Raw genomic sequence first — 57,671 nt, 5'->3', positions numbered from 1 at the left:
GGACACGCGAGGTGGCGAAGAAGTCTTGCACGGCATCAGTTTCCGTGCGGAGCCAGGCCAGTTGATCGCACTCGTCGGATCGTCGGGCGCGGGGAAGTCGACGATCGCCTCGCTGTTGCCTCGGCTGTACGACGTGGACTCCGGTACCGTCCGGATGTCCGATGTGGACGTACGGGATCTCGGTTTCGGCGACATCCGCGACGCGGTCGGCGTGGTCACCCAGGACGGGCACCTGTTCCACGACACGATCAGGGCGAACCTCGCCTACGTGCGCCCGGAGGTCACCGAGGACGAGATCTGGGCGGCACTGCGCGACGCCAGGCTGGAGGACCTGATCCGCAGCCTGCCCGACGGGCTCGACACCATGGTGGGCGAGCGGGGTTACCGGCTCTCCGGCGGAGAACGCCAGCGGCTGACCATCGCGCGCCTGCTGATCGCCCAGCCGCGCGTGATCGTGCTGGACGAGGCGACCGCGCACCTCGACTCCGAATCGGAGGTCGCGGTGGGGGAGGCGCTCACGCACGCGCTGTCCGGCCGCACCGCGCTGGTGATCGCGCACCGGCTCTCCACGGTCCGCGCCGCCGATCAGATCCTGGTCGTGGAGGCGGGCACGGTCGTCGAACGCGGCACCCACGAGGAACTGCTCGCGGCGGACGGCCGCTACGCCGACCTCTACCACACCCAGTTCGCCGCCGAACCCGCCGCCGCCTAGGGCCTTCAGGGGATCGACGGCACCTCGGTTCTGGTGCGATGGGTGGCGCAAGCGTGGAGCCGCGCGGGGGCTGGTCCCTGAAGGTCGCCTTCAGAGCATGGGCGGGGCTGCCTCAGGCCAGCGCGGGGACCCGCGGCAGGTAGGCCGAAAACAGTGAAGCGTTGGCTTCATCGCCACCGTCCACGTTGGAGCTTCGCCACAGCGGCACGCTGACCCCGTCGGCTTCGGCGCGCGAAAGGACGGTCGCCAGCACTTTGCTCCACAGGAAGGCGTTGACCACAGTGGACAGCGCGGCGGTACGGGGGTTCTCGGCGGGGAAGCTGGCGTCGCCAGGCCGGATTCCGGTGTCGAGCACGACCGTGGCCTCCTCGACCAGTGTGCTGTTCCCGCGCCGGGGTGCCGCCGCGACCGAAGCGCGGGAGGACACCGCGATCACCGGGGTGCCCGCCGCCCGCGCGGTCGAGGCCAGTTCGACCGGGTACGGGTTCACCCCGGAAGTCGAGAAGACCACCAGCAGGTCCGACGGGCCGGGCGGGGACTTCGCGAGCACCTCCGCGGCGAGCCCTGACCTGCGCTCGGCCACCGTGCTGGCCTGCGCGCCGTGCAGCGGGAGCAGATCGGGGTGGTACAGCGGATACACGCAGGCGAGCCCGCCCGCCCGGTAGAAGGTCTCCGCGACGGCGGCCAGCGAATGCCCGGCCCCACCGGTGTAGACCAGCGAATCGGAGCGGATGCAGCCGAGCACCAGTCGTGCCGCTTCCTCGATCTGCTCGGCGTTTTCGGCCGCGACGCGCTTCAGTGCGTCGCCGGCCAGCGTGTCGAACTCGGTGGCGCTCACCACATGCCCCCATCCTTGCCGGTACCCGGTGTCGAACGAATCTGTATCGGGTGGGATTGATCCCGTCAACCGCGGCGTTGGACCATTCGGGAGCCGGGTGGAGGATGATCAGGTGAGCGGACAGGAACCAGCGGTGCGCGTGCTCGCGGCGGACGGCCCGGTGCGCGCGGTGGTGCTCGTGCTGCACGGCGGGTCGGAATGGGGCGATCGCGAGGTCCGCCCGTGGCGGCTCGCCTACTTGCGGATGATCCCGATCGGGCGCGCGGTGCGCCGCGCCTGCCGCGACCATGGCGTCGAGGTGCGCCTGGTGCGCAACCGGGTGCACGGCTGGAACCCGCCGAAGCTCCCCGCGGTCGAGGACGCGAGGTGGGCACTGGAGCGGATCAAGGCGGAGCACCCGGACGCGCCGATCGTGCTCGTCGGTCACTCGATGGGCGGACGCGTCGCGCTGCGCGTCGCCGACGACCCCAATGTGGTCGGCGTGTGCGCGCTGGCGCCGTGGACCCCGGACGGCGAGCCCGTCGAACCGGTGCGCGACCGCGCCGTGCTGATCGTCCACGGCCTGCGCGACCGCATGATCGATCCCGGCCAGTCGTTCGACTTCGCGTCGAGGGCGGAGTCCGATACCTCCCGATTGGCGCGTTTCGAACTCGCTGCGGAAGGACACGCCATGCTTGCGCGCGCACAGGTCTGGACCCGTCTCGTGTGTGCTTTCACACTGGACGTGCTCGGTGCGGCCAGGGAGGACAAGACTATGTGGTCGGCGTGGACCAAGCCGAGCGCTGACAGGTTGCGAATCCCGCTCTGAGCGCGAACATTGGCTTTGCGATGCGACCGTCCACAGTCACCAGCTGGATGATTCCGGCGGAAGGGAGTGCCTTGACCAGCTCAAGCGTCGATCGGGCGTCTGGGACACCCGCGAACGCGGGCAGGCCGGATCCGGCCAAGTGGCCCGAATTGGCGACACCGCCGCATTCCCCGCTGCGCGCCAGGGTCGCCGAGGGACTCTTCCGGCGCGCGGTGCGCCCGCTCGATCTCCGGGTGAGCCTGCCCGACGGCAGCACGCTCGGGTCCGGCGGCGCAGGCGCGCCCGAGATGCGGCTCGCGAGGCCGTCGGCGTTCTTCCACCGGCTCGGCGCCGACGCGAAGATCGGCTTCGGCGAGGCGTACATGGTCGGCGACTGGACCACCGACGCGCTGGCCGAGGTGCTCACGCCGTTCGCGGAACGCATGGCGACGCTGATCCCGCCGATCCTGCAGAAGCTGCGCCGGTTCGTGGAGCGGCGCCAGCCCGCGGCGGAGGCCAACACCGTCGAAGGCGCGCGGTCGAACATCCACCGCCACTACGACCTTTCGAACGACCTTTTCACCCGGTTCCTCGACGAGTCGATGATGTACTCCTCGGCGCTGTTCGGGCCGGACGACGATCTCACCGCGGCGCAGCACCGCAAGATCGACAGCGTGCTCGACTACGCGGGGGTCCGCGAAGGCAGCTCGGTACTGGAGATCGGCACCGGCTGGGGCGAGCTGTCCATCCGCGCGGCCGCCAGGGGCGCGACCGTCACGTCGGTGACCATCTCCGAGGAGCAGCACGCGCTGGCCACCGAGCGGATCGCGGCGGCGGGCCTGTCCGACCGCGTCGACGTGCAGCTGTGCGACTACCGCGACGTCAAGGGGGAGTACGACGCCGTGGTGAGCGTCGAGATGATCGAGGCCGTCGGCGCCGAGTACTGGCCGACGTTCTACTCGACGATCGGCGAGCGGCTGCGGCCGGGCGGGCGGTTCGGGCTGCAGGCGATCACCATGGACGACGCGCGGATGCGGGCCACCACGTCGTCCTACACGTGGATCCACAAGTACATCTTCCCCGGCGGCATCATCCCGTCCACGGAGTCGATCGAGCAGGGCATGACCGAGCACACCACGCTGCGGCTGCAGGGCATCAGGGAGTTCGGCCAGGACTACGCCCGCACGCTCCGGCAGTGGCGCGACCGGTTCACCGAGCGCTGGTCGGAGATCTCGGCGTTCGGGTTCGACGACGTGTTCCGCCGGATGTGGGAGTTCTACCTGGCCTATTCGGAGGCAGGCTTCCGATCGGGCTACCTCAAGGTGCACCAGTTCGGATTCGCCAAACCGGGAGGAACAACCCAATAGGGGGGTCGCACGTCCGGGTTTATGAGGTTTGCGGTTGAGTGGCACCTGCAGAACCGCATGGAAACCGGTTGACGTGGAAGGGTGATCGAGGGATGAGCTACGGCGGAGACTACGACGGCTACCCGCCGCGGTCCGGCCCCCGCCAGCCCCCGAGGGGCCAGCGACGGCCCCAGCACACGCAGATGATGCCCCTGCCGGGGCAGGAGCAGCCCTACGGCGACCAGCGCCGGGCCGAGCCGCCGCGGCGGCAGGGGCCACCTCCGCGCCAGGAGCCGCCACAGCGGCCGATGGGCGGCCCGCCGCCGCGCCGCCGTCGACGCTGGGGCTTCGGGCGCATCCTGCTGACCCTGCTCACCGTGATCGTGCTCCTGATCGCGGGCGTGTGGGTGTACCTCGAGGTGTCCATCAACCGCACGGACGCCATCCACGACTACGCCGGCCGTCCGGCCGCGGCCTCCGGCACCAACTGGCTCGTCGTCGGCTCCGACAGCCGTGAGGGCCTGTCCACCGAGGACGAGGAACGCCTGTCCACCGGTGACGTCAAGGCCGCCGGTGGCGGCACGCGCACCGACACGGTCATGGTCGCGCACATCCCGGACAACGACACCCCGCCGACGCTGCTGAGCCTGCCGCGCGACTCCGACGTGAAGGTGCCGGGCCACGGCACCAGCAAGATCAACTCCGCGTTCTCGATCGGCGGCCCGAAGCTGCTGACCGAGACCGTCGAAGGGGCCACCGGCCTGCGCATGGACCACTACGCCGAGATCGGGTTCGGCGGGTTCGCCAAGATCGTGGACGCGATCGGCGGCGTGAACATGTGCATCGACAAGGAGATGGACGACGAGAAGACCGGGGTGAAGATCCCGCCGGGGTGCCAGGACCTCGACGGCCCGCAGGCGCTCGGCTTCGTCCGCATGCGGCACAGCGCGGCCACCCCGCGATCGGATCTCGACCGCGCCGCGAACCAGCGGAAGTTCATCGGCGCCCTGGTCAGCGAGATCGCCAGCCCCGGCACGTTCCTGAACCCGTTCGACCTGTTCCCGCTGCTGGGCGCCGCGCCGGACGCGCTGACCATGGACTCCGGCGACCACGTGCACAACCTCGTCGGGCTGGCGTGGGCGATGCGGGGGATCTCCTCGGGCGGCGTCGTCACCACGACCGTGCCGGTGACCTCGGCGTCGGCGGAGAAGTGGGACAAGACCAAGTCCAAGCAGCTGTTCGACGCCTTGCGCGGCGACACGGTCATCCCGGAGAGCGCGATCTTCCACTAGGACCCTCCGTTAGGACGGCCGGTAACGCGGATATTCGAGTCCGGTCGCGAGCCCGTCGGCGAGCTCGCGACCGGCGATCCGTTCGACCAGCCACAGCGCGACGTCGATGCCGGAGGTCACGCCGCCGCCGGTGATGAGGTCGCCGTCGTCGACGACGCGGTCGGGCACCACCTCGACGCCGAGCTCGGCGAGTTCGGCCGCGGCCGAGTGGTGGGTGTTCGCGCGGCGGCCGGTGAGCAGGCCAGCGTGCGCGAGCAGCATCGTCCCGGTGCAGATGCCCACGAGCAGCTCGGGCGTGGCCCGCTTCAGCAGCGGGAGCCAGTCACCGCGCTGCGCTTCGCCCCACGCGCCGGCCTCGGCGCGGGCGCCCCAGCCTCCGCCGGGAACGACCAGCACGTCCGGGCGCGGATCGAACCCGGCGTCGGTCTCGAAGCGCAGGCCGGACGACGTGGTGACGAGCCCTCGGCCGGTCCTGCCGACGAGCCGCACGGTGTAGCCCGCGCCGCGGAGCACGCGCAGCGGGCCGGTAAGGTCGAGGTCGTCGACCCCGGGGAACGTGACGATGTCGATGCGCATGTGCGTGACCTTGCCACCGGCGGCGCCGGGACGGCCAGCGGAAAACTCGGGTGCGCGGGACGCCGCCACACGAGCACCATGCGGCTATGAAGGCACCTGCCGAAGAAGTCGCAGTCTCCGACACGATCCTGCTCCGCCGCTGGCGCGCCGATGACGTGGCGGCGGTGCGGCGCGCGGTGGCCGAGTCGATCGACCACCTGCGGCCGTGGACGAGCTGGGTCGCGGACGGGTATCCCGTCGAGGCGGCGCGGGAGTTCATCGACACCACGCGGCGCCGCTGGGACGAGCGCGTCACCTTCGACTACGCGATCACGATCTCCGGCGAGATCGTCGGCGGCTGCGGCCTGATGACCAGGCTGGGTCCCGGCGCGTTCGAGATCGGCTACTGGGTGCACCGGGCGCGCACCGGGGAAGGCATCATCACGAAGACGGTCGAGCGCCTGGCCGAAGTGGCGTTCGGGATCGGCGCCGAGCGCGTCGTGATCATCCACGACGAGCTGAACGAACGGAGCGGGGCGGTGCCGGCGCGGCTCGGGTTCCGGCTGCTGGAGCGCAGGGCTTCCGAACGCGAGCGCGGCGCCGCGGAAAGCGGCACGGAACTCGTCTGGGAGCTGCGCGCGCCCTGATCCCGCTCAGGCGGGTGGTTCGTCTTCGTCCTCGTTCCCGCGCGGCGCCGATTCGATGGCTTCCGGGAGCAGGGTCACGCTCGCGATGATCACCACCGCCGGCACCGTCAGCGCGGCCGGGAACAGGCGCCTGACCGTCCGGCCCCACATTTGCTCCGAACGCGATGTCGCCACGGGAACTGGCGCGGTAGAGCTGTCCGGTCATGGGGGATCCGGAGATCAGGAAGAACACGTCCACGTCGCCGGAGACCCGGCCGAGCCACACGTGGTAGACGACGACCAGCAGCACGGCCCGCCAGTGCGGCAGGCCCTTCCGATAGGAGAACTTATCCGATACATTTCCTTATCAAGTGGCGCCGGGCAGACGGCGGCGAAGCCAGGAGGAGAGCCGTGAACGACGTGCCCGCGAGCCGCACCGCCCTGGTCACCGGCGCGTCGTCCGGGATCGGGATGGCGACCGCGCGTGCACTCCTCGCGCGGGGGTACCGCGTCATCGGCACGAGCCGGAACCCCGATGCCGCCGATCGCGTGGACGGGGTCGAGTACCGGGCGCTCGACCTCACCGACCCGGCGGCGGTCGAGCGGGCCGCGGACTGGCTCGGCACCGTCGACGTGCTGGTCAACAACGCGGGCGAGAGCCAGTCGGGGCCGCTGGAGGAGCTGCCTGCCGACGCGATCGAGCGGCTGTTCAGGCTGAACGTGTTCGCGCCGGTGCGGCTCACCCAGCTCGTGCTGCCGGGGATGCGCGCCCGCCGTCACGGCCGGATCGTGATGGTGGGGTCCATGATCGCGAGCTTCCCGCTCGCGTACCGGTCTTCCTACACCTCCGTCAAGGCGGCGATCAAGGGGTTCGCGGACGCCGCGCGGCTGGAGGTGTCCCCGTTCGGGATCGGTGTGACTACCGTCGAACCCGGCGCGATCAACACCGGTATCAGCATGCGGCGCACCAAGTACATCAGCCAGGAATCACCCTACCGCACCGACTTCGCCACGATGCTGTCCGCTTTGGACGGTAACGAGGCCACCGGGATCTCCGCGGAGCGGGTCGCCGCCACGATCCTCTCCGCGATCGGGGCTCGGCGGCCGAAACCGTTGTACGCGGTGGGCAGCGGGGCCCCTGCTGTGTTCGCCCTTCGCAGGCTCTTGCCGCGTACGGTCGTCGAGAAAGTGGTCGCCCGCGCGTACGGGCTTCGTCGATGACCGCCGCACACTCCGGAAGGGACTGTCCACATGGCACAGTTCGGTGACTACCAGAACGAGATCTACCTCGCCGGGCTCGGCGGTGTCCAGTCGAAGTACCCGATGACCTTTGACGAGCTGGAAACTCGTGCGGCGCAGGCGATGCCGCCGTCCGTACTGTCCTATGTGGCCGGTGGGGCCGGAGACGAGCGCACGCAGCGCGCCAATGTCGCCGCGTTCGACCGGTGGGGGCTCTATCCCCGCATGTTCGCCGGCGCCGCCGAGCGTGACCTTTCGGTGGAGGTCTTCGGCGACCGGTGGGCGGCGCCGCTGTTCATGGCGCCGATCGGGGTGATCGGCATCTGCGCGCAGGACGGCCACGGCGACCTCGCCACCGCCGACGCGGCCGCGGCGACCGGCGTGCCGATGGTGGCCTCGACGCTGACCGTGGATCCGATGGAACAGGTCGCCGCGCGGTTCGGCGAGACCCCGGGGTTCTTCCAGCTCTACACGCCGACCGATCGCGAGCTGGCGGAAAGCCTGGTTCGCCGCGCCGAGGCGGCGGGGTTCAAGGCCATCGTCGTCACCCTCGACACCTGGGTGACCGGATGGCGCCCGCGCGACCTCGCCACCGGCAACTTCCCGCAGCTGCGCGGCAACTGCCTCGCCAACTACCGCACCGATCCGGTGTTCCTCGACCGCCTCGGCCGCCGCCCCGAAGAGGATCCCGCCGCGGCGGTGCGGCTGTGGGCTCAGCTGTTCGGGAACCCGCTCACCTGGGAAGACCTGCCGTGGCTGCGCTCGATCACCAAGCTGCCGCTGGTGGTGAAGGGGATCTGCCACCCCGACGACGCCCGCCGCGCCAGGGACGGCGGCGTCGACGGCCTCTACTGCTCCAACCACGGCGGGCGCCAGGCCAACGGCGGGATACCGGCGCTCGATGTCCTCCCGGACATCGTCGACGCCGCGGACGGCCTCCCGGTGCTCTTCGACTCCGGCGTCCGGTCCGGTTCCGACGTCGTGAAAGCACTGGCACTGGGCGCCACCGCGGTGGGCGTCGGGCGTCCCTACGCCTACGGCCTCGCGCTCGGCGGTGCCGATGGCGTCGTCCACGTCCTCCGGTCGATCCTCGCCGAAGCCGATCTTCTGATGGCCGTCGACGGCTATCCCACGCTGGCCGATCTCACCCGCGACAGTCTCCGCGCGCTGTGAAGGCTAGGCGTTCTTGCGTGCCCGCAGCGCGGCGAGCGCATCGTCCGCGTGCTTGGCGAACTTCAGCTCGCTTTTGATCACCTCGAGCACTTCGCGGTCGGTGTCGATGACGAACGTGTGCCGCTTGGTCAGCAGCGGGCCGAACCGGCGCCGCACCCCGAACTGCTTGGCGACCGCGCCGTCGGGGTCGGACAGCAGCGGGTAGTCGAACCCGTTGGCGTCGGAGAACTCCCGCTGCTTGGTCACGTCGTCGGGGCTGATCCCGAGCCGCTGCGCGCCGGCTTCGGCGAACTCGGCGGCGAGATCGCGGAAGTGGCAGCTCTCCGCGGTGCAGCCGCCGGTCATCGCGGCCGGGTAGAAGAAGAGCACCACCGGCCCTTCGGCGAGGAATTCCCCGAGCGAGCGCTGTTCGCCCTTCTCGTCGGCGAGAGTGAAGTCCGGGGCCAGATCTCCCTGCTGCATGAACGTCCTTTCCACGGGGTCGTGCCAGGTGTTCGTAGTGAATTCGCTCGCGGATTGGCGCGCGAGTGCCTAGGTTGCACCTTCGTGGAGGAGATCATCACCTATGTCGAGATGACCGCGCCGGGCGACCTGGTTCCGTCGGGTCCCGTCGACGGCGTCGCACTCGAGGGGATCGACGCGTCCTCGCCGTGGATCCGGCCGCTGTGCGTCGAGATCGGTGCCGCGCACGGGTGGCGCAGCGTCACCCGTGACGACGACGGCTGGGCCGAGTGGCTCGCGGATCCGCGCCGCCGGTTCTGGCTCGTGCGGGCGGGCCCCGAGGTCGCCGGGTTCGTCGCGACCCGGCGTGGGGAAGGTGGCGACGCGCAGATCACCACCTTCGGGCTGCGCCCGTCGTTCATCGGCCGCGGGCTCGGCGGTTACGCCCTGACCCTCGCCGTCGGCGAGGCGTGGCGGCTGGACGACGCGGTGACCCGGGTGTGGCTGCGCACCTCGAACCTCGACCACCCGGCCGCGTTGACCAACTACCGCCGCCGCGGTTTCCGCGTGTACCGCACCGAAGTGGAGCCCGCGCGCTAGCTCGCGTGCCGTTCGATCAGCTCGTCGACCTCGTCACCGGTCGCCGACTCCGCGACGAACGCGCCGCGGGCCGCCATGACGCCGAGTTCGCGCAACCGGACGGCGTGGTCTTCGTGCCACACGCCCTCGGCGCCGATCCGCAGCTTCAGCTCCCGCGCCCTGGTGATCAGGTGCGACAGGTTCCTGCTCGCCACTCCGTCCTTGTCGATGACGAGCGAGTCGACGACCGGGCCGCTGAGGATGATGTGCCGCACCGGAAGCCGGTACCGCGGGATCAGTTCGAGGTCCGCCGTTCCGGACACGGTCAGCACGAGCTGCGCGCCGAGATCGGAGAGCACCGAAAGCGAGTCGAGCACCTCGCCGTTCGGGTCCAGAATGGACGATCCGTCGGTGCACAGCCGCAACGCGTGCGCCGGCAGCCGGTGGCGGTCCAGCTGCTCCTTGACCAGCAACACCAGATCGGGATCGATGGCGAGCCGCTTCGGCAACCGGACGCAGACATCCGGTGCCGCCTCGCCGAACCGTTCGCGCCAGCGCGCGGTGGCCGCGAGCGATTCGGTGAGCAGCCAGCGGCCGAGCGGGATCGTCATGCCGGTGGTCTCGGCGAGCGGGTAGAACTTGTCGGAGTCGAGCTCGCCCATCTCCGGGTGGTTCCAGCGCAGCCCCGCGTTCACCGCGGCGAGCTGGTCGGTGTTCGCGAGCTTCACGGTCGGCTGGTAGATGAGCGAGAACTCGCCGTTTTCGAGCGCGCCCGCGATCACCGCGCCGAGGCGGTAGCGGCTGCGGTCGCGCGCGTCCAGTTCGGGGTCGAACAGCACCCACTGCGCCTTGCCGCGCTCCTTCGCCCGGTGCAGCGCGATTTCGGCGCCGCGGAGGAGGTCCTCGGCGCCGCCGTCGCCGACGTCCTTGACCACGATGCCGGCGCTCGCGCTGACGCCGATGCCGTTGCCCTCCAGGTAGATCGGCTCGTGGAGGTCTTCGAAGGCGCGCTCGACGAGTGCGATCACCTCGCTGGGGCTCACCGAGCCGTGCAGCAGGATCGCGAAGCCGTCGCCGGAGAGCCTGGCGACGAAGGCGTCGTGCTCGGTGAACACCGCGGCGAGCTTGCGGGCGACCCCGCGCAGCACCTTGTCGCCGAACCCGGCGCCGAGGCCGTCGTTGACGACCTTGAACCCGTCGATGTCGAGGTAGATCAACGCGATCCGCTCGCCGGAGCGGGTGCCGAGCGCGGCTTCCAGTTTGGTCTGGAAGCTCGACGAGTTGGCGAGCCCGGTCAGCGGGTCGTGCACGTTCTGGTGCCGCAGCGTCTCCTGCAGCAGGTGCACCTCGTTGGCGTCGGAGACCATCAGCACCGGATACTCCGTGCCGGGGTGGTCACCCGGCAGGTGGGCGAGCGTGACGTCCGCCCACACCGGCACCTCTTCGCCGTGGTCGAGGAGCACGCGGTGCTGGTAGCGGTCGAGTTCGGTTTCGGTCAGCTCGTCGAGGCCGATGCGCAGGGCGGTCGAATCGCGGTCGCTCGAACCCAGCTCGGTGATCTTCTTGCCGTGCAACGACTCTGGCTGGTACCCGAGGAAGGACCCGAGCGCCGCGTTTGCCTCGACGATGGTGCCGTCGCGGTCGGCGAGGGCGATTCCGATCGGGGACGCCGAGTACAGCGCGGCGAACCGGCGCACCGCTGCTTCGTGCGCGGGCACGGCCGCCGCGGCCGCGTCGCGGACCACCGCGAGGAGGATCTGCTCCAGTTCGTGCGGCGGGAGGGATACTCCTTTCGTGTCAGCCAACGTGGCCGCCCAGTTGCGGGCTACCTCGGCCAACCCTGGTGTCGCACCAGGCTCCGGCACACTCCACCTTCTTCACGCGGGAACGAAGACCAGCTCAGACCGGGTGTGGCCAAGGGAGGACCCACACTCGGTACGAGTAGCCCATGAGTTAAGCCACGGCACCATGCCGCACGGGGCATGTCTACCGGCTGAACGAGTGATGACACGAGTGTAATTTACTACTGACAGTAGTCAGATTCGTTGGCCGATTTCAGCGTGCTTCGAGGTGCATCGGCAGCCCGTCGACCGGAACCGGAAGTGACACGTAGTCCCATTTCGCCGCATAGCCGGCCGGTACCGTCCAGCGGTACCTCCGCAGCATCTCGTGCAACAGCAGCTTGACCTCTGACGTGCCGAAATGCAGTCCGATGCACTTGTGCGCGCCGCCGCCGAAGGGCATCCAGGCGAACCGGTGAGACCGGTCTTCGCGACGGGCGGGGCCGAACCGGTCCGGGTCGAACCGCATCGGATCCGTCCAGCATTCCGGCGCGAAGTGGTTCACCGTGGGTGAGATTCCGACCATCGAGCCCGCGGGTATGTGGTGGCCGAGGACCTCGGTGTCGCGCACCGTCTTGCGGGCGAGCGAGGGCACCGGCGCGACCAGCCGCAGCGACTCCTTGAGCACCATGTCCACTGTGGACAGACGGTCCAGTGCTCCGAGATCGGGGAGTTCGTCGCCGAGCGCCAGCGACTCCTCGCGGGCGCGCTCCTGCCACTCGGGATGCTTCGCCAGGTGGTACGCGGCGGCGGTGGCGGTGATCGTGCTGGTGTCGTGCGCCGCCATCATCAGGAAGATCATGTGGTTGACGATGTCGGTGTCGGTGAACCGCTCGCCGTCCTCGCTCGTCGCCTGGCACAGCGCGGAGAACAGGTCGGATCCGCTCCTCGCGCGCTTGCCGGGCAGTTCGGCGGCGAAGTACCGCTCAAGCACCTTCCTGCCGTGCAGCCCGGCCGCCCAGCGACCACCGGGCACCGGGTGGCGCACGATCGCGGTACCCGCGCGCACCGAGTCGACGAACGCGCGGTTGATGCGGCCGGCGTCGTCGGGGCTGTCCATGTCCATGAAGACCTGGGTCGCGACGTCCAGGGTGAGCTGCTTCAGCGTGAAGTAGAGCCGGTTCGAGCCGGTGGTGGGCCAGCGGCCGACCCCGGCCCTGATCGACGGGCCCATCTGCCGTACGTAGCCCTCGAGCCGGTCGCGGGTGAACGCCTGCTGCATGATGCGGCGGTGCAGGTGGTGCTCGCCGAAGTCGAGCAGCATCAGGCCGCGGTCGAAGAACCGCTCGATGAAGAACTTCCAGCCCTCCTGCGAGAAGGCCTTGTCCTTGTTCACCAGCGCGGCCTGGGTGGCGTCCGGGCCGCTGAGGGTGACGATGCGGCGGCCGAAGGCGCCCATCCAGGACACCGGGCCGTAGGTCTCGTACCGGTGCAGCCCGAACGGGATGCCGAACCGCATGAAGTTGACCGCGTGCCCGATGACGGGCGGCCCGGCATCGCCGAGCACGGGCTTGAGCCCGCTGCCCGGCGGCGGTGCGGCGAGTTCGGCGACCGGCGAGCGGTGCTCCAGCATCCGGCGGTCCACACCGCGGGGGAGCGGGATCGAGGTCAACGGGGGCACGCGCTCGCGGATGGCGGTGAAGTTCATGGGGCCTCCTCGGCGATGAGAGAGTGCCTGCCACCCCACCATGCCTGCCTTGTTGACCACCCGTCAATAGTCCGATCGACGGGCAGGCGAGCGAATTTTCCGCGCCGACGGATGCTCCTTGGGAGGTCGGGGCATGGCGGACCCTTAGCCCGCCATGCCCCCGTGACCTTCGGGAACCTCAACGCCGCGAATGAGCCCTTCACGAGCCTTCGCCGCTCCCGTGCTTCCACCCGCGCTGATGCCCTGAAGGTGCTCTTGAGGGAATCTGATGCCGCGAAGGCGACCTTCAGGGCAACGCGGCAGGAAGCGCCGAGCCAAGCCGGAGCGGATCGGGGCGCGGCGATCGGCGCGGCGCTGGGCGACCAGAGCACGGCGGGCGATCGGATCAAGGCGCGGCGACCGGAGCGCGGCGGGCAGAACACGGCGGGCGAACCGGGGCCGCGCGGGACGGGCGATCCGGCGGAGCAGCGCGACCCCGCTGATCCCCTGAAAGGCACCTTCGGGGAATCAGCGGGGTCGCGAACTCGCCCCTCACAGGCAGCCGCATCGCCAAGCTCATGCCCTGAAGGCGCCCCTGAGGGCGTCTAACGCCGCGAAGGCGACCTTCAGGGCAATCAGTCTCGGCTGACTCCGCTAGGGCCGCGATCCGGGCGCCCCGGAGCTGCCGGCACTGCGACCTCCGGGATCCCTGCTGCCCCGAGGGCGGCCCAACGGGGCAGCAGGGACCCGTGCGGATCAGCTCGGCAGGGTCGAGCGGACGCGCGCCGTTGCCGCTACGAGGTTGCGCAGCGCGGGCTCCACCTCCGCGTAGCCGCGGGTCTTCAGGCCGCAGTCGGGGTTCACCCAGATCCGGTCGGCGGGCACCGCGCCGAGGGCGGTGGTCAGCAGCTCGCTGATCTCCTCGACGTCCGGCACCCGCGGCGAGTGGATGTCGTACACGCCAGGGCCGACGCCGCGCGCGAACCCGGACTTGCCGAGGTCCCCGAGCACCTCCATGTGCGAGCGAGCGGCTTCGATGCTCGTGACGTCCGCGTCGATGGCTTCGATCGCGGGCAGGATGTCGCCGAACTCCGAGTAGCACATGTGGGTGTGGATCTGCGTCGAGTCGGCGACGCCCGAGGTGGCGAGCCGGAACGCGCGCACCGCCCAGTCGAAGTACGCCTGGTGCTCCGCTTCGCGCAACGGGAGCAGTTCCCGCAGCGCGGGCTCGTCGACCTGGATGATCCGGATCCCCGCCGACTCGAGGTCGTGCACCTCGTCGCGGATGGCGAGTGCCACCTGGCCCGCGGTTTCGCCGAGCGGCTGGTCGTCGCGCACGAACGACCAGGCGAGGATGGTGACCGGCCCGGTGAGCATGCCCTTGACCGGGCGTTCGGTGAGCCCCTGCGCGTACCGCGCCCACTCGACGGTCATCGGCTCCGGCCGCGAGACGTCGCCGTAGAGGATCGGCGGGCGGACGCAGCGCGAGCCGTAGGACTGCACCCAGCCGGTGTGGGTGGCGGCGAACCCGTCGAGCTGCTCGGCGAAGTACTGCACCATGTCGTTGCGCTCCGGCTCGCCGTGCACGAGCACGTCGAGCCCGAGGTCCTCCTGCAACCGCACCACGCGCTCGATCTCGTCGCGCATCGCCGCGGCGTACTGGGCCTCGTCGGTGCGCCCGGCGCGGAAGGCCGCGCGGGCCTTGCGCACGTCGGAGGTTTGCGGGAACGACCCGATCGTCGTGCTGGGCAAGGCGGGCAGGCCCAGCGACGAGCGCTGCGCGGCGGCCCTTCGCGCGTAGTCCGGCCGCTCGGTGTGCGAGGGCCGCAGCGCGTCGAGCCGCGCCCGCACCCTGCTGTCGCGCAGGTCGCGGGCCTCGTTCCGGCTCTTCGTCGCGGCCCTCGCCGCCGCGACGCCGTCAGCGACCGCCTCGATGCCTTCGGCGAGTGCCGTGCCGAGCAGCACGACTTCGGCGACCTTCTGCTTGGCGAAGGAGAGCCAGCCCTTCAGCCGCTCGTCGAGATCCGCTTCCGCGTCCACGTCGTAGGGCACGTGCAGCAGCGAACACGAACTGCCGACGCTGACCTTCGCCGCCGTGCCGAGCAGGGTGGCCGCCTTCGCGAGCGCGGCGTCCACGTCGACCCGCCACACGTTGCGCCCGTCGACGACACCGGCGACCACCTCCTTGTCCCGCAACGCGCCTTCGGCGGCCACGGCGTCCACAGTGGACGGATCGGTGACCAGGTCGACGGCCAGCGCGTCGACGGGGGAGCGCGCGAGCACGCCGAGCGCGTCGCCGAGCCGCCCGAAGTAGCCCGCCACCAGGATCTTCGGCCGGTGTTCGATCCCGCCGAGCGCGGCGTAGGCGCGCGCGAGCGCGTCCAGTTCGGCGGGCGTGCGGTCCGCGGCGAACGCGGGCTCGTCGAGCTGCACCCATTCGACGCCCTCGTCCCGCAACCGGCCGAGCAGGTCCGCGTACGCGGCGACCAGCGAGTCGAGCAGGTCGATCGTGCGGAACTCCGGCGGCGCGCCCGCGGCGGGCTTCGCCAGCGCCAGGAACGTCACCGGGCCGACCAGGACGGGACGGGTCTCGATGCCGTCCGCGCGTGCTTCGCGGTACTCGTCGATCGGCTTGGACCCGGTGACCGAGAAGGTCGTCTCCGGCTGCAGCTCTGGCACCAGGTAGTGGTAGTTCGTGTCGAACCACTTGGTCATTTCGAGCGCGGGCGCGTCCTGCACGCCCCGCGCCGCTGCGAAGTAGGTGCCGAGGTCGTCGAGGCCGAGGCGGGTGAAGCGCTCGGGCAGCGCGCCGAACAGCGCGGCGGTGTCGAGCACCTGGTCGTAGTAGGAGAAGGTGTTGGACGGGACGGTGTGGAGCCCTGCCCCGCGCAGTTCGCGCCAGGTGTCCCGGCGCAGTTTCGCGGCGGTCTCCGCCAACTCGGCGCGATCCGTGCGACCGGCCCAATACCGCTCTACGGCGCGCTTGAGTTCCCGGTTCGGACCGATCCTCGGGTACCCGAGTACGGTGCTGCCCACCACGTCCGATTCGTTGTTGCTGCCCACAGCTCTCTCCTCGCGAGCTCGTTCACGAAAATCGCGGGGGAACGGGGCGGGCGCACACGAGGCGGGCGGAGGTCGTGCCGCCTCTCGATGTGAGCGTGCCCACCCACGAGGCCCGCGATCGGCGGATGCCGTCGGCATCCGCACCACGGGCAGGTATTCGGACTCGTGGGCGTACTGCGCCTCCCTACTGGCCGTCGCTTCCCGGGTGCCTTACCCAGTGCTTTACCGCTCACGCGGTGACGGCGGTCGTTCCCACATACCGCTGCGGGGCAGTCCCGGATTCGCACCGGGTTCCCTGTTGCCTTCCCGGGCTCGCACCCGGGAAACCTGTGGCACAGGGGAGCCTAACAGTCCTGAGCGCTGCGTGTCGCCGCTCTCACCGGGGCGTTCGGGTGGCACTGGACACGCGACGGCGCCCCCCGAACGAGTCGGGAGGCGCCGTCGGAGGAGGCGGGAGAACTCAGTCCCAGTCGAGCGCGCCGCCGGACTGGTACTCGATGACGCGGGTCTCGAAGAAGTTCTTCTCCTTCTTCAGGTCCATCGCCTCCGACATCCACGGGAACGGGTTCTCGTTCTCGCCGAAGATCGGCGCGAGGCCGATCTGCTGGGCGCGCCGGTCGGTGATGAAGTGCATGTACTGCTCGCACGCGTCGGCCGAAAGCCCGAGCATGCCGCGCGGCATGGTGTCACGGGCGTAGGCGACCTCGAGCGCGCACGCGTCGGTCAGCATGCCGCGGATCTCCGCCTGGAACTCCTCTGTCCACAGGTGCGGGTTCTCGATCTTGATCTGGTTGATGCAGTCGATGCCGAAGTTCAGGTGGATCGACTCGTCGCGCAGGATGTACTGGTACTGCTCGGCGATGCCGACCATCTTGTTCCGGCGGCCGAGCGAGAGGATCTGCGCGAACCCGGTGTAGAACCACATGCCCTCGAAGATCACGTAGAACGCCACGAGGTCGCGCAGGAACGCCTGGTCGGCCTCCGGCGTGCCGGTCTCGAAGTCCGGGTTCTCCAGGTTCTGCGTGTACTTCAGCGCCCACGCGTCCTTGTCCGAAATGGACGGAACCTCGCGGTACATGTTGAACAGCTCGCCCTCGACGAGGCCGAGGCTTTCGCAGATGTACTGGAAGGTGTGCGTGTGCACGGCCTCCTCGAACGCCTGGCGCAGCAGGTACTGGCGGCACTCCGGGTTCGTGATCTGCCGGTAGACCGCGAGCACGATGTTGTTGGCCACCAACGACTCCGCGGTGGCGAAGAAGCCGAGGTTGCGCTTGAGCATCTGCCGCTCGTCCTCGGTGAGCCCGTCGGTGGACTTCCACAGCGCGATGTCGGCCTGCATGGCGACCTCGGTCGGCATCCAGTGGTTGTTGCAGCCCGCGAGGTACTTGTCCCACGCCCAGCGGTACTTCATCGGCAGGAGCTGGTTCACGTCGGCGCGGGCGTTGATCATCCGCTTGTCGTCGACGTTGATCCGCTCGGCGCCGACCTCGATCTCGCCGAGCCCCGTCGCGTCCGTTCCGGTTTCCAGGTTCGTCATGTTCTCTCCAAAAAGGACTACGGGCGGCTTACTGGCAGGCTTCGCAGTCGGGGTCGTCGATGCGGCAGGCGGCGCCCTCTTCGGCGACGAAGTCGACGTCGTTGACCTTCGCCATCTCCTTGGGCTCCTCGGCAACCGGGGTAGCCGGAACCGAAGCCGACGGCGAGGGGGACGGCGACGGCGCGGGCGAAGCGGCGGGTGCGGGAGCCGGTGCCGCGGCAGGTGCCGCCGCCGGGGTCGCGGAGACGGCGTTCAGCTTGCCGTCGGTGCCGCGCAGGGTGCTCTTCTCCACGTGCGTCGCCGACCTGGCGCGCAGGTAGTACGTGGTCTTGAGACCCTTGTGCCAGGCGTAGCGGTACAGCTCGTCGAGCTTGCGGCCGCTGGGCGCCGCGATGTACAGGTTGAGCGACTGCGCCTGGTCGATCCACTTCTGACGGCGCGAACCGGCGTCCACCAGCCACTTCGACTCGATCTCGAACGCGGTGGCGTACAGCGCCTTGAGGTCGTCCGGCACGCGGTCGATCTGGCCGAGGCTGCCGTCGAAGTACTTCAGGTCGCTGACCATGACCTCGTCCCACAGCCCGCGCTCCTTGAGCGAGCGGACCAGGTGCGGGTTGACCACGGTGAAGTCACCGGACATGTTCGACTTCACGAACAGGTTCTGGAACAGCGGCTCGATGGACTGCCCGACGCCGCAGATGTTGGAGATCGTCGCGGTCGGCGCGATCGCCATCACGTTGGAGTTGCGCATGCCCACCGTGCGGACCCGGTCGCGCAGCGGCGACCAGTCCAAAGTGGACGAGGTGTCGACGTCGAGCGCGTCGCCGCGGCGGGCGTCGATGAGCAGCTGCATCGAGTCGATCGGCAGGATCCCCTTGCTCCACAGCGAGCCCTCGAACGACTGGTACTGGCCGCGCTCCTCGGCGAGGTCGGTCGATGCGGAGATCGCGTAGTAGGAGATGTGCTCCATGCTCTCGTCCGCGAACTGCACGGCCTGCTCCGACGACAGCGGGACGCCGATCTCGAACAGCGCGTCCTGGAAGCCCATCAGGCCGAGGCCGATCGGGCGGTGGCGCAGGTTGGAACGGCGCGCCTCCGGGATCGTGTAGAAGTTGATGTCGATCACGTTGTCGAGCATGCGGACCGCGGTGCGCACGGTCTTCTCGAGCCGCTTGGTGTCCAAACCGGACGGTGTGACGTGCTTGAGCAGGTTCACCGAGCCGAGGTTGCAGACCGCGACCTCTTCGGCGTTGGTGTTCAGCGTGATCTCGGTGCACAGGTTCGACGAGTGCACGACGCCGGTGTGCTGCTGCGGCGAGCGCAGGTTGCACGGGTCCTTGAAGGTGATCCACGGGTGGCCGGTCTCGAACAGCATGGTGAGCATGCGCCGCCACAGCTCGACCGCGCGGATCTTGCGGAACACCTTGATCTCGCCGCGCTCGGCGGCGGCCTCGTACTCGCGGTAGCGCTCGGCGAACGCGTTGCCGTAGAGGTCGTGCAGGTCCGGGGTTTCGTTGGGGGAGAACAGGGTCCACTGGTCGTCGGCCTCGACGCGGCGGAGGAACTCGTCGGGCACCCAGTTCGCGGTGTTCATGTCGTGCGTGCGGCGGCGGTCGTCACCGGTGTTCTTGCGCAGGTCGAGGAACTCCTCGATGTCGACGTGCCAGGTCTCGAGGTACGCGCAGGCGGCGCCCTTGCGCTTGCCGCCCTGGTTCACCGCGACCGCGGTGTCGTTGGCGATCTTGAGGAACGGCACGACGCCCTGCGACTGGCCGTTGGTGCCCTTGATGTGCGCGCCGAGGCCGCGGACCGGGGTCCAGTCGTTGCCGAGGCCGCCCGAGTACTTCGCCAGCAGCGCGTTGTTCTTGTACGCCTGGAAGATCGAGTCGAGGTCGTCGTCGACGGTGGTCAGGAAGCACGACGAGAGCTGCGGGCGGGTGGTGCCCGAGTTGAACAGCGTCGGCGTCGATGCCATGAAGTGGAAGCTCGACAGGAGTTCGTAGAACTCGATCGCGCGGGCTTCCCGGTCGTCCTCGCGGATCGCCAGGCCCATCGCGACGCGCATGAAGAACGCCTGCGGCAGCTCGAACCGGACGCCGTCGTGGTGCTGGAAGTAGCGGTCGTACAGCGTCTGCAGACCGAGGAAGCCGAAGTCGAGGTCGCGCTCCGCCTTGATCGCTGAGGTGATCTTGTCCAGGTCGAACGACTGCAGCTCGGGGTTGACCAGCTCCAGCTCGATCGCGCGGCGCAGGTAGGAGCGGAAGTAGCGCGGGTACTCCGTCGCCATCTCGTCCTGGCTCGCCAGCTTCGGCGCGCCGGCGAGGTAGCTCAGCGCCTCGCCGCGCAGCTTGTCCAGCAGCAGCCGCGCGCTGACGTAGGAGTAGTTCGGCTCCTGCTCGACGAGCACCCGCGCGGCCATGATCTGCGCCAGCGCCAGCTCGTCCGCGCTGATGCCGTCGTAGATGTTGCGCTTGGTCTCCGCGAGCACGAGGTCGGCGGAAACGTCGTCGAGCCCGGCCACGGCCTCGCCCACGACGTGGGACACGCGCGCCCAGTCGAGCGGGCGGACGCTGCCGTCGGCGGCGCGCACCGAGATCGCGCCCTCGGCCTTCGCGGGCTGCGCGGCCTCGCGGGCCTTGCTGCGCTCCTCGCGGTAGAGCACGTAGGCGCGGGCGACCTTGTGGTGCTCGCCGCGCATCAGCGCCAGCTCGACGATGTCCTGGATCTGCTCGATGTGCAGCGCGGTCTCCGGCCCGGTGTGGCGGAGGAGGGTAGCCTCGACCTGCTCGGTCAGCTCGCTGACCACGTGATGGACACGCGAGGACGCCGCCGCGTCGTCACCCTCGACAGCCAGGAACGCCTTGGTCATCGCGACCGAGATCTTGCCTGCGTCGAACGGGGACACGCTGCCGTCTCGCCGGATGACCCGGACCGCGGTGGTGCCGTCTCCGGTCGACGGCGGGCGCTGGCTTGTTTCCGAGGAAAGCGAGGAAAGCACTGACATGCGGTCTCCAAAAGGGCGCGATCGTACGACACGCCGGCGCGGGTCGGCGTGTTGCTGGCTGCACTGGTCCGGCCGACCCTGCCTCGTCGAGCGTTCTCCCATCGCTCGCGGCCGGTCGGTTCCCAGAGACTACATGTAGGGGTGTGGGCTCGCACGTGCCCCAATGGGTGGCGTGTCGGCCCCTCACCCTGCCGGGTTACCTGATCACTTTGCGCGCCTGCTCGCAGCGTTGCGGGGCCTGGTTCCGGCTGGCCTGGTGGTTGCCCCGAATGCCACAGTGATGATGTGTGCGCGTTGATTCTGGTGAGGTGGGTGGTGGAAGCGCGGAGCTGCCCGGGGGCTTGGTCCGTGAAGGTCGCCTTCGGGGAATCTGACGCCGCGATCTCGTCCCTCGCGGCGGGCGGCATGGTGATGCTGATGCCCTGAAGGTGCCCTTCGCGGCATCAGATTCCCTCAAGGGCGCCTTCAGGGCACCTCGCTTTTGACCTCTATAGGAGCATCCTTCGGGGCATGGCGGACGTGACTCAGCCGCCGAAGCGCAGGGTGAAGTCCCGCAGGTGGAGATTCGCGACCGGCCGGTGCCCGGTGAGGTAGCCGAGCGGGCCGCCGGGGTTGACGGCCCAGTCCGCGCGCGCGAGGTGCGGGCGCGCCTTCGACGTCACGGGGCTCCGCTTGAGGCGGCCGTCGAGCGTCTGCACGACCTCGAACCGCGACGGCACCGGGAACGGGGCGCCGAGGCGGCGGGTGAACGCGGCGGTGGCGATCCAGTCGTCGCCGGTGGCCGCGGTCGCGGTGAACGTACTGCCGTGCCGGAAGTCCAGTGCCGCCAAGTCCTTCGGGATGCCCCACAGCGCGCGCCCGCCCGCGAGCGAAACCTCGCTGTCCACCCAGATCTCGGTGATGGACGCGGCGGCGCCCCTGCCCCGGACGGCCACAGTGGACAGCAGTTCGTGGTAGCTGAGCTGGCCGGGGTCCTGGTAGTCGATCCAGGCGGTCACCACCTGCGCCCTGCTGCCGAGGATGACGGGCTCGGCGCCGGTGGGCAGCGCCGGAAGGTCTTCGGTCGGGACGCGCCAGACCGAGACGTACGCCTGGCCCGCCAGGTGCCACGGCTCCGGGGGATAGCCGGTCACTTCTCGGCCCACGGCAGGTAGGGCGGCAGGTCGGCGTCCACGCGCATGCCGAACTCCGGCGGTCGCTTCTGGAGGAACGAAACCACGCCTTCGACGGCGTCCTTGCTCGCGCCGAGCCCGCCGATGAGACGGGAGTCGAGTTCGTGCACGGGGAACGGGGAGTCCGTTGTGGACATCCGGTAGAGGAGCTGCCTGGTCACCGCGACGGACACCGCCGACGTCGTCACCGCGATCTCCCGCGCCAGCTCGTATGCCTTGTCCAGCACCGAATCCGGCTCGTGGACACTGTGGACCAGCCCGGCTCGCAGTGCTTCCTCCGCGCCGAACACCCGCCCGCTCACCATCCAGTCCAGTGCGGTGCCCATGCCGACGAGTCGCGGGAGGAACCACGCGGACGCGCCCTCCGGGTAGATCCCCCTGCGGACGAAGACGAACCCGAACTTCGAGTCCGTCGACGCGAGCCGGTAGTCGCACGACAGCGTGATCGTGATGCCGCCGCCGACCGAAGCGCCCCGAAGCGCCGCGATCACCGGCTTGTTCATCGTGAAGATGCGCTTGGAGCATCTGCCGGCAGGCTCCTGCCACGCGGGATCCGGTCCGGTTTCGGCGTCGAAGTCGAACCCGCCTTGGGAGAGGTCGGCCCCGACCGAGAAGTCCTTGCCGTTCCCGGTGAGCACGACCACGCGGACGTCCTCGGCGCGGTCGGCGCGGTCCATCGCGTCGGCGAGTTCGTCGGCCATCCGGATCGTGTAGCCGTTGCGGGCCGCCGGCCGGTTGAGCGCCACGGTCGCGATGCGGTCGTGCACCGCATAGGTGATGTCGGCGTACTCGGCCACGCGGACTCCTTCGCTGGAATTCGAAGCTGACGGTAGGCCAACTATTGGCGTCTGGTCAACAAGTGACGGCGTCGCGCAGGAAGGACCCGGCGAACCGCAGCGCCTGCTTCGCCTCCGGCAGGAAGTCGGCGAACGCCTGGAACACGTGGATCTGGCCGGGCCAGACCTGCAGAGTGGCGGACCCGCCCGCCTCGGTCACCGACTCGGTCATCCGCCGCGAATCGCCGAGGATCGCTTCGGTGCCGCCGACCTGGACGAGCACGGGCGGCCAGCCGGTCTTGTCCGCGCCGAGCACGTCGAGCCGCGAATGGGTGACCGGCACGGCGGGGGCGTAGGCGCGGCGGCACTTCTCGGCGTAGGCGGGGGAAAGGAACGGGTCGCGCTCCGCGCGGTCGCGCTGCCAGGTCTCGGCGAGGCCGAGGTCCAGCCACGGTGACTCCAGGAACGCGGCCGCCGGGTGCGGGAGCCCTTCGCGCGCGAGGTCGGCGAGCAGCCCTGCGGCGAGGTGGCCACCGGCCGAATCTCCCGCGACGGTCAGCCGCGAAGCGGGAAAGCCGCGGTCCAGCAGCATGCGGTAGGCGGCGAGCGCGTCGTCCGCGGCGGCCGGGAAGGGGTGCTCGGGCGCGCGGCGGTAGTCGAGCAGGAACACCGGCAGTCCCGACGCGCGGGAGACCTGGTACGCCAGCGTCCGGTGGGAGCGAGGCGAGCCGAAGACGAAGCCGCCGCCGTGCAGGTAGAGCACCGCACCCGTGGCCGACGAGGCGCCGGGCGCGCGCATCCAGACGCCGCGGAGGTTCCCGTACCGAGCGGGCCACGCCGCGGTTTTGCGGGGGAGCGGCGCGAGGCCCGCGCTGTCGATCGTGCTCCGCAGCGCGCGAAGCTGGTAGCCGTGCGGGGAGGCCCGGTCCGCGAGCGGGCGCACCCGCGCGGCGAACAGCCGTCGCAACCGGACGCTCTGCGGGCTCGGGACCGTGCTCGTCTCGGGCATTGAGACCACTCCGTCTCCTCGGCTGGATCACCACGGTAGCGGGTCTCGCAGAAAACAATCATGCATGCTTGATTTTTAGTCGGCGGGGTGTCATCGTCGGACTCGACGCAGGGAGGCGGTTATGGCTGATCTGGGCGCGATCCTGGGAGATCTCGCGGCCGAGACGCAGACGATCGACGACGTCGTGGCCGGGCTCCCGGCCGCGGACTGGGCACGGGCGACACCCGCGCCCGGCTGGACCATCGCACATCAGATCGCGCACCTCGCCTGGACCGACGAGAAGTCGCTGATCGCCGCGACCAGGCCCGACGATTTCCTCGCCGAGGTGGAAAAGGCGCTCGCGGTGGGCGCGGACTTCGTCGACAAGGGCACCGAGGAGTCGGCGGACAAGCCGCCGGAGGAACTGCTCGCGCGGTGGCGCGCCGGTCGTGCCGAACTGGCCGAGGCGCTCGCCGCGGTGCCGGACGGCGAGAAGCTGCCGTGGTACGGGCCGCCGATGAGCGCGGCGTCGATGGCGACCGCGCGCATGATGGAAACCTGGGCGCACGGCCAGGACGTCTTCGACGCGCTCGGGCTCGTCCGCGAGCCGACGGCGAGGCTGTGGAACATCGCGCGGTTCGGCGTCCGCACCAGGGATTTCGCGTTCAAGCTGCATTCGCTCGCGCCGCCGGTGGAGGAGTTCCGAGTCGAGCTGGCCGCCCCGGACGGCACCACCTGGGCGTTCGGTCCCGAGGACGCCGAGGAGCGCCTTACCGGGCCCGCGCTGGACTTCTGCCTCGTCGTCACGCAACGCCGCCATCCCGATGACACCGCGCTGGCCGCCGAGGGTGACGGCGTTCGCGAGTGGCTCGGGATCGCGCAGGCGTTCGCCGGACCGCCCGGAAAAGGCCGCGAACCGGGCCAGTTCGCATGATCCGCGTTGGTAACGCCTCCGGGTTCTACGGCGACCGGTTCTCCGCGGTGCGCGAGATGCTCACCGGCGGCCCGCTCGACGTGCTCACCGGCGACTACCTCGCCGAGCTGACCATGCTGATCCTCGGGCGCGACCGGATGAAGGACCCGAACCGCGGCTACGCCAAGACGTTCCTCCGCCAGATGGAGGAAAACCTGGCACTGGCGAAGGAAAAGGGCGTCAAGATCGTCGCGAACGCCGGTGGGCTCAACCCCGCCGGGCTCGCGGACGCGCTGCGTGAGCTGGCCGCGAAGCTGGGCGTCGACGTCGCGATCGCGCACGTCGAAGGGGACGACCTGATCGCCCGCGCCGGCGAGCTGGGCTTCGGGAAGCCGTTGACCGCCAATGCTTATCTCGGCGCGTGGGGCATTGTGGACTGCTTGAACGCGGGTGCCGACATCGTGGTGACCGGGCGCGTGACCGACGCCTCGGTGATCGTCGGCCCGGCGGCGGCGTACTTCGGCTGGGCTCGCGACGACTACGACGCGCTCGCGGGCGCGGTGGCCGCGGGGCACGTCATCGAATGCGGTGCGCAGGCCACCGGCGGGAACTACGCCTTCTTCACCGAGCACGAGATCGGCGTACCGGGCTTCCCGATCGCCGAGATCCACCGCGACGGGTCGAGCGTGATCACCAAGCACGAGGGAACCGGCGGTGTGGTGACCACCGGAACCGTTACCGCGCAACTGTTGTACGAGATCACCGGAGCGCGGTATGCCGGGCCCGACGTCACCGCGCGCTTCGACACGCTGGCGCTCGACCAGGACGGGCCGGACCGGGTGCGGATCTCCGGCGTGACGGGTGAGCCCCCGCCGCCCACGCTGAAGGTCTGCCTCAACAGTCTTGGCGGATTCCGCAACGAAACCACGTTCGTCCTCACCGGACTGGACATCGAGCGCAAGGCGGCACTGGTCCGCGAGCAGCTCGACGGCGCGCTGAAGGCGAACCCGCCCGCCGATGTCACCTGGACGCTCGCGCGCACCGACCACCCCGACGCCGATACCGAGCAGCGCGCCAGCGCGTTGCTGCACGTGGCGGTCAAGGACGCCGACGCGAACGTCGCGGGCCGCGCGTTCAGCGGCGCGGCGATCGAACTCGCGCTGGCCAGTTACCCCGGCTTTCACGTGACGGCACCGCCTTCGGCGGCGTCCCCGTACGGCGTCTACACGGCGTCCTATGTGGACATCTCTGAGGTGCCGCACGTCGCGGTGCGGCCGGGCGGGTCGCGAGTGGACATCGAGCCCGCAGCCGAAACCCTCGAACTGTCCGATGTGGAGGAACCGGAGCTGCCGGAGCCGTTGGCGACGGGGCCGGTGCGCCGCCTGCCGCTCGGCACCGTGCTCGGCGCGCGCAGCGGCGACAAGGGCGGCAACGCGAACCTCGGCGTCTGGGTCCGCTCGGACGAGGCGTGGCGCTGGCTGGCGCACCGGCTCACCGTCGCCGAGTTCAAGCTGCTGCTGCCCGAGACGGCGGATCTCACCGTGACACGGCACCTGCTGCCGAACCTACGTGCGGTGAACTTCGTCGTCGAAGGAATCCTCGGCGAGGGCGTTTCCTCGCAGGCGCGGTTCGACCCGCAGGCGAAGGCGCTCGGGGAATGGCTTCGCGGCAGGGAAATCGACATCCCGGAGGCACTGCTGTGACCGATCCCTTCGGCACCCCGGAACGGCTCGCGCTGCGGGAGACGGTGCGCCGGTTCACCGAGTCCGAGGTGCTGCCGTATCTGGACCAGTGGGAGCGCGACGGAGAACTGCCTCGCGAGCTGCACCGCAAGGCGGGGGCCATCGGGCTGCTCGGGGTCGGCTTCCCGGAGGAGGTCGGCGGCGGTGGCGGCGACTACCTGGACGCGCTCGTGGTCGCCGAGGAGATGCACTACGCCGGTGGCTCCGGCGGGCTCTTCGCGTCGTTGTTCACCTGCGGGATCGCGGTTCCGCACATCGCCGACGCCGGTGATCCCGCCCAGATCGACCGGTGGGTCCGGCCGACGCTGGCGGGGGAGAAGATCGGTTCGCTCGCGGTCACCGAACCGGACGGTGGCTCGGATGTCGCCGGTATCCGCACCACGGCGGTCCGCGACGGCGACGAGTACGTCATCAACGGTGCCAAGACGTTCATCACCTCCGGCTGCCGCGCCGATTTCGTGACCACGGTGGTCAGGACCGGCGAGCCGGGCGCGCGCGGGATCTCGCTGATCGTGGTCGAACGCGGCACGCCGGGGTTCACCGTGACCCGCAAGCTGGAAAAGATGGGCTGGCACGCCTCGGACACCGCTGAATTGTCCTATGTGGACGTACGGGTGCCCGTGGCGAACCTCGTCGGCGGGGAGCACAGCGGGTTCGCCCAGGTGGCCACCCAGTTCGTCACCGAGCGGGTTTCACTGGCCGTGCAGGGCTACGCCCACGCCCAGCGCGCGCTGGACCTGACGCTGGACTGGTGCCGCCTGCGCGAGACGTTCGGCCGCCCGCTGATCTCGCGGCAGCTCGTACAGCACAAACTCACCGAAATGGCCCGCAAGATCGACGTGGCGAGGACCTACACCCGCGACGTGGCGCAGCGCCATGTCGCGGGCGAAGAAGTGATCGCCCAGGCCTGCTTCGCGAAGAACACCGCGGTGGAGACCGCGGAATGGGTGGTCAACGAGGCGGTCCAGCTGCACGGCGGGCTCGGCTATATGAGCGAGTCCGAAGTGGAACGGCACTACCGGGACGTCCGAATCCTCGGGATCGGCGGCGGTACCAACGAGATCCTCACCGGGCTCGCCGCGAAGCGATTGGGGTACACGGCATGACCATGATTCCTTCGACGGTCGACACCGGGTCCGACGAGTTCGCGGCGAATCGGGATTCCATGCTCGGCAAGCTCGCCGAGATCGACGCCGAGCACGCGAAGGCGATCGCCGGTGGTGGCGAGAAGTACGTCGAACGGCACCGCAAGCGCGGCAAGCTGCTCGCCCGCGAGCGGATCGAGCTGCTGCTGGACGAGGACTCGCCGTTCCTCGAACTGTCACCGCTGGCCGCGTGGGGCTCGGACTACCGCGTCGGCGCCAGCGTGATCACCGGGATCGGCGTGGTGGAAGGCGTCGAGTGCCTGATCTCGGCGAGCGACCCCACCGTCAAGGGCGGCGCCAGCAACCCGTGGACGACGAAGAAGAGCTTCCGGGCGGCGGATATCGCGGCGCAGAACCGGTTGCCGGTGATCAACCTGGTCGAGTCCGGCGGCGCGGATCTCCCGACCCAGAAGGAGATCTTCATCCCCGGCGGCCGGGTGTTCCGCGACCTGACCCGCTCGTCGGCGGCGAAGGTGCCCACCGTGGCACTGGTGTTCGGCAACTCGACCGCGGGCGGCGCGTACCTGCCCGGCATGTCGGACTACGTGGTGATGGTCAAGGAGCGCGCGAAGGTCTTCCTCGGCGGCCCGCCACTGGTGAAGATGGCCACGGGCGAGGAATCCGACGACGAGTCGCTCGGCGGCGCCGAGATGCACGCGCGGACCTCCGGCCTCGCCGACTACCTCGCCGTGGACGAGCAGGACGCGATCCGGCTCGGCCGGAGCATCATCCGCCGCCTGAACTGGCGCAAGCAGGGCCCGGTGCCGGAACCGGTTTACGCCGAGCCGCGGTACGACGCCGAGGACCTGCTCGGGATCGTGCCCGGCGACCTCAAGGTGCCGTTCGATCCGCGCGAGGTGATCGCGCGCGTGGTCGACGGCTCGGACTTCGACGAGTTCAAACCGCTGTACGGGCCAAGCCTGGTGACCGGGTGGGCGAGCGTGCACGGCTACCCCGTCGGGATCCTGGCCAACGCGCAGGGCGTGCTCTTCGGCGAGGAGTCGCAGAAGGCGGCCCAGTTCATCCAGCTCGCGAACCAGGTGGACACGCCGCTGATCTTCCTGCACAACACCACCGGCTACATGGTCGGCAAGGAGTACGAGCAGAGCGGCATCATCAAGCACGGCGCGATGATGATCAACGCCGTGTCCAATTCGAAGGTCCCGCACATCTCGGTGCTGATGGGCGCTTCCTACGGCGCGGGGCACTACGGCATGTGCGGCAGGGCCTACGACCCGCGCTTCCTGTTCGCGTGGCCGAGCGCGAAGTCCGCGGTGATGGGGCCGGCGCAGCTCGCCGGGGTGCTGTCCATCGTGGCCCGCGCCGCCGCGGCCGGCAGGGGCCAGGAGTACAGCGAGGAGAACGACGCGGCGATGCGCGCGATGGTGGAGAACCAGATCGAAGCGGAGTCGATGCCGATGTTCCTCTCCGGCATGCTCTACGACGACGGCATCATCGACCCGCGCGACACCAGGACCGTGCTCGGGCTGAGCCTTTCCACCATCCACAATGGACCAGTGAAGGGCGCCGACGGCTTCGGCGTCTTCCGGATGTGAGTGAGATGATCCAGAACCTGCTGGTCGCGAACCGCGGTGAGATCGCCCGCCGGGTGTTCCGTTCCTGTCGTGACGCCGGGATCGGCACCGTCGCGGTGTTCTCCGACGCCGACACCGACGCGCCCCACGCCCGCGAAGCCGACACGGCCGTCCGGTTGCCGGGCAACGCGCCTTCGGAGACCTACCTGCGCGCGGATCTGCTCGTCAAGGCCGCCGCGGCCACCGGGGCCGACGCGGTGCACCCCGGATACGGCTTCCTGTCGGAGAACGCCGCGTTCGCGCGGGCGGTGCTCGACGCCGGGCTCACCTGGGTCGGCCCGCCGCCGGAGGCGATCGAGACGATGGGCTCCAAAGTGGAGTCGAAGCGGCTGATGGCTGCGGCCGGGGTTCCCGTACTGTCCGAATTGGACCCCGGCGAGGTCACTGAAGCCGATCTTCCCTTGCTGGTCAAGGCTTCCGCAGGGGGCGGCGGCCGAGGCATGCGCGTGGTCAGGAAGCTGGACGAGCTTGCCGAGGCGGTGGAAGGCGCCAGCGCCGAGGCGGGGTCCGCGTTCGGCGACTCGACGGTGTTCTGCGAACGCTACCTCGAAACCGGCAGGCATATCGAGGTTCAGGTGCTGGCCGACCGGTACGGCACGGTGTGGGCGCTGGGGGAGCGGGAGTGCTCGATCCAGCGCAGGCACCAGAAGGTCGTGGAGGAGGCACCCTCGCCGTTCGTCGACGCGGCCATGCGGGAGGAGCTGTTCGACGCCGCCCGCAAGGCGGCCAACGCGATCGACTACGTCGGCGCCGGAACCGTCGAGTTCCTCGCCGGGCCGGACGGCCGGTTCTACTTCCTCGAAATGAACACGCGGCTGCAGGTCGAGCACCCGGTCACCGAGTGCACCACGGGAGTGGACCTCGTCGCGCTGCAGCTTTCCGTCGCCGAGGGCGCGCCGCTGTCGGTGGACCCGCCGCCGTCGACGGGGCACGCCATCGAGGTCCGGCTCTACGCCGAGGACCCGTCGGCGAACTGGCAGCCGCAGAGCGGCACCCTGCACCGCTTCGAAATCCCGGACGTCGACCTCTCCTTCGAGCACGGGCCGGGGCTCCGGCTGGACTCCGGTTTCGTCAGCGGTTCGGTGGTCGGCGTGCACTACGACCCGATGCTCGCCAAGGTGATCGCGTGGGCGCCGGATCGGGGGAGCGCGGCACGCAGGCTCGCGAAGGCGCTGGCTTCGGCGAAGATCCACGGTGTGGTCACCAACCGGGACCTGCTGGTGAACGTCCTGAGGCACGACGCGTTCCTCGCCGGGGAGACCGACACCGTCTTCTTCGACCGGCACGGCCTGGCCACGCTCGCCACGCCGCTGTCCACTGAGGACACCGTCCGGCTGTCCGCGCTCGCCGCCGCACTGGCCGACGCGGCGGGGAACCGGGCGGGCGCGACGGTGTGGCCCCGGCTGCCGAGCGGCTGGCGCAACGTCCGGTCCACCGGTCAGCGGAAGCGGTTCACGCACGGCGAAACCGAGTACGAAGTAGTGTACTCGCTCACCCGTGACGGGCTCGTTGCCGACGGGTACGAAGACGTCACGCTGGTGGAGTCCACTCCGGAGCGAGTTGTCCTCGACACCGCGGGCGTTCACCGGGTGTTCGACGTCGCGCGCTACGGCGGTACGTCCTATGTGGACTCATCGCTCGGTTCGGTGGTGTTGGCGGCCGAACCCCGGTTCGCGGACCCGAACTCCGCGCTCGCCGCCGGGTCGCTCGTGGCGCCGATGCCCGGCACCGTCGTCCGGATCGCGGTGTCGGCGGGGGACGCGGTGGCGGAGGGCGATCCATTGCTGTGGCTCGAAGCGATGAAGATGGAACACCGGATCTCCGCGCCTGCCGACGGCGTCGTCGCGGAGCTTCCGGTGGAGGTCGGCAAGCAGGTCGAGGTCGGAGCCGTGCTCGCGGTGGTGGAGGCGAAGGAAGCATGACCATGAACTTCAACGAGTCCGACGAGCGCGTCGCACTGCGGAAGGCGACCGCCGAACTGGGCCGCAAGTACGGCCACGAGTACTACATCAAGCAGGCTCGCACCGGCGGGAAGACGAACGAGCTGTGGGACGAGGCGGGTCGCCTCGGCTACCTCGGCGTGTCGGTGCCGGAGGAGTACGGCGGCGGGGGCGCCGGGATCGGTGATCTCGCGGCGGTGTGCGAGGAACTCGCCGCGGTGGGCACCCCGCTGCTGCTGATGGTGGTGTCCCCGGCGATCTGCGCCACCGTCGTGGCCAGGTTCGGCACCGACGAGCAGAAGAAGCGCTGGCTGCCCGGTTTCGCCGACGGCAGCGTGCGGATGTCGTTCGCCATCACCGAACCGGACGCCGGCTCGAACTCGCACCGCATCACCACCACGGCCAAGCGCGACGGGGGAGATTGGGTCCTGAGCGGACGGAAGGTGTACATCTCCGGCGTCGACGAGGCGGACGCCGTGCTCGTGGTCAGCAGGACCGAAGACGCCAAGACGGGCAAGCTGAAGCCCGCGCTGTTCATCGTCCCCACCGATACGCCAGGGTTCGAGTACCGGCAGATCGAGATGGACATCGTCTCGGCCGACAAGCAGTTCGGCCTCTTCCTCGACGACGTGCGCCTGCCATCGGACGCGCTCGTCGGCTCGGAGGACGCGGCGATCGCGCAGCTGTTCGCGGGGCTCAACCCCGAGCGGATCATGGGCGCGTCGTTCTCGCTCGGCATCGCGCGCTACGCGCTCGACAAGGGCGTCGCCTATGCGAAGGAACGCCAGGTCTGGGGCACGCCGATCGGTGCGCACCAGGGCCTCGCGCATCCACTCGCCCAGGTCAAGATCGAGGTCGAGCTGGCGAAGTTGATGACCCAGAAGGCCGCCGCGCTCTACGACTCCGGTGACGACTTCGGCGCGGGCGAGGCCGCGAACATGGCGAAGTACGCCGCCGCCGAGGCCGCGATCCATGCCGTCGACCAGTCCGTGCAGACCCACGGCGGCAACGGGCTGGCCTCCGAATACGGGCTCGGCACCCTGCTCTCCGCGGTCCGGCTCGGCCGGATCGCCCCGGTCAGCAGGGAAATGGTGCTGAACTTCGTCGGCCAGCACAGCCTCGGCCTTCCCAAGTCCTACTGAGTCGTACCAGGGAGAACGCATGACACTCGCGGGCAAGACCCTCGTCATGTCCGGCGGCAGCAGGGGGATCGGTGAAGCGATCGCGGTGCGCGCCGCGCGCGACGGCGCGAACGTCGCACTGATCGCGAAGACCACCGAACCGCACCCGAAGCTGCCCGGCACGATCCACACCGCGGCCAAGGCGATCGAGGACGCCGGTGGTCACGCGCTGCCGATCGTCGGCGACATCCGCGACGACGAGGCCGTCGAGGCGGCGGTGGCGCGGACCGTCGAGCAGTTCGGCGGGCTCGACATCGTGGTGAACAACGCGAGCGCGATCGACCTGACGCCGACCGAGTCCGTGCCGATGAAGCGCTACGACCTCATGCAGGACATCAACGCGCGCGGGTCCTTCCTGCTGGCCAAGACCGCCATCCCGCACCTGAAGAAGTCCTCGAACGCGCACGTGCTGACGCTGTCGCCGCCGATCAGCCTCGACCCGAAGTGGTTCGAGGCCGGGCATCTCGCGTACAGCATCGCGAAGTACTCGATGAGCCTGGTGACCGTCGGGCTCGCCGCCGAACTGCGCGCCGACGGCATCGCGGCGAACTCGCTGTGGCCGCGTACCACGATCGACACCGCCGCGATCCGCAACGTCGTGGGCGCCGAGCTGGCGAACCGGTCGCGGACACCGGAGATCATGGCCGACGCGGCGCACGCGATCCTCGTCAAGCCGAGCCGCGAGGTGTCCGGCAACTTCTTCATCGACGACGAGGTGCTGGCCGCCGAAGGCGTCACCGATTTCGCGAAGTACCGGATCGGCGACTCGGACGACGACCTCGCGCTCGATTTCTGGGTCGAGCCTGCCTGATGATCCGGGAGCCCCAGCAGGAGCGGAGCAGGACCACCCGGCGCCGTCTGATCGACGCCGCGGTGGAGTGCATCGGCGAGCTGGGCTGGACCGGGACGACGGTCGCGCTGATCGCGGAGCGCGCCGGGGTGTCGCGCGGTGCGGCCCAGCACCACTTCCCGGCACGCGAGAACCTGGTCGCGGCGGCCGTGGAACACGTCGGCGAAGTGCAGATCACCGAGTTGAAGCGGCACGCGGACGGTCTGCCGACCGGGTCTTCCCGGATCGAAGCCGTCGTCGACATGCTGCTCAACCTGTACGCGGGCCCGATGTTCCGCGCCGCGCTGCACCTGTGGGTCGCCGCCTCCACCGATGAGGGCCTGCGGGGCACGCTCGTGCCGCTGGAAGCGCGGGTGGGTCGCGAAGCGCACCGGCTGGCGGTGGAACTGCTCGGCGTGGACGAGTCGCACCCCGGCGTGCGGGAACTGGTCCAGGCCACCCTCGACCTCGCGCGCGGGCTGGGACTGGCGAACCTGCTGACCGACGACACCCGGCGGCGCCGGCAGATCATCCGCCAGTGGTCGCGCGTACTCGGGTCGGAATTACTACCCGCCGCTACGGAACCACGTCAACGTGATGTTCGTCCAAAAACTCGTTAACACTAACGGAGCAGTAGGCGATAGGCCTAGTAACGCTCAGTTGTCGAGAAGGGGATGAACCACGGTGTCCGGTACAGGGGTAGAGCTTTCCCATCGCGCGATGGCGATGTTGCGCGCGGTGGCCGCGCATCGCGCGCAGATGTCCCGTAGCTGCGAGCCCGACCTGTTCATCGACGGGTTCTCCTGCTGCGATCAGGTGACCGCGCACGCGCTGGCGCGCGGCGGACTGATCCGGCCTGCCGACAGAGCGTCTGCCTTGGCCAGGGTGCCCGCTGAGCTGACCGAAGCGGGGCGCGCGGCGATCGAGGTCACCGCCGTCGCCTGAGGGAGCGGGCGTGGCGGCGGGATCGCCACCGCCACGCCGGTCTCGCCTCAGCCGTTGTACCCGGCGACGATCTTGGTGAAGTCGAAGTCGCCCTGCGGGATCCCGCTGCAGCTGTCCGAGGAACCGCCGCAGTTGCCGTGGTCCCGGTTGGTCGCCCAGAACGTGAACCGCGCCAGGTGCTTGCTCGTGGCGTAGTCCCGGATCGCCTGGTAGTTCGCGACCGACACCACTTCACCCGCGTTGTCGGTCTTCCCGTTCATCGAGGACAGGCCGCTGCGCCGGTAGGCCTGGTCGTCCGACCAGCCGTAGGTGCTCTTGAGCTGGTTCTTCAGCCCGTCCACCGCGCTCCTGGTCATGGCGGCCATGTCGCCGCCGTTGCTGAAGTCGAACGGCATCACCGACCACGCGTCGATATCCGCGCCGAGCGCCTTCGACTGCTTGATCAGGCGCTGGCCCCACGAGTTCGGGCCGCTGACATTCGTCGGCATGGTGATGACGGCCTTGAGCCCGGGATTGTTCTGCTTCACCGTTTTCAGCGCACCGAGCACGCGGTCCTGCACCGCGTTGTTCTCGAACTCGCCCGCCTCGATGTCGATGTCGATGGCCTTGAGCTTGTACCGGCTGATCACCTTCTGGTAGGCGTCGGCGAGCGCGGAGACCGACGGGCACTTCTGGCCGAGCTTGTTGCCGGACCACCCGCCGAACGACGGGATCACCTCGCCGCCGGCGTTCCTGATGGTGTTGATCAGGGTGGCGTCGGCGCCGCCGAGTTCGCGGTTGCCGTCCCATTTCGGGTTGCAGCCGCCGTCGGACAGCACGAAGGCGAGGGTGAACGCCTTGACGCCTGTCGACTTCATGACGTTGGCGGCGTTGGGCACGGCGCCCCACTGGTACAGGTACGGGGAGGCGGTCACCGGGTCCACGGCGTTGAGCGCCCCCGCCGACGGGGCTGCTCCGATCGCGAGGCCGAGTGCGGCACCTGCCGCGGTCGCGACGGTCAGCAGCCGTCGAATGCTCTTCATGGGATAGGTCCTCCAACATCGTCTGCGGGACGGCGTCGTCCCGCACGTGGAGCACCTCCGATGCTTGAGGCGGCGGAGTCAGCGAGGAGGGTGCCTGGCGCACCTACAGTGGATTAGACCAATCCTGGTGTCAAGGTGCGTGCCGGGACCGGCGGGCGAAGGTGGATCGTGACGGGGTGGGCATCGAGTACCGCTGGCGCGCCGAAGTGACCGATGAGGAACTGGTCGAGCTGACCCGTTCGCACGGCGGCGATCCGGAGCCGGGATGGTGGACCCGCGTCCGCGCGCACAGCCTCGGCTGGATGACCGCGCGCGTGCCCGGCCTCGTCGGTTTCGCCAACGTCGCGTGGGACGGCGCGGACCACGCCTTCCTGCTCGACCCGAAGGTCCGCCCCGAGCACCAGCGCCTCGGCATCGGCGCCGAACTCGTCCGGCGCGCTGCCGCCGAGGCCGCCCGCGCCGGATGCACCTGGCTGCACGTCGACTTCGAGCCGCACCTGCGCGCGTTCTACTTCGACGCGTGCGGTTTCCGCCGGACCGACGCGGGGCTGATTTCCCTTGGCTAGCGCGCGTTCCGGAGCCGGATCCCGCTGAAGCCGCACGTGCTGGCGACCACCGAGGCCCAGAACTCGCTGAGCTTCGGCAGCACGCGCAGTTCGATCCCGGCTGCTTCGTGGAGTTCGAACAGGTCGCCGACCCGCTCGGCCGCCCCGAGCGGTTCCACCGGTTCGACCGCGACCCAGGCATGGTCACCCATCGGCACGAACCGCTCAGCGGGAAACCGGTACGCGAACAGCCGGACCGTGCGCATCGCCTCGAGCCAGCCGTACTCGACGGCGTGCACCCGCTCGCCGGCTCCCGGCCCGAGAAAGCGGGCGCGATCGTCATCCGTGGTGGACGGCGTCGCCCAGGCCATCGCGCGCGGGCACTGCCGGGGGAACCAGTAGTCCGGTGACCGTGCCGCGTCGACGGCCCATACGAACGCGTCCGGTTGCCGTGCCGTGGCCGCCACGTGCGGGACGAACCGCGCGATCGAGGGGTCCTCGGAGAAGTGCAGTACCTGCCCTGGTTCCGGTCGCATACCCCCGTCATACCCGGCAGCCGCCGTGGCGTGGCTTCGCCCGGTCAGCGCTGCCGAATCCGGTGTCGCGGCAGGTGGGGCCGGCTCCGCGGGCGAGGAGATGTGTGGCGCTGTCCGCGCGTCCGCCGAACGCCGCCTGAGCCGAATGGGGTTCCCTTACGAAACTCGGGGTGCTATCTTCCCTAGAACGTTTCTTGAAGAAACTCTGGAGGGTATCCGATGGCGTTGGTAAAGCGCTTCGATCACGTCGGCATCACCGTCGCCGACCTCGACGCCGCGACGGCGTTCTTCGTCAGCCTCGGCCTGGAGGCCGATCCGAGGATGGCCGTCGAAGGCGAGTTCCTGGACACGGTGATCGGCATGACCGGCGCCCGCACCGAGATCGTCATGCTGCGAGCGCCCGGCGGCGGTACGACCCTGGAGCTTTCGAGCTTCACTCGGCCCGATCACCTCCCGGGTTCGCCCGCCGCGCCTGCCAACGAACTCGGCCTGCGCAACGTCGCCTTCGAGGTGGACGACCTCAAAGCCGCGGTCGACCACGCCGCGACCGAGGGCTACGGCCTGGTGGGAGGCATCGGCGAATACGAGGGCGCATGGCGGATGGCCTACGTTCGCGGGCCCGAAGGAATCATCGTTTCACTCGCCGAGCGCGTCGAGAAATAAGGGGAAGTCATGAACACGACCGTGACCAACGAACAGATTCAGGCGCTGGCCTCGACCGCGAAGCCCTACAGCCTCGCGCTCCTTCACTGGGGCCCGGAGCGGACCAAGGACGGCGCGGACGCGATCGAACTCGAACACCAGCGGCGCATGGTGTCGCTGCGCGCCGAGGGGGTGATCGCGATCCTGTGCCCGGTCGGCTCCGATACCGTCGCCGGTGTCGCGATCATGACCGTGCCCGCCGGGGAAGCCGCCGAGATCATGGCCGCGGATCCCTGCGTGCGAGCCGGGATGATTCGCTGTGAGGTGCACCCGTGCCACGGCTTCCCCGGAGACGCCCTCCCCGCATAACGGGCACGGCGGTGAGTTTGCCGCCGGTTCGAGCTAGGGGGCCGAGCCGACGAGCACCTCGCGATTGTGGAAGACGTCGTCCTCGCGAAGCACCGTGATGCTGCCGGACGCGGCGCGGAAGCTGACGTAGTCCGCCGAGTCGAGCGGCATCCGGATCCACGAGGCGACGACGAACGTGAGGGTGCCGCCGTGCGTCACGACGACCTGGTGTTCGCGGGGACTTGCCAGGATCCGTTCCATGGACGCGTAGACGCGCCGGGCGAAGGCGGCCTTGGTTTCCGAGCCGGGGACGCCTTCGTCGTGCCGCATCCGGTCTCCGGCGGGAGGAGGTGGCACGAACCTGCGGTCGAGCCAGTCCTGCGGCCTGCCCCCGGCCTCGCCGTAGGACTTCTCTCGCAGCCGTTCGTCCAGGACGGGCTCCACCCCGAGCGCCTCGCCGGCCGCGGCGGCGGTCTGCGAGGCGCGCTGGAGATCCGAAGAGAAGATCTCCACGCCGGCGCCTTCGGGTATCCGATCCCGCAGCGACGCGGCGATCGCCGCCGCCGCGCGCGTCCCGGCCGGGGTGAGCAGCGAGTCGTGCCAGCCACCCACCACCCGGTCGACGTGATGGGTCGCCTCCGGGTGGGTGACGACGTAGATCGTGCGCACCTTTTCTCCTGTTCGCGTGGCCGGACTTGCCGGTGCCACCTTGCCACGACCTGATGCGTCCATTGTCTACAGCCGGGGCCCGGCGGCCCGGCCCGCACCGGACGGCTGGTATGCCCGTCGTGCCCGAATGATCCTTGTGCCGAAAGGGGAATCCGCCTCTCGCCGGGTTGCGGGACGGCTCCCGGTCGGGTGTGCTCGGGCGGGTACGAACTGGGGTCGTGCGCACCGCGCCCGGTGCGGTGAGGGAAGGACTGGCGGTCGATATGCCCGAAATATCCCGGCGAAAGCTGCTCGGTGCCACCGGCGGTGTGCTCGGTGGTGCGGCGGCGGCGAGCCTGCTGCCGCCGAACCTGCGCCGCGCCATGGCGCAGACCCCGCGCCGGCCCGGTCCACTGCGCGAGATCAAGCACGTCGTCGTGCTCATGCAGGAGAACCGGTCGTTCGACCACTACTTCGGCACCCTCCCCGGGGTGCGCGGGTTCGCCGATCCGGACATGGCCAAGCTGCCGAACGGGAAATCCGTGCTGTACCAGCCGGACGAGAAGAATCCGGCGGGCTACCTGCTGCCGTTCCACCTGGACACGAAGACCACCAGCGCGCAGGCGATCCCGTCCACCAGCCACGCCTGGAAGGTGCAGCATTCGGCATGGCACAACGGGAAGATGGACAACTGGCTGCCAGCGCACCGCGCCGCGGACGGCGACGAGCACGGCCCCTACACGATGGGCTACTACACGCGCGAGGACATCCCGTTCCAGTTCGCGCTCGCCGAGTCGTTCACCGTCTGCGACCGCTACCACTGCTCCCTGCTCGGGCCGACGTGGCCGAACCGGCTCTACCACTGGACCGGCATGATCGATCCGGCCGGCACCGGCGGCGGCCCGATCACCAGCAACGTGGTGAAGGAGCCCTACGGCTGGACGACCTATCCGGAGCGGCTCACGAAGGCGGGCGTGTCGTGGCACGTCTACCAGGAGGAGGACGACTACGGCTGCAACCCGCTCGAGTTCTTCGCCGCCTACCAGGACGCGGGCCCGGATTCCCCGCTGTACCGGCACGGGCTGGCGATCTCGCCCGCCGACCGGTTCGCCCACGACGCGCTGCACGACCGGTTGCCGACGGTCTCGTGGATCATCCCGACCTCGCCGCAGTGCGAGCACCCGGACTACCTTCCCGCGTCCGGCGCGGACTTCGTCGCGCAGCAGCTCGACGCGGTCGCGGCGAACCCGGAGGTGTGGAACAAGACCGTCTTCATCCTGAACTACGACGAGAACGACGGGTTGTTCGACCACATGATCCCGCCGACCCCGCCGAAGGGGACGAAGGACGAGTTCGTCGACGGGGTCCCGATCGGCGCCGGGATCCGGGTCCCGTGCGTAATCGTGTCACCCTGGACGCAGGGCGGGTTCGTCGCACGGGAGCCGTTCGACCACACCTCGGTACTGCGGTTCCTGGAGAAGATCACCGGGGTGCGCGAGCCGAACATCTCCGCGTGGCGCCGCGCCACCTTCGGCGACCTGACTTCGGCGCTCGGGTTCGACGGCCACCGCCCGTTCCCGGAGCTGCCCGGGACGAAGGACGCGTTGTGGCAGGCGGAGCACGACGTCGCGACCCTGCCGCCCGCCGAGATCCCCGGCAAGGACCAGAAACCCCCGGCGCAGGACGTCGCGGCGAAGGCGCGCCCGGCCGGCACCGCCACGGCACTGAGCGGGGCACGGGCGCTTTCGGCCAGCCGCGTGGTCGAAAGCGCGACGACCCATCGCGCCGACTTCCCGGAAGGGTTCGGCGGCACGAGCTTTCCCGGCGTGCCCGCGAACGTCGCCGGCGCCGAGGTGGCGGCGACCAGGCGTGCCTACGCGTGCGGGATCGTGAACTACACGATTTCGATCATCGACGCGGCGAAGCACGAGCTGGCCGGCGGTATCGACGCGGGCACCAACCCGTACGGCATGGCGGAGGCGGGGAACCGGCTGTACGTGACCAACTCCGGGGCGAGCGATGTGTCCGTTGTGGACACCAAGACCAACAAGATCACCTCCTCGATCACGGTGGGCCTCTACCCGCACGGCATCGCGGCCGCGCCGGACGGCAAGCACGTCTTCGTCGCGAACACCGGGCCGGACACCGGGCCCGGCGGGTCCACGACGGTGTCGGTGCTCGACACGGCGGCGGGCAAGGTGTCCGCGACGATCGAGGCGGGGCTCGCCCCGCACGCCGTCGCGGTCAGCCCGGACGGCAAGACCCTCTACACCACCTGTTACGACGGTCTGTCCGTTGTGGACATCGAGACGGGCCGGGTGCGGACGAGGCTGGCGGACCAGGCACGGGCCGGTGGCGTCGCGGTGACGCCGGACGGGCGGCAGGTCTACGTCGTGAACACCTGGCAGCGCACCGTTTCCGTGGTGGACGCCCGCTCGGCCGCGGTGATCGCGCGGATCCCGGTGGGCGAGGCACCGTGGAAGGTCGCGATCAGCCCTGACGGGCACGCCGCGTACGTGACGAACGCCAATGCCGACACCCTTTCGGTGATCGACACCGGGAGCAGGCGCGTCCGGCACACGGTGGCCGCCGTCGGGCACATCCCGACCGGGCTCACCGCGGGCAAGGACGAGGTGTGGGTGACCACCAACGCGTCCAGCACGGTGGTCGCGATCGACGCGAAGAGCTTGAAGATCGTCGCGCGCGTGCCGCTCGGGCTCTCCGCAGAGCCGAGCGACGTCGTGCTGGTCGGGGGCTGACGCGGGCTCGCTGAACGACGCCAAGGGGTGGCGGTTCGCCAGCGCGCCGTCGCCGGTGATCACGCTGCCGTTTGGGGAAGCCGAGGCCGGTGGCCACCTCGGCGACGTGCCAGGAAGGTCGGCGTGGGTGCTGAGCGTTCCGTCGGCTTCGCGGCGGAGCGGCGTCGCGCATCGGGCGCTCGCGGGCGGAACCCGCCGTAGGTGCCGGCGCGCCCGGCGGCTCGCCGGAAACCCGTGGCGGATCGTCAGCCGAGCGAGATGGCGTCGAGCTTGGACCGCAGGTACTCCGACGCCACCACCTCCGGGTACGCGGTGTGCCCGACGGGCGGCCCCAGCGACCTGATCCGCGCGTCGTGATCGGTCTCGTAGAAGAAGATGAGCGACATCGCGTCCCCGTCACCCACCTCGGGCGCCAGCACCCGGTGCCGCGTCGAGCGCCACCGGTCGCCGGTCCACCTGGCCATCAGGTCGCCGATGTTGACCGTGAAGGTGTCCGGTTCGGACGGTGCGTCCTCCCACTCGCCCGCCCGGTTGAACACCTGCAGCCCGCGTGCGCCCGGCTGGCGGTCGAGCACGGTCACCGTGCCGAAGTCGGTGTGCGGGCCGATCCGGTACTGCCCCTCCTCCGGGGTGCCGACCCGGCCGCGGGAGGGATACCAGTTGATGTTGAACGTGTAGGTGGGGTGGCGGGTGTGCTGGGTGAAGTGGTCCGCGGCGAGGCCGAGCGCGCTGGCGAACACGGTCAGCAGCTCGTCCGAGACCCGCCGCATGTGGGCCATGTAGCGCCTGGCGACGGTGGCGAGCTCGGGCACCTCGTCCGGCCACACGTTCGGCTGGAACCAGAACGCGTCGACCTCGGCGTCGCCGATCGCGGCGTCGGCCCCCGACGAAAGCGACTCCTTGAGATCGGGCGGGGTCGCGGTGCCTTCGGCGTAGGCGTTCGCTTCGACGCCGGGCGGGAGCCATCCACGGCCGCCGACCGCGACCGAGTACTTGGCCTTGGCGGGGTGGTCGAGGGAGAAGAACCGCTTCGCGAGCTGCCGGACGCGGGCACGGAGGTCGTCCGGCACGCCGTGCCCGCCGATGAGCAGGAATCCGGAGTCCTGAAGGGCTTCGTCGATGCGGGTGGCCACGGCGGCGCGGTCGGCCATGTCGCCGTGGAACCACGGAGCGAGATCGATGAGGGGTACCGACGTGCGGTTCACGTTCCGCTCCCGGATGTTTCGGCGCCGATGTCCTCGTACCAGAGCTCGGGGTGCTCGGCGATGAAACGCGTCATCAGTTCGGTGCAGGCGGCGTCCGAGAGCAGGGTGATGCCGACGCCGTTTTCGGCGAGCCAGTCGTGCCCGCCGGAGAAGGTGGCGGCCTCGCCGATCACGACGTGGCCGATGCCGAACTGCCGGACGAGGCCGCTGCAGTACCAGCACGGCGACAGCGTGGTCACCATCACCGTGTCGCGGTAGTGGCTCCGCCTGCCCGCCGCGCGGAAGGCGGCCGTCTCGGCGTGCATCGCGGGGTCACCGTCCTGCACGCGCCGGTTGTGCCCCTTGCCGAGCAGCTCACCGTCCACTGTGAACAGCGCGGCGCCGATCGGGACACCGCCCTCCGCCAGCCCGGCGAGTGCTTCGGCGTGCGCGACCGTGAGCAGGCTTGCCGGATCGAAGGACACCATGCGCATACTTTCGCCGTGCTTGTCACAGCTTGGCAAGTACTAGCGCGCCACCACTCCGGACAGTATTCGCCCGTGTGCGTTTTCCGCAGGTCAGACCGCCGGTTTCGGCGCGGGGGACGCCCCTCGCCCGGCGAGGGTCGCGATGGAGCCGAGCGCGATCGCGGCGAGCAGCCGAGCGAGGCGGTGTCGATCAGCAGGAACATCGGCACCGCCCGGCGCAGCAGGCCGATCGTGCCCGCCGCGTAGGTCCGCAGCCACCCGATGCGGTCGGAAAGCCTTGCGGCCCAAGGGATCACCACGAGCTGGGTGGGGCTGATCACGATGGTGACAGTGAGCACCGGCCCGCGCGCCATGCCGAGATGCCTCATCGTGTAGTCGAGCGTGGTCAACGTCGCAGCTCGAGGATTTCCCGGTGAATCGACACCGACCGGTGGGTACGCCACCCGGATGCCAGATGGACAGTTTGCCCGAAATGTGCAGTTCGTCAGGTCGACGCGCCCAGCATGCGCAACACGAGCTCGCCGTACTCGTCGCCGAGCGCGTCCGGGCTCTGGCGGTTGCGCTCGCTGTACCAGCGCGCCACGTCGACGCCGAGGGACAGCACCGCCCTCGCCGCGGTGCGCGGGTTGCCGACGGTGAAGTCGCCGGAGGCGACGCCGTCCGCGATGAGCTGCTCGACGTGCCGTTCGATGCGCCGCCGCAGGGCGGTGACGATCTCCAGTTCCTGCTCGGGCAGCGCTCCGAGTTCGTACTGCACGACCCGTGCCACCGTGTGCCGGCGCGCGTGCCACGCGGCGAAGCCCTGCACCAGCGTCCGCATCCGCGCCGACGGGCTGCCCGCACCCGCGACCACGCCCTCCACGAGCGCGAGCGTCTGGTCGTGCCCGCTCTTGCTGATCGCGAACAGGAGTGCGGCCTTCGAGGGGAAGTGCACGTACAACGCTGCGGGACTCATGCCCGCGCCGCTGGCGATGTCGCGGGTGGTGGTGGCGTGGTAGCCGCGGCGGGCGAACGACTCCACCCCGGCGAGCATCAGCCTGCGGGCGGCGTCCGGCTGGACGTCCGGCCACAGGTCCGTCGAAAGGGACGTGGTCATGGCAGGACATCCTCCCGGATCGTGGCGTGCGCGCGCGGGCCCTTGACGGCATCCGTCGTACGGTCCCAGTCTAAGTGAGCGCTCAGTAACCAACGGCGGGGAGTCCGGGTTCAGCACCGGCGAACCGGTCACCGTCGGTGACGGACCTGTCCGGCGAAGATGTCGTGCGCCCTCGCATTCGCCCTCCGCTCGGCGAGGGTGCGCAGCGGGTGTGGAACATCGGGACCTTGGGCGGCGGCGGGCGTTTCCGCGTCTTCGAATCGGCGGAGGTCTGCCGTTTCGAGGACGTCGGAAATCTTCCGGAGCGGCCTGTTCGAACCGTGCGCCGAAAACGCTGGCCGAAGTTGCTCGGCCGGATAAGTGCTGGTGGTCGTCGTGGCATAGCCGGATCGGCGATGGTGTGCGCGCAATTTCACAAAGAGCGATCTCATAGTGGGCTCACTTGATCTTCGATGAATTCCCGGTACGGGCACTGTCAATTGTTTCACCGGCAGGCGGGCAAGGCTGTCTGGTGAGTCTCGGGATCGTCGTCGTCGAGCCGCTGGTGGCCCGGTTCCGTGACGAGTTCTGCCGGCAGCCGAGTCGTCGGCTCTCGAATTCGAGTGCCGCCGTCCGCACGGGTGGCGTGCCGCTGTGTGCCGGTGATCGGGACATCGTCCTCGGGTCGCGTGACCTCGGACTTAGCGTCGGATCGCGCATGTCGCCGGGGAGAGACGCCCATCACATCCGGCGGTGCCGCACGGGCTGGAGCCGGGTCCGCGGGCCCCTAATGGCAGGCTAAGTGTTCGCTAAGAATATTCAAAGAAGAGTGCCGGATTGAGCTGGCAATCTTTTCTGACGGTCCGTCAGGGTTAACGCCTCCTGGCCGTCCGCTATCCGCCCCGGGTCTCTTACGTGCATAAACGGTGATTCACCGGCGAGGGGGAGCCGGTCGGCGAAAGAACGCGCCCCTCGCTCGCCTGTTTCAGGCTGGCGCTGGCCGTTGTTAGCCGTCCGGTGAAACCCGGTGCGGTGCGATGCCAGGGCGCAGTCAGAAGTATTAGTCTGTTCGGGTGGTCGACTTGTCTCAAGTGTCCGTTCTTGACGACAGCGGGTTAAGTTCTGGTATACTTTTGTTTCAAATAATTAAATAGTCACGAGATGTGTGGAGTTTCCTCTGGGGTAGAGCCGAACAATGCTCGGGCTTCCTTCTCGTGGCAAAGTCGGGTTTCACCGCGGTTGTACCGGGGTGCGACACGTCGTCGTCGGACTGGGGAGTTTTGGCGATTCGTCGTGGGCCTGGTGTGGCCGGGCGGTCCGCCCGGCGCGACGCTGGGGAGCGGGTGGCCTGTCGAGGGGGAGGCAATGCCTGAGCAGCCGGTTCATCGGATGGACGAGCTAACGCGGGCGGCGGAACTGTCGCCTGCCCGCGCGGTCGGCATGACCGAGGTGACCAGGGTGCGGATCGGCGAACTCGTCGCCGCCGATTCGCCGAGGGCGGCAGGCGAGGATCAGCAGCACGCGAGGATGCTCGCCGAATCGGACGCGGAACTGCCGCCGATCATCGTGCACCGGCAGTCAATGCGCGTGATCGACGGCATGCACCGGTTGCGGGCCGCGATCCTGCGCGGAGAGACGGAGCTCGACGTCCGGTTCTACGACGGCGACGAGAAGGACGCCTTCGTGCTGGCCGTCCGTGCGAACGTGGCGCACGGCCTGCCGTTGTCGCTCAACGATCGCATCGCCGCCGCGCGGCGGATCATCGGCTCGCACCCGCACTGGTCCGACCGGATGATCGCCTCGGTGACCGGGCTCGCGCCGAAGACCGTCGGCGGGGTCAGGACGCGTTCGAGTGAGGAATTCACTCAGTCGAACGTTCGGTTGGGAAAGGACGGCCGGACTCGCCCCACCAACACCGCGGCCGGTCGCCTGCTCGCGAGCGAGCTGCTGCGGGAGAATCCGGCCGCGTCGCTGCGCGAGATCGCCAGGGCGGCGGGGGTCGCCCCGTCGACGGTGTCCGACGTGCGCGAGCGGCTGAGCCGGGGCAAACATCCCGTGCCGCCCCGGCAGCGCGGAGCGCTGGCCATCGAATCGGACGAGCACGAGCCGGACCCGGCGGAGCCCCGGTCCGAATCGCAGACGTCCCGCGCCGATCGGATCGCGATGCTGGAAGCCCTGCGAAAGGACCCGTCCTTCCGGTTCACCGAAGCGGGGCGGGCGCTGCTGCGGTGGTTGGACAGCAGGTTCGCGGAGACCCCGGAGTGGGAGCGGCTCGTCGAGGGCGTGCCCTCGCACCGGGCGCGCACGGTCGCGGACCTCATCCACGACATTTCACGGGATCTGTCCCGGTTCGCCGAGTTAATCGAGCGGAAGGGGAATGCCGGCGCATAGTCGGCTGCCGTCCCGCATTCGCTAATCCGTGCTACAGTTGCGCCGTTCTCGAGCGGAACCTCTGGGGCTACTTTTGCACGGTTTCTGTTCGCTGGCTTCGGAGCACACATGGGCGATGTTTCGCACGTCGAATGGTGGCGCGCGGGACTCTTTCTTGGCGAGGGATGGCGGTCCAGGTATGTCGGCACAGGTTATTGAAGAGACGCGCAAGCAGATCGACCAGATGGACGAGCAGATTCTGGAGCTGGTCGAGCGTCGCATTTCGTTGTCAGGTCACATCCAGCGGCTGCGGATCGACTCGGGCGGGACCAGGGTCGAGCACGCGCGCGAGAACTTCGTGATCCGGCGCTACCGCACCAGGTTCGGCAAGTCGGGCGCGTCGATGATCATGGCGATCCTCGAACTGTGCCGGGGCCGGATCGCCGAGGGCAAGCAGCCGGCCGGGTGTGGCTGAGCGGGTCGCGACCTGCGGGTGGCCAAGGGAGTCGCTGGCGAAAGCCGGCGGCTCCCTTTTTCAGTTCTGCTGAAAAGTGCCGCGTCGGTGTGGGTTCCGGAACCGGCTCCCGTGCACTGTCCGGCTCGCGGGCGAACGTGATCGCGAGCGGGTTTGCGCGCTGGATCGTCCTACGGAATGATCGCGGCAGGTAGTGCTAGCACTACCCGGACTTCACCCGGCGGCGCTACCAGGCGGCGCCGTCAGGGTGCTGAAGGCGATCTCGGCTCAACTGTGGGGATTCGAATGGCGACGCCATGAAAAAATGGCCTCGTGCATCGGAGGAAGGCGGGTTCTTTTCGTGCGCAAAATACTTTTCGCGAGCGGGGACGTTTCACGGGTGCGCCTCGTTTCCACGGTGGGAATGGAGTCGGAAACGGTCTTCGCCCTCGACATGCTCGGCAGGGCGGGGCGGACGCCGTTCGCCGAGTGGCACAAGAAGGTGCACGCCGAGCTCGGCTCTCGCGCGCAGACGCTGAAGACACTGGTCAAGGCGCTGCGCCCGACCTCGGCACTGCTGTCGTTCCGCGAACGCCCGACCCAGATGCACGAGGAGCCGCTGGAGGCGGCCGGAATCGGCCTTGCCGAGGCGCAGGCCGCGATCGAAGAGTTCCGCGAAGTCGCCGTGCGCCCGACCTGGATGTCGATCCGGCGGCACCTGGAGGGCGAGCGCAGCGCGCGCGGGCGGATCCTGGCCACCGGCGGGGTGGACCGCCTGCTGGCCACCCTGCACTCGCGGGTGCGCTGGGACTCGAAGTCCCTGCAGTTGCAGGGCTGCGACGGCGAGGACGTCCGGCTCGACGGCAGGGGCCTGGCGCTGGCGCCCTCCTTCTTCCTGCACGACAGGGACCCGGTGCTCGTCTGGGAGTGCGGGCAGCCGACGCTGGTGTTCCCGGCGCTGCCCGATCCGGCAGGCACGGGCGGCGAACAGGTGAAGCGCGGGGAGCGCGCCCTCATCGCACTGGTCGGCCGCACCCGCGCGGAGGTGATGCGGGCGCTGACCGCGAAGAGCACCACCGGCCAGCTCGCGGGGCGCCTCGGCGTTTCGCCGGCGGGCGCCAGCCAGCACACCGGCGTGCTGAGGCAGGCGGGCCTCATCACGACCGAGCGCAGCCGGAACACCGTCCTGCACGCCCTCACCCCACTCGGCCACGCGCTGCTGGGCGAGGTGTGAGGACGGGTTCGACAAGCCTGGGGAAACGAAGTCGGGAATGGGGGAGATACCGGAATGCGGATTCAGTTCACCGACCAGGATCTCGGCGGGGTGCGGATGACGTCGACGCTCGGCCCGTTCGCGGAGACCGTGTTCGCGATGGAGTCGTTCGCCTCGGACACCGCGCCGGCGCTCAGAACGTGGGCCCAGTACGTCGCGGGACAGGTCGACGCACGGGCCACCTTGACGAAACCGCTCGCGCTCTTGGCCAAAAGACCGCAGGCGCTTCGCGGCCTCGTCGGCGAGTCCGCGGCGCCGGACACCGGGCTCGACCGGGCCGAGACGGCGAGCGCGGTGCAGGACTTCTTCCAGGTAGCGCTGGCCTCCTACTGGTGGCGCGTGCACGGCTACCTGGAATCGGTGCGCGACGAACTGGGCAGGGCGCTGGCCGTCGGCGGGCTGGAACGGCTCTTCACGACCCTGCACCCGACGGTCCGCTGGACCTACCCCGTGCTCGAACTCGTCGATCTCCCCGGTCCGGACCTGCGGCTGACCGGTACCGGGCTGCTGCTCGTGCCGTCGGTGTTCCTGGCACCGAAATCGTGCGTGGTGACCGAACGCCGCGGGCAACCGGCACTGGTCTTCCCCGCGCCGCCCGAACCGCGGCTGGGCGGGTTGCTGTGGGGACGCAGGCGCGAGGGCGCCGGATCGCTCGCCGCGCTCGTCGGCCGCACCAGGGCCGCGATGCTGCAGGCGCTGACCGACAGCAGGACGACGGGTGAGCTGGCCGAGTACCTCGGGATTTCCCCCGCGGGGGCGAGTCACCACACCGCGGTGCTCCGCAACGCGCGGCTCATCACCACGCACCGGCACCGCAACACGGTGACGCACAACCTGACCGCGCTCGGGGTGGCGTTGCTGGACGGCGGGGCGAACGCGCGCCCGCGGCGGCCCGCCGAAACCGCATCGGACGGCGCGGCGGCACCGGTGTGGGACGGCAGCCGGTTCGCTCCGGCGCAACGACGTCCACTCGGTGAGCTGTGCCGCGGATGAACCCGGCGTAGCCCACCCCAGTTTTTCGCAAGAGAACCCGTGATGCACAGGAGGTAGTGGTGACTAATCCATTCGACGACGAGAACGGGACCTTCCTGGTCCTGGTCAACGACGAGGGCCAGCATTCGCTGTGGCCGTCGTTCGTGGCCGTCCCGGCCGGGTGGACCGTGGTCAAGCAGGAGGACACCCGGCAGAACTGCCTCGACTACGTCAACGAGCACTGGACGGACATGCGCCCGGCGAGCCTGGTGAAGGCGATGGGCGAGTAGCCACCTGCGCCGGGGTGCCCACGTGGGCACCCCGGCGCAGGTGGGTCAGAAGTCCCCGAGCCACCGGATCTTCGGCCACAGCCGCGACCACGATTCCCTCGGCTGGTGGCAGACCGCGATTTCCTGGCCCCGATCGAGCAGCGGCAGGTCAGCGGTGAGCGGACCGCGCGGCTCGCAGCGCTCGAACAGCGAGGCGAGCTGCGCGGCCGGCATCCCGAAGGTGATCACGACGGTCTTGTCTTCACCGGGCACACCGAAGTCGGCATAGGAGTTGTGGCCGCTGTAGACGCCGGGCAACCCGTATTCCGGGCCGTACCTGTCGATCGCGCCGGCCTGGCTGTAGGTGCGGGTGAGGATGACAGCGTGCGCGGCGTCTTGTTGCGGCAGCGTCCGGTGGACGGCGGCGACCTGCTCGGCCAGCCGTGGCCAGCCCGCCTGACCGACCTGCCCCTCGCCGAAGAGCGGGAAGCCGGCGTACTGGGCGTAGAAGCCGATCGGCAGCACCGGGAGCATGACGACGATCCCGAGCGCCGCGTTGGCCGCCACCCCGAGCCAGGTCAACGCCCTGCGCGTGGCGGTCGCCGCCCAGTCGGCCGCGGTGACGCTGCCCGCGGCCAGCAGCACGGTCAGCAGGCCACTGGTGTAGCGGGCCTGCGCGCCGAGCAGGAGCAGCAGGACCACCATGATGGCGAACGCGGCACCGAAGCACCGGTAGGCCCGCCACCGGGGCGCGCGGAGCAGGCCGACGAACCCCGCGATCCACAGTGGACAGACAACGGGGCCGACCAGCAGTAGCAGCAGGGTCGGCACGAACGCGATGCGCACCGCGTCGCGGCCCGCCATGCTCGAAGCCATGTCGAACTGCGGCCAGCCGTGCGCGGTCTGCCAGATCAGCACCGGCGCCGCGAGCACCGCGGCGATGCCGATCCCATAGGCGAGGTGACGGCTGCGGAGCACCTCGCGGGGGCCGGTGAGCAGCAGGCTCGCGGCCAGCACGCCGACCAGCAGCACGAGAAGCAGTTTGTTGAGCAGGCCGGCGCCGACGATGGCGCCGATCGCGAGCCACAGCCGGGTGTCCCTCGTGCGCAGCAGCCGGATCGCGCACCAGCAGATTCCCTGCCACACCACCAGGTCCACGGTGAAGGTGTGCAGGATGTGGGAGATGCTGATGGTCAGCATCGACGCCGCGGTCGCGCCGGCGGCCACTATCTGCGCGCGTCTGCCGCCGCCGAGTTCCCTGGCGATGAGCGCGCCGAGCACCACCACGAGCCCGCCGATGATGGCGGGCACGACGCGGATCGCGGCGACCGTGTCGCCGAACAGCGCGATCTGCGCCTTGGCGAGGAACGGGATGAGTGGTGGCTGGTCGAGGTACCCCCAGGCGAGGTGCTTCCCCGCCACCCGGAAGTACAGTTCGTCGAGGTAGTAGCCGTGCCGCCAGGACAAGGCCAGGGCGAGGGTCACGACGGTGCCGGCGGTGGCCAGCACCGGAAGCGCGGGCAAGGCGGACAGGGCGCGGTGGCTGGTGGCCTTCGCGCCGGAAGCGGTGGTTGCCAAGACGTCCCTCTCGATCGGGCCGAAGATCGAATCGAGCATCGCGCACAGGGGACCGGCTCGGCAACGCGTTCGAATTCGCTCGATCGGTTGGCACGAGGGGAAAACGCGCCGGGTCACGCGTGGTCGATCAGGTTCTCCGGCAACTCGATGAGCAGGACGGTCGGGCCGCCACGGGGACTGTGCAGGAGTACCCGCCCGCCGACGACGGCCACCCGGTCGGCCAGCCCGCGAAGACCGGTGCCGTCGGAGGTGTCGGCGCCCCCGACGCCGTCGTCGCGGACCTTCAACAGCACCAGCCCGCCGGAGAGCGTCCCGGTGACTTCGGCGTGTTCGGCGTGGCTGTGCTTGACGATGTTGGCCAGCGCCTCGTTCACGGCGAAGAAGGCCGCCGATTCGATTTCCGGCGCGGGCCGCAGCGGGAGGTCGATCCGCACCGAAACCGGGATCGGGCACTGGGCGGCGAGTTCGTCCACGGCCGCGGCGATCCCGGAGTTCGTCAGCGACTGCGGATGGATGCCCCTGATGAGCCGCCGCAGATCGGCGAGCACCAGCTGGGCGTCGTCGCGGGCGGCCGCGACTTCTTCACGACTCCCGCAGTCGCAGTGCTTCTGGTCGTGTTCGAGGATGCCGAGCTTCAGGATGAGCGTCGCGAGCCGTTGCTGGGCCCCGTCATGGAGGTCGCGTTCGATGCGCCGCCGCTCGGCCTCGGTGACGCTGGCGAGCCAGGTTCGCGAGTTCGCCGACTGGCGCCCCCACGCGGTGATCTCCTCGCCCCTCGGCGCCAGCATCAGGCGGGTGAGCGCGGCCTGGCTCGCGGCGACCGCGGAGACGGCGTAGGCCGCGACGGGGATCAGCACGAAACCGCTCAGCACCACGAGCGTCTTCGCCAGGATGCTGGTGTCCGGACTGCTGCCCGGCGGACCGAGGTTGATCATCGAGTCGATGTCGAGGAGGAACTCGAGCATCGGCGTGATGGGCAGGATCAGGATCGTGGCCGCGGTGAGCACGATGGCGAGGTCGAGCGGCCCGAGCACCAGCGCGAGCGCCACGGCGTAGCCGAAGGCGCGCCAGGTGCCCGGGTCCCTTAGCTGCGCGGCGACCCAGTGAAGGGGACCGGTCGAGGATCGGCGGCGGAGTTTGCCGGAGGACAGCGCGAGGTCCATCACGCGCAGTCGCCTGCGCTCGACGGTGGCCAGCGGCACCGCGACGACGAAGCAGACGGCCAGCAGGATCAGCAGTCCCGACGCGTACGCGCCGACCGTGCCGAACTGGGAGAGCCATTTGAGGAGTGCGAGCATCGGCACCACCGCGGTCGCACCGACGGCGAGGTAGACGAGCGACCGCCACGGCCAGCCCGAGAGCAGGAAGCGCCCGGCGTTGCCGCGCATGGCCTGCCACGGCGTCGTCGCGACCCTCTCGTTCGCCCGCGCCTCGACGGGGGTTGACGTGCTCACCCGCGAATGATGTCACATCGAGTCACACCCCGACTCCGCCCAGCTCACGTCCGGTGATCTTCGTCCTCGGCGCGGATCGTGGGAAAGCGCCGCAAGGTCGGGCTCAGCGTCGCTCCGGCGGCGATGAGCGCCATCGCGGCCGCGCACACCACGATGCTCGTCGTCCCGCTGCCGGTGAGGGTCAGCACGGAACCGGTCACCAGCGGGCCCACCGCACCGGCCGCCCCCGAGCCGAGCGCCGAGATCCCGCTCAACCGCCCGCGGAGTTCGTCGGGGGTGATCATGAGCTGGTAGCTCACGACGGTGGTGTTCGCCAGCGGCGCGAGGAACGCGGCGCCGGCGAGCAGCAGCCCGAGGGGCAGGCCGCGCGGCACGGTGACCATCAGCGCCGTCATCACGGTGGCGACCCAGGCGAACCCGATGACTATCAGCGGGGCGGGCAGCGCGGCGTGCAGCTTGGCCGCGAACAGGCCGCCGAGCAGCCCGCCGGCGCCGAGGCAGGCCATGGTGAGCCCGATCTGGCCCGGCCCGACGTTGTCCTCGCCGGAGATCGCCAGCACCAGCAGGATCACCGCGTGGAAGGCGAGGTTGATGAACACGCTGTAGACCAGGGTGGACCGGATCGTCTGACGGCCCAGTGCCCAGCGGAAGCCCTCGGCCATGGCGCGGAACGCCTGGCGCGGCGCCGGTTCGCCGGTGCGGGGCGGCAGCCGGAGGAAGAGCAGGACCACGAAGGAGGCGGTCAGCGCGACCGCTTCGACGGTGAACGGCAGCGCCGGGTGCGCCGCGAACGCGAGGCCGGCGAGCGCGGGCCCGAGCAGGATGGCGATGAAGGGCCGCGCGGTGTTGCGGGCCACCGCGTTCGCGAGCTGGGACCTCGGCACCACCTGCGGGAGCGCGGCGTGCTCCGCCGGTTCGAACACCGAGCCGAGCGCGCCTTCGAGCGCGGCCACGATCATGATGTGGGCGAAGGAGAGCGAACCGGTGAACTGGACGAGCGCTATGCTCGCCAGCCCGAGCGCTCGCAGGCCCTCGCAGAGCAGCATCAGCTTCCGGCGGTCGACCCGGTCGGCGAGGATCCCGGCAGGCACGCTCGCGGCGACGCTCGCCGCGGCGAGAATCGACGAAGCGACGCCCATCCGCAGCGGTGAGCCGGAGGAGACCAGCACCAGCAGGGGGAACGCGACGAACGCGATCTCCTTGCCCGACTCGGACAGCAGCTGGCTGGCCCACAGGATGTGGTAGTTCCGGTTGCGGGACAACGGTGTTTCCGGTTCGGCGGTGCCGACCGGTCGGGTGGTTCCGGCCGGGTTCGCCGGCAGGCCTGCGTCAGGCACGGTGGTCTCCCTGTGGTGGTGCCGGTCAGCGGGGCGCGGCGGCGCGCCTGGCGAGCCTGCCGGTGAACTGGAGCAGGTCGATCCCGGTGGCGCCGGGCTCGCGGAGGAACCTGCCGACGCACAGCAGCCTTCCCGCCCCGAGGTCCCGCATCGCGAACCGCAGATCGTCGAAACAGCTGAGCGTGGAATGGGGCGCGGTGTCGATCGCCAGCCGGAGACCGCCGTCATCACCGGGGGTCACGGTGAGTTCGTGCCCGCCGTTGACGTACCCGCCGAGACAGTCCGCGGGCGCCTCCTGTGCCGGGCCGTCCGGAACGGTCGTGAAAGGATAGTCCCCAATGGACAGACCGTGCTCGTGCAGCGCGGCCACGAGGTCACCCCACATCGCCGCGCCGGTGCTGGCGTTCGTGGTGGCCGCGACGGCCGTTCCCCGTACCGGATCGAACCGGAGGTGGCACGAACCGCCGTCGGTCATCCCGTCGTGTCCATACCAGACGGTGTCGCCATCGCGGTAGAGCGCCCAGCCGAGGCCCCATCCGTCGGCGAGCCCGAACGGGCCGACCGCGGCGCCCGCGGTTTGGTCCAGCCGCATCGCGGCGAGCGTGTCCTCGGTCAGCGGACGGGGCAGTGCGGGATCGGTCATGTGCAGGCGCGCGAAGGCCACCAGGTCGTCGGCGCTGAGGGCCAGCGCGCCGTTCGGTGCCTCCACCGCTGGCATCGCCTCGGCGGCCACCGGCTGCGCCTCGGCGAGCACCGGGTGCACCACGTGCCCGGTGGCGATCGGGCGCCTCGACGGGGGACCGGTGACGAACGCGGGCTCGATGCCCAAGGGCCGCAACAGGAACGTGTCCACCGCATCGGCCCACGCCATCCCGGTGACGGCCTCGACGAGGCGGCCCGCCATCAGGTAGCCCGCGTTCGAGTAGGAGAAGGCGGCGCCGGGCGGATGGGCCAGCCGGCCGGCCCGGCAGTGCTCGGCCGCCCACTGCTCGCGCGTGCGCGCGTCCTCGCCTTCGTCCACATCGGACGGAAGCCCGGCCAGGTGGCTGAGCAGCAGCCGTGGCGTCACCCCGGCGTCGTCGGCCAGCTCGGGCAGGTATGCCACGAGCGAGGTGTCGAGATCGACATCGCCGTCTTCGACGAGCGTCATCACCAGCGTCGCGGTGAACGGTTTGGTGAGTGACCCGAGCGGAAAGGCGGTGCGGTCCGTCACCGCGGAACCGGTCTGCGCCAATAGGGTCCGGTCGCCGTCGTGCACCACCAGCCTGGCGTCCGGGACGCCGTGCCGCGCCGCCACTTCCGCCAGCGCCGTCGTCAAGGCCAGTTCGTCCACGCTCATCCCTTCACCGACGGGTCGGCGTGCTCGGCCAGCGAACGAAGCGCGTCGCCGAACGCGTCGGCGAGTTTCGCGATGGTGCCTTCGTCGTGGCTGGCCGCCGAGTAGTGCAGCTCGAACTCCAGCACGTCGCCGCGGACCGCGCCGACGAACTCCACCAGGTACGCCATCCGCTCGTCGGGGCTCTGCTCCTGCCCGACCGGGGTGCGGAAGCGGTGGTAGAGCCCGTTGCCGTCACCAGCGAGCCCGTCCATCCTGCCGTGGTAGTTGAACGCGACCTGCGGCTGCCTTCGCGCGGTGAGCGCCGCGGCGGGGGAGCCGGGCCGGCTCAGCCGTCGCAGGGCGCTGTAACCGATTCCGCGCCCGGGCACCGCGCGCAGCTGACGGCGAGCCGATTTCACCAGCGCGGGCCAGTCCGCGTCGGGTACGTCGAGCACGACCGGATGGATCTCGGTGAACCAGCCGACCGTCCTGGTGAGATCCAGCTCGTCGAGCAGCCCCTCCCGGCCGTGGCCCTCGACATCGATCGCGGCGCGGTCGTCGTTGGCCCACCGGCTCACCGCCACCGCGAGCGCGATCAGCAGCAGATCCTGCACGGGGATCCGGAGCGCCGACGGCGCGACCCGCACCAGCGCGTCGGTTTCCCGCTCGGGCAGCGAAAGCGACAGCGAGCGCGCGGTGGCGACCAGGTTCGGCCCGGGGTGGTCCACCGGCAGCGGTGCGACCTCCGGAAGTGCCGACCAGTACGGAAGCTGGCCGTCCAAGGCACCGTCGCCGACGTGGCGCACGAGCCCTTCCGCCCAGTCGCGCACCGGCGACGTCTTCGCGCCGAGGTCTATCGGTTCGCCCGCGAGGGCCTGGTGGTAGGCGGTGTCCAGGTCGTCGAGGAGGATCCGCCACGACACCGCGTCGACGACGAGGTGGTGGGCGCTGAGGAACAGCAGCGGATTCCCGACCCCGTTGAACAGCACCGCGTGCAGGAGAAGCCCCGCCCCGAGGTCGAACGACTGGTCCGCCAGCACCGCTCGCTCGCGCAGCGCCGCCCACCGTGCCGATTCGTCGCCGTCGGTGAGAGCGTGCGTTTCGAGCACATCGGCGTGCTCGTCCTCCGCGATGGTCGCCGACCACTCGCCGTCGGCGGCGGTGAACCGCGTCCGGAGCGCGTCGTGGTGGCTCACCAGCGCGGACAGGGCGGTGCGCAGCGCGCCCGTCTCGACGTCCCCGGCCAGTTCGACCAGCACCGACTGGCTGAACTGCCAGGGGGCGATCGGGTCGCGGGCGAAGTGGTCGCGCTGCACAGGGGTGAGCGGCAGCGGCCCCGTGACCGGCCGCACCGGCGCGGCCTCTCGTGGCTCGCCGGTGCTGACGAGCGTCGCGAGCTGTCCAATGGTGGGGGCGAGGAACAGGTCCTTCGCCGCCATCCGCAGCCCCGCCTGCCTCGCCTTCGATACGAGCTGGATGCTGAGGATGGAGTCGCCGCCGATCAGGAAGAAGTTGTCGCTCACGCCCACCCGCTCGACTCCGAGCGTCTCGGCCCATACCTCGGCGAGAGTGGCTTCGACGGGCGTGCGGGGCGGCAGGTACGCCTCCGCCAGCTCCGCGCTGATCTCGGGGACGGGCAGCGCGGCACGATCGATCTTGCCGTTGTCCGTCAACGGCAGCGTTTCGAGCACGACGAACATCGACGGCAGGAGGTAGGCGGGCAGTTCGAGCGCGAGCGTGGCGCGGAGCTCTTCCGCGGTGAGCGAGGTTCCGGCCACGTAGGCCACGACCTGGGGCGACCCGGCGCGGTCCTCCCGGAGCACCGCCGCCACCTGGCCCGACCCGGTGTGCTTGGCCAGGACGCGTTCGATCTCGCCGAGTTCCACCCGGAACCCGCGCACCTTCACCTGCTGGTCGGCGCGGCCGAGGTATTCGAGTGTCCCGCCTGCCCGCCACCGCGCCAGGTCACCGGTGCGGTAGAGCCGCTCTCCCTTGGTGCTGAAGGGATCGGCGACGAACCGTTCCGCGGTGAGCAGGCGCTGGTTCAGGTAGCCGCGGGAAATCTGGGCGCCGGCGAGGTAGAGCTCGCCGCCCACCCCGATCGGCGCCGGGCGCAGGGCGTCATCGAGTACCAGTGCTCGCGTGTTCCACATCGGACGGCCGATCACCGGCACGTCGCTCTCGTCGAGGCGGCAGAGCACCGTTTCCACGGTGCATTCCGTCGGGCCGTAGAGGTTGTACACGTGCGTAGCCGGCAGGGCGCGCAGCGTCTGCCAGAGTTCCTCGTCGATCGCCTCGCCCCCGACCAGCAGCACCTTCGGCGTGTGGGCGCCCATGCCGGTGATCCCCGATTCGACGAGGTGACGGGTGTAGGACGGGGTCAGGCACAGCACGTCGATCCCGTTGCGCACCAGGTGATCGAGGAACAGGTCGGGGTCGCGGCGGACGTCGTCGTCGACGATGTGCAACTCGTCGCCGTCGATCATCATCAGGATGGCGTTCAACGACGCGTCGAACGACCACTCGGCGGTCAGCGCCACCGAAAGCCGTTTGCCCGCACTCGTGCGCTCGGGGCCGTAGAGCTCGGCTCGGTGGTGGGTGAACAGCGCGGTGAGGTTGCGGTGCTCGACGACGACGCCCTTCGGTTTGCCGGTGGAGCCCGACGTGTACAGCACGTAAGCGGCGCTCTCCGGGCGTATCGAAGGCAGGGTTCCCGTTTCGCCGGGGCTTTCGACTTCGTCGAGGAGCTGGACGGGTGCGTCTGTCAGCGACCGCAAGCGCGTCCGCGTTCCGGTGTCGACGGTGAGGACGAGCGCCGGCGCGGACTCGCCGAGGAGGTACTTGAGCCTGCTGTCGGGGTTGCCGGTGTCGATCGGCAGGTAGGTGCCGCCCGCCTTCAGCACGCCGAGCATCCCGACGACCGTGTCCGCGCTCCGACCGCAGGCGAGGGCCACCAGCGTTTCACCGGTGCGCCCGGTGAGGTGGTGCGCCAGTGCGGTCGCTCGTGCGCCGAGTTCGCGGTAGGTCAGCCGGGTGCTGCCGCAGACCACCGCGACCGCGTCCGGTGTGCGGCGCACCTGCTGGTCGAAGGCTTCGACGATCGAGGTGGGCGGGATCTCCCGCGCGGTGTCGTTCCACTGTTCGACCACGAGCCGTCGTTCGGCCTCGCGGAGCATCGGCACTGTCGTGAGTGGACGGTTGGGGGTGGCGGCGAGGTTGACGAGCAGTTCCTCGAGGTGCTCCGCCATGCGCTCGATCGTCTCGCGGTCGAACAGCGCTGTGCTGTACCCGAGTACCGCGGCCAGCCCGTCCTGCCCCTGCACGAAGTCCACGCTCAGGTCGTGGCTGACCTTGTCGCTGACCAAGGACTCCTCGGTGACTTCCAGCCCTGGCAGCGACGGGGGGTGCTCGGGGGTGTTGTCGAGGACGATCATGGCTTCGGTGAGGGGGTTGCGGCTGGGGTCTCGGTGGGGGGTGGCGGTGTCGACGATGCGTTCGAAGGGGGTGGTGTCG

General features: G+C 69.9%; 48 protein-coding genes, 1 pseudogene and 1 riboswitch (1 of these 50 running past the window's edge). Of the genes and pseudogenes, 26 read left to right on the top strand and 23 right to left on the bottom strand.

Annotated features, from left to right (window positions below; translation table 11 throughout):
- Positions 1 to 712: the final stretch of an ABC transporter ATP-binding protein gene (locus ABD256_RS29445; RefSeq protein ID WP_344426103.1), read on the top strand. Its footprint begins 1,154 nt before the window's first position; 712 of the gene's 1,866 nt are visible here — the last part of the coding sequence; its start codon lies beyond the left edge, outside the window; the stop codon is at positions 710 to 712.
- A 112-nt stretch (positions 713 to 824) separates the two neighbouring features.
- Here the strand turns inward: ABD256_RS29445 and ABD256_RS29440 are convergent, their stop codons facing one another.
- Positions 825 to 1,553, bottom strand: a complete 729-nt coding sequence (locus ABD256_RS29440; protein WP_425546539.1) for an SIS domain-containing protein — start codon at positions 1,551 to 1,553, stop codon at positions 825 to 827.
- Positions 1,554 to 1,662: 109 nt separating this feature from the next.
- On the opposite strand from ABD256_RS29440, the gene ABD256_RS29435 reads away from it, so the two are divergent.
- From ABD256_RS29435 to ABD256_RS29425, 3 genes are all read left to right on the top strand, one after another.
- Positions 1,663 to 2,358: an alpha/beta hydrolase gene (locus ABD256_RS29435; RefSeq protein ID WP_344426097.1), complete on the top strand. Its 696-nt coding sequence runs from the start codon at positions 1,663 to 1,665 to the stop codon at positions 2,356 to 2,358.
- A 71-nt stretch (positions 2,359 to 2,429) separates the two neighbouring features.
- A complete protein-coding gene (locus tag ABD256_RS29430; RefSeq protein WP_344426095.1) occupies positions 2,430 to 3,704 on the top strand; it encodes a class I SAM-dependent methyltransferase in 1,275 nt (424 codons plus the stop codon).
- Between the two features lie 92 nt (positions 3,705 to 3,796).
- Positions 3,797 to 4,975, top strand: coding sequence for an LCP family protein (locus ABD256_RS29425; protein ID WP_344426092.1), 1,179 nt, complete (start codon positions 3,797 to 3,799; stop codon positions 4,973 to 4,975).
- A 9-nt stretch (positions 4,976 to 4,984) separates the two neighbouring features.
- On the opposite strand, the gene ABD256_RS29420 is transcribed toward ABD256_RS29425, so the two are convergent.
- Positions 4,985 to 5,620, bottom strand: a complete 636-nt coding sequence (locus ABD256_RS29420; RefSeq protein ID WP_344426089.1) for a DJ-1/PfpI family protein — start codon at positions 5,618 to 5,620, stop codon at positions 4,985 to 4,987.
- A 17-nt stretch (positions 5,621 to 5,637) separates the two neighbouring features.
- Between ABD256_RS29420 and ABD256_RS29415 the strand changes: the two genes are divergently transcribed.
- Positions 5,638 to 6,177 (top strand): GNAT family N-acetyltransferase, encoded by a 540-nt coding sequence (locus ABD256_RS29415; RefSeq protein ID WP_344426086.1) that lies wholly within the window; start codon positions 5,638 to 5,640, stop codon positions 6,175 to 6,177.
- A gap of 60 nt (positions 6,178 to 6,237) precedes the next feature.
- On the opposite strand, the pseudogene ABD256_RS29410 reads toward ABD256_RS29415, so the two are convergent.
- Positions 6,238 to 6,484 (bottom strand): annotated as a pseudogene (locus ABD256_RS29410) (acyltransferase family protein); the annotation flags it as partial.
- 83 nt (positions 6,485 to 6,567) lie between these two features.
- Here ABD256_RS29410 and ABD256_RS29405 point away from each other — a divergent pair.
- The gene (locus ABD256_RS29405; protein ID WP_344426083.1) at positions 6,568 to 7,377 is read left to right on the top strand and encodes an SDR family oxidoreductase; all 810 of its coding nucleotides are present in this window, start codon (positions 6,568 to 6,570) and stop codon (positions 7,375 to 7,377) included.
- Between the two features lie 30 nt (positions 7,378 to 7,407).
- Entirely contained in the window at positions 7,408 to 8,568 is a 1,161-nt protein-coding gene (locus ABD256_RS29400; protein WP_344426080.1) for an alpha-hydroxy-acid oxidizing protein, read from the top strand.
- A gap of 3 nt (positions 8,569 to 8,571) precedes the next feature.
- Here the strand turns inward: ABD256_RS29400 and ABD256_RS29395 are convergent, their stop codons facing one another.
- Positions 8,572 to 9,030 carry a peroxiredoxin gene (locus ABD256_RS29395; RefSeq protein WP_344426076.1) on the bottom strand — a complete coding sequence of 153 codons (459 nt, stop codon included), beginning with the start codon at positions 9,028 to 9,030 and terminating at the stop codon, positions 8,572 to 8,574.
- A gap of 84 nt (positions 9,031 to 9,114) precedes the next feature.
- Between ABD256_RS29395 and ABD256_RS29390 the strand changes: the two genes are divergently transcribed.
- A complete protein-coding gene (locus ABD256_RS29390; protein ID WP_344426073.1) occupies positions 9,115 to 9,609 on the top strand; it encodes a GNAT family N-acetyltransferase in 495 nt (164 codons plus the stop codon).
- On the opposite strand, the gene ABD256_RS29385 is transcribed toward ABD256_RS29390, so the two are convergent.
- The 8 genes from ABD256_RS29385 to ABD256_RS29350 form a co-directional block, all read right to left on the bottom strand.
- Entirely contained in the window at positions 9,606 to 11,453 is a 1,848-nt protein-coding gene (locus tag ABD256_RS29385) for a putative bifunctional diguanylate cyclase/phosphodiesterase (RefSeq protein ID WP_344426071.1), read from the bottom strand. The two genes, ABD256_RS29390 and ABD256_RS29385, sit on opposite strands and share 4 nt — an antisense overlap.
- 190 nt (positions 11,454 to 11,643) lie before the next feature.
- Positions 11,644 to 13,077 carry a cytochrome P450 gene (locus ABD256_RS29380; protein ID WP_344426068.1) on the bottom strand — a complete coding sequence of 478 codons (1,434 nt, stop codon included), beginning with the start codon at positions 13,075 to 13,077 and terminating at the stop codon, positions 11,644 to 11,646.
- Between the two features lie 735 nt (positions 13,078 to 13,812).
- Positions 13,813 to 16,119 (bottom strand): 5-methyltetrahydropteroyltriglutamate--homocysteine S-methyltransferase, encoded by a 2,307-nt coding sequence (gene metE / locus ABD256_RS29375; protein ID WP_344426065.1) that lies wholly within the window; start codon positions 16,117 to 16,119, stop codon positions 13,813 to 13,815.
- Between the two features lie 131 nt (positions 16,120 to 16,250).
- Positions 16,251 to 16,465, bottom strand: a riboswitch (cobalamin riboswitch).
- Positions 16,466 to 16,579: 114 nt separating this feature from the next.
- On the bottom strand, positions 16,580 to 17,656 hold the full coding sequence (locus ABD256_RS29370; protein ID WP_344426062.1) for a ribonucleotide-diphosphate reductase subunit beta: 1,077 nt from the start codon (positions 17,654 to 17,656) through the stop codon (positions 16,580 to 16,582).
- Between the two features lie 28 nt (positions 17,657 to 17,684).
- A complete protein-coding gene (locus tag ABD256_RS29365) occupies positions 17,685 to 20,660 on the bottom strand; it encodes a ribonucleoside-diphosphate reductase subunit alpha (RefSeq protein ID WP_344426059.1) in 2,976 nt (991 codons plus the stop codon).
- A gap of 524 nt (positions 20,661 to 21,184) precedes the next feature.
- Entirely contained in the window at positions 21,185 to 21,793 is a 609-nt protein-coding gene (locus ABD256_RS29360) for an acetoacetate decarboxylase family protein (protein ID WP_344426056.1), read from the bottom strand.
- A complete protein-coding gene (locus ABD256_RS29355; RefSeq protein ID WP_344426053.1) occupies positions 21,790 to 22,629 on the bottom strand; it encodes an enoyl-CoA hydratase-related protein in 840 nt (279 codons plus the stop codon). Before ABD256_RS29355 ends, ABD256_RS29360 begins: the two co-directional genes overlap by 4 nt.
- 55 nt (positions 22,630 to 22,684) lie before the next feature.
- Entirely contained in the window at positions 22,685 to 23,617 is a 933-nt protein-coding gene (locus ABD256_RS29350; protein WP_344426050.1) for an alpha/beta hydrolase fold domain-containing protein, read from the bottom strand.
- A gap of 121 nt (positions 23,618 to 23,738) precedes the next feature.
- Between ABD256_RS29350 and ABD256_RS29345 the strand changes: the two genes are divergently transcribed.
- The 9 genes from ABD256_RS29345 to ABD256_RS29305 all read left to right on the top strand — a co-directional run bounded on the left by ABD256_RS29345 (position 23,739) and on the right by ABD256_RS29305 (position 33,886).
- Entirely contained in the window at positions 23,739 to 24,530 is a 792-nt protein-coding gene (locus tag ABD256_RS29345) for a TIGR03084 family metal-binding protein (RefSeq protein WP_344426047.1), read from the top strand.
- Positions 24,527 to 26,212, top strand: a complete 1,686-nt coding sequence (locus ABD256_RS29340; protein WP_344426046.1) for an acyclic terpene utilization AtuA family protein — start codon at positions 24,527 to 24,529, stop codon at positions 26,210 to 26,212. Before ABD256_RS29345 ends, ABD256_RS29340 begins: the two co-directional genes overlap by 4 nt.
- Positions 26,209 to 27,357, top strand: a complete 1,149-nt coding sequence (locus ABD256_RS29335) for an acyl-CoA dehydrogenase family protein (RefSeq protein ID WP_344426044.1) — start codon at positions 26,209 to 26,211, stop codon at positions 27,355 to 27,357. The genes ABD256_RS29340 and ABD256_RS29335 overlap by 4 nt, the downstream gene beginning before the upstream one ends.
- Positions 27,354 to 28,952: an acyl-CoA carboxylase subunit beta gene (locus tag ABD256_RS29330; protein ID WP_344426042.1), complete on the top strand. Its 1,599-nt coding sequence runs from the start codon at positions 27,354 to 27,356 to the stop codon at positions 28,950 to 28,952. Before ABD256_RS29335 ends, ABD256_RS29330 begins: the two co-directional genes overlap by 4 nt.
- Positions 28,953 to 28,957: 5 nt before the next feature.
- A complete protein-coding gene (locus ABD256_RS29325) occupies positions 28,958 to 30,913 on the top strand; it encodes an acetyl/propionyl/methylcrotonyl-CoA carboxylase subunit alpha (protein ID WP_344426040.1) in 1,956 nt (651 codons plus the stop codon).
- 2 nt (positions 30,914 to 30,915) lie between these two features.
- Entirely contained in the window at positions 30,916 to 32,073 is a 1,158-nt protein-coding gene (locus ABD256_RS29320) for an acyl-CoA dehydrogenase family protein (RefSeq protein WP_344426259.1), read from the top strand.
- 19 nt (positions 32,074 to 32,092) lie between these two features.
- A complete protein-coding gene (locus ABD256_RS29315; protein ID WP_344426038.1) occupies positions 32,093 to 32,923 on the top strand; it encodes an SDR family oxidoreductase in 831 nt (276 codons plus the stop codon).
- Entirely contained in the window at positions 32,923 to 33,561 is a 639-nt protein-coding gene (locus ABD256_RS29310) for a TetR/AcrR family transcriptional regulator (protein WP_344426035.1), read from the top strand. Before ABD256_RS29315 ends, ABD256_RS29310 begins: the two co-directional genes overlap by 1 nt.
- Before the next feature lie 100 nt (positions 33,562 to 33,661).
- Complete coding sequence (locus ABD256_RS29305) at positions 33,662 to 33,886, top strand: hypothetical protein (protein WP_344426032.1); 225 nt, start codon at positions 33,662 to 33,664, stop codon at positions 33,884 to 33,886.
- A 47-nt stretch (positions 33,887 to 33,933) separates the two neighbouring features.
- Here ABD256_RS29305 and ABD256_RS29300 read toward each other — a convergent pair whose 3' ends face one another.
- Positions 33,934 to 34,908, bottom strand: coding sequence for a chitinase (locus tag ABD256_RS29300; protein ID WP_344426029.1), 975 nt, complete (start codon positions 34,906 to 34,908; stop codon positions 33,934 to 33,936).
- A gap of 176 nt (positions 34,909 to 35,084) precedes the next feature.
- Here ABD256_RS29300 and ABD256_RS29295 point away from each other — a divergent pair, with 176 nt between their 5' ends.
- The gene (locus tag ABD256_RS29295; RefSeq protein WP_344426026.1) at positions 35,085 to 35,474 is read left to right on the top strand and encodes a GNAT family N-acetyltransferase; all 390 of its coding nucleotides are present in this window, start codon (positions 35,085 to 35,087) and stop codon (positions 35,472 to 35,474) included.
- Here the strand turns inward: ABD256_RS29295 and ABD256_RS29290 are convergent.
- Complete coding sequence (locus tag ABD256_RS29290; RefSeq protein ID WP_344426023.1) at positions 35,471 to 35,989, bottom strand: DUF6886 family protein; 519 nt, start codon at positions 35,987 to 35,989, stop codon at positions 35,471 to 35,473. The two genes, ABD256_RS29295 and ABD256_RS29290, sit on opposite strands and share 4 nt — an antisense overlap.
- A gap of 219 nt (positions 35,990 to 36,208) precedes the next feature.
- Here ABD256_RS29290 and ABD256_RS29285 point away from each other — a divergent pair, with 219 nt between their 5' ends.
- Together ABD256_RS29285 and ABD256_RS29280 are read left to right on the top strand one after the other, a co-directional pair.
- The gene (locus tag ABD256_RS29285; protein WP_344426021.1) at positions 36,209 to 36,652 is read left to right on the top strand and encodes a VOC family protein; all 444 of its coding nucleotides are present in this window, start codon (positions 36,209 to 36,211) and stop codon (positions 36,650 to 36,652) included.
- Between the two features lie 9 nt (positions 36,653 to 36,661).
- A complete protein-coding gene (locus tag ABD256_RS29280) occupies positions 36,662 to 37,000 on the top strand; it encodes a YciI family protein (protein WP_344426018.1) in 339 nt (112 codons plus the stop codon).
- 33 nt (positions 37,001 to 37,033) lie between these two features.
- Here the strand turns inward: ABD256_RS29280 and ABD256_RS29275 are convergent, their stop codons facing one another.
- Entirely contained in the window at positions 37,034 to 37,648 is a 615-nt protein-coding gene (locus ABD256_RS29275; protein ID WP_344426016.1) for a histidine phosphatase family protein, read from the bottom strand.
- Positions 37,649 to 37,911: 263 nt separating this feature from the next.
- Here ABD256_RS29275 and ABD256_RS29270 point away from each other — a divergent pair, with 263 nt between their 5' ends.
- On the top strand, positions 37,912 to 40,386 hold the full coding sequence (locus ABD256_RS29270) for an alkaline phosphatase family protein (protein WP_344426014.1): 2,475 nt from the start codon (positions 37,912 to 37,914) through the stop codon (positions 40,384 to 40,386).
- Positions 40,387 to 40,631: 245 nt separating this feature from the next.
- Here ABD256_RS29270 and ABD256_RS29265 read toward each other — a convergent pair whose 3' ends face one another.
- From ABD256_RS29265 to ABD256_RS29255, 3 genes are all read right to left on the bottom strand, one after another.
- Positions 40,632 to 41,591, bottom strand: a complete 960-nt coding sequence (locus tag ABD256_RS29265; RefSeq protein WP_344426012.1) for an isopenicillin N synthase family dioxygenase — start codon at positions 41,589 to 41,591, stop codon at positions 40,632 to 40,634.
- Positions 41,588 to 42,058, bottom strand: a complete 471-nt coding sequence (locus ABD256_RS29260; protein WP_344426010.1) for a nucleoside deaminase — start codon at positions 42,056 to 42,058, stop codon at positions 41,588 to 41,590. Before ABD256_RS29260 ends, ABD256_RS29265 begins: the two co-directional genes overlap by 4 nt.
- Positions 42,059 to 42,542: 484 nt before the next feature.
- Positions 42,543 to 43,154: a TetR/AcrR family transcriptional regulator gene (locus tag ABD256_RS29255; RefSeq protein WP_344426007.1), complete on the bottom strand. Its 612-nt coding sequence runs from the start codon at positions 43,152 to 43,154 to the stop codon at positions 42,543 to 42,545.
- Positions 43,155 to 44,522: 1,368 nt separating this feature from the next.
- On the opposite strand from ABD256_RS29255, the gene ABD256_RS29250 reads away from it, so the two are divergent.
- The 5 genes from ABD256_RS29250 to ABD256_RS29230 all read left to right on the top strand — a co-directional run bounded on the left by ABD256_RS29250 (position 44,523) and on the right by ABD256_RS29230 (position 48,492).
- Positions 44,523 to 45,524, top strand: coding sequence for a ParB N-terminal domain-containing protein (locus ABD256_RS29250; RefSeq protein ID WP_344426004.1), 1,002 nt, complete (start codon positions 44,523 to 44,525; stop codon positions 45,522 to 45,524).
- Positions 45,525 to 45,702: 178 nt separating this feature from the next.
- On the top strand, positions 45,703 to 45,978 hold the full coding sequence (locus tag ABD256_RS29245; protein WP_344426001.1) for a chorismate mutase: 276 nt from the start codon (positions 45,703 to 45,705) through the stop codon (positions 45,976 to 45,978).
- Between the two features lie 379 nt (positions 45,979 to 46,357).
- The gene (locus ABD256_RS29240) at positions 46,358 to 47,191 is read left to right on the top strand and encodes an ArsR/SmtB family transcription factor (protein ID WP_344425998.1); all 834 of its coding nucleotides are present in this window, start codon (positions 46,358 to 46,360) and stop codon (positions 47,189 to 47,191) included.
- Positions 47,192 to 47,245: 54 nt separating this feature from the next.
- Entirely contained in the window at positions 47,246 to 48,223 is a 978-nt protein-coding gene (locus ABD256_RS29235; RefSeq protein WP_344425995.1) for an ArsR/SmtB family transcription factor, read from the top strand.
- A 59-nt stretch (positions 48,224 to 48,282) separates the two neighbouring features.
- Positions 48,283 to 48,492 (top strand): MbtH family protein, encoded by a 210-nt coding sequence (locus ABD256_RS29230; RefSeq protein ID WP_344425992.1) that lies wholly within the window; start codon positions 48,283 to 48,285, stop codon positions 48,490 to 48,492.
- 45 nt (positions 48,493 to 48,537) lie between these two features.
- Here the strand turns inward: ABD256_RS29230 and ABD256_RS29225 are convergent, their stop codons facing one another.
- The 5 genes from ABD256_RS29225 to ABD256_RS29205 form a co-directional block, all read right to left on the bottom strand.
- Complete coding sequence (locus ABD256_RS29225) at positions 48,538 to 50,088, bottom strand: glycosyltransferase family 39 protein (RefSeq protein WP_344425990.1); 1,551 nt, start codon at positions 50,086 to 50,088, stop codon at positions 48,538 to 48,540.
- A 74-nt stretch (positions 50,089 to 50,162) separates the two neighbouring features.
- Positions 50,163 to 51,503 carry a sensor histidine kinase gene (locus tag ABD256_RS29220; protein WP_344425987.1) on the bottom strand — a complete coding sequence of 447 codons (1,341 nt, stop codon included), beginning with the start codon at positions 51,501 to 51,503 and terminating at the stop codon, positions 50,163 to 50,165.
- 44 nt (positions 51,504 to 51,547) lie between these two features.
- Complete coding sequence (locus ABD256_RS29215; RefSeq protein ID WP_344425984.1) at positions 51,548 to 52,840, bottom strand: MFS transporter; 1,293 nt, start codon at positions 52,838 to 52,840, stop codon at positions 51,548 to 51,550.
- A gap of 25 nt (positions 52,841 to 52,865) precedes the next feature.
- Positions 52,866 to 54,179, bottom strand: coding sequence for a serine hydrolase domain-containing protein (locus tag ABD256_RS29210; RefSeq protein WP_344425979.1), 1,314 nt, complete (start codon positions 54,177 to 54,179; stop codon positions 52,866 to 52,868).
- Positions 54,176 to 57,671: amino acid adenylation domain-containing protein (locus ABD256_RS29205; RefSeq protein ID WP_344425976.1), on the bottom strand; the 3,496-nt coding region annotated here is incomplete at its 5' end. The genes ABD256_RS29205 and ABD256_RS29210, both read right to left, overlap by 4 nt.

The organism is Amycolatopsis minnesotensis (assembly GCF_039529815.1).
GTDB lineage: Bacteria > Actinomycetota > Actinomycetes > Mycobacteriales > Pseudonocardiaceae > Amycolatopsis > Amycolatopsis minnesotensis.
Note: the sequence above shows the minus strand (reverse complement) of the source record. Positions and strands in the feature narration are given on the sequence as shown.

Coding starts and splice junctions, on each gene's coding strand:
- ABD256_RS29425 (WP_344426092.1), top strand. CDS start 3,797: ATGAGCTACGGCGGAGACTACGACGGCTACCCGCCGCGGTCCGGCCCC.
- ABD256_RS29415 (WP_344426086.1), top strand. CDS start 5,638: ATGAAGGCACCTGCCGAAGAAGTCGCAGTCTCCGACACGATCCTGCTC.
- ABD256_RS29400 (WP_344426080.1), top strand. CDS start 7,408: ATGGCACAGTTCGGTGACTACCAGAACGAGATCTACCTCGCCGGGCTC.
- ABD256_RS29395 (WP_344426076.1), bottom strand. CDS start 9,030: ATGCAGCAGGGAGATCTGGCCCCGGACTTCACTCTCGCCGACGAGAAG.
- ABD256_RS29380 (WP_344426068.1), bottom strand. CDS start 13,077: ATGAACTTCACCGCCATCCGCGAGCGCGTGCCCCCGTTGACCTCGATC.
- ABD256_RS29370 (WP_344426062.1), bottom strand. CDS start 17,656: ATGACGAACCTGGAAACCGGAACGGACGCGACGGGGCTCGGCGAGATC.
- ABD256_RS29365 (WP_344426059.1), bottom strand. CDS start 20,660: ATGTCAGTGCTTTCCTCGCTTTCCTCGGAAACAAGCCAGCGCCCGCCG.
- ABD256_RS29350 (WP_344426050.1), bottom strand. CDS start 23,617: ATGCCCGAGACGAGCACGGTCCCGAGCCCGCAGAGCGTCCGGTTGCGA.
- ABD256_RS29345 (WP_344426047.1), top strand. CDS start 23,739: ATGGCTGATCTGGGCGCGATCCTGGGAGATCTCGCGGCCGAGACGCAG.
- ABD256_RS29340 (WP_344426046.1), top strand. CDS start 24,527: ATGATCCGCGTTGGTAACGCCTCCGGGTTCTACGGCGACCGGTTCTCC.
- ABD256_RS29330 (WP_344426042.1), top strand. CDS start 27,354: ATGACCATGATTCCTTCGACGGTCGACACCGGGTCCGACGAGTTCGCG.
- ABD256_RS29325 (WP_344426040.1), top strand. CDS start 28,958: ATGATCCAGAACCTGCTGGTCGCGAACCGCGGTGAGATCGCCCGCCGG.
- ABD256_RS29320 (WP_344426259.1), top strand. CDS start 30,916: ATGAACTTCAACGAGTCCGACGAGCGCGTCGCACTGCGGAAGGCGACC.
- ABD256_RS29315 (WP_344426038.1), top strand. CDS start 32,093: ATGACACTCGCGGGCAAGACCCTCGTCATGTCCGGCGGCAGCAGGGGG.
- ABD256_RS29310 (WP_344426035.1), top strand. CDS start 32,923: ATGATCCGGGAGCCCCAGCAGGAGCGGAGCAGGACCACCCGGCGCCGT.
- ABD256_RS29305 (WP_344426032.1), top strand. CDS start 33,662: ATGGCGATGTTGCGCGCGGTGGCCGCGCATCGCGCGCAGATGTCCCGT.
- ABD256_RS29300 (WP_344426029.1), bottom strand. CDS start 34,908: ATGAAGAGCATTCGACGGCTGCTGACCGTCGCGACCGCGGCAGGTGCC.
- ABD256_RS29290 (WP_344426023.1), bottom strand. CDS start 35,989: ATGCGACCGGAACCAGGGCAGGTACTGCACTTCTCCGAGGACCCCTCG.
- ABD256_RS29285 (WP_344426021.1), top strand. CDS start 36,209: ATGGCGTTGGTAAAGCGCTTCGATCACGTCGGCATCACCGTCGCCGAC.
- ABD256_RS29280 (WP_344426018.1), top strand. CDS start 36,662: ATGAACACGACCGTGACCAACGAACAGATTCAGGCGCTGGCCTCGACC.
- ABD256_RS29270 (WP_344426014.1), top strand. CDS start 37,912: ATGCCCGAAATATCCCGGCGAAAGCTGCTCGGTGCCACCGGCGGTGTG.
- ABD256_RS29260 (WP_344426010.1), bottom strand. CDS start 42,058: ATGGTGTCCTTCGATCCGGCAAGCCTGCTCACGGTCGCGCACGCCGAA.
- ABD256_RS29255 (WP_344426007.1), bottom strand. CDS start 43,154: ATGACCACGTCCCTTTCGACGGACCTGTGGCCGGACGTCCAGCCGGAC.
- ABD256_RS29250 (WP_344426004.1), top strand. CDS start 44,523: ATGGACGAGCTAACGCGGGCGGCGGAACTGTCGCCTGCCCGCGCGGTC.
- ABD256_RS29245 (WP_344426001.1), top strand. CDS start 45,703: ATGTCGGCACAGGTTATTGAAGAGACGCGCAAGCAGATCGACCAGATG.
- ABD256_RS29235 (WP_344425995.1), top strand. CDS start 47,246: ATGCGGATTCAGTTCACCGACCAGGATCTCGGCGGGGTGCGGATGACG.
- ABD256_RS29225 (WP_344425990.1), bottom strand. CDS start 50,088: ATGCTCGATTCGATCTTCGGCCCGATCGAGAGGGACGTCTTGGCAACC.
- ABD256_RS29210 (WP_344425979.1), bottom strand. CDS start 54,179: ATGAGCGTGGACGAACTGGCCTTGACGACGGCGCTGGCGGAAGTGGCG.